Below are 56,337 nucleotides of genomic sequence, written 5' to 3'. Positions count from 1 at the left end.
TCGTCTTTCAGCACCCGCTTGACTTCTCGGAATACGTCAACCATGACCCGATTAGCTGTAAGCCTATGAAGACCCCGACCCTGAAACAAACAGATGATAATTGATAGAAAACATTTTGACTTAAACAATAAATGCGTAATTGAAAAATTATACATTAAGACACCATTTAGATATGGTGCAATTTTTCAAAATGAAGCCTGCTTTTTATTTATCAAAGACGGGGAAAGCATACTAAATTCTTCGACAGAGAATTTGAATATTTACGTTTCAGAAAGTGTACTGCTGAAATGCGGTAGCTATTTTGCAGACCTAATTCAAAAATCTGAAAATCAAATTTGTGAAATTTTCGCAATACATCTTCATAAAGACATTCTGAAAGAACTTTACAAAGACGAAGTGCCAAGTTTCATCAAGTCCAATGGTAAAAAATCCTTTGCTCAAAAAATTGAAAGACAAGATATCATCATTCATTTTATTGAAAGCTTGGAGTTCTACTTTCAAAATCCAACTTTGGTGAACGATGAATTGTTGAAACTTAAAATAAAAGAACTTATACTATTACTGCTTCAAACCAATAATGCTGAAAATATTATCAGTTTATTTTCTCATCTTTTTACACCGAGACAAGCAAATTTTAAGGAAGTGATTCAGACACATCTATTTTCAAACATTACTATACCCGAATTAGCAGTGCTTTCCGGTCGCAGTTTATCTGCTTTTAAGAGAGATTTTGAAAGTTATTTCAAAGACACTCCAGCCAATTTTATAAAAGAGCAAAAACTTTTAAAGGCTAATGAGCTACTGCTTACAACGGATTTTTCTGTGAGTGAAATATGTTATGAAGTTGGATTTAGCGACACTTCCCATTTTACCAAACTATTCAGGTTGAAATATAATCTAACACCTTCCGATTTCAGAAAACGTAAAGTTTTTAAATAAACAACTGAACTTCTTTTACTATTTTTTGGACTTTATAACCAAGTCATATTTAATCATAAGTTGCAATTTTGCTTTGAATTTAATAAGCAAGATATGTTTACAAAAAAAAATATGGCTTTCGCCTTTTTTCTGCTACTGTTTCATTATAACGCAGTCTGTCAAAAACTAAAAGTTGGTGACAAATCCCCGGATTTTGAAGCCATAGACACTAATGGCGACACTTTAAAATTAAGTAATTACAAGGGACAAAAAGTAATGATTGCTTTTTTTAGATATGCAGGTTGCCCAGTTTGTAACTTTAGAGTACACGACCTTATTGAAAATTACGATAGTATTCTATCAAAGGGATACAAGATTATTGCAATTTATGAATCAGATAATGTTACATTAAAAGAGTATTTATCAGAAACGAAAGTGCCATTCCCCATAATTGGCGACCCGAATTTGAAACTGTATAAAGAATATGGTGTGCAAAAATCTTTTTGGAAAATGTTGGGTTCAGCTTTCAAGAAACAACCTATGCAAGCTATGAAAAAAGGAGGAAAATTGTTTTCCAAAAAACATAAACGAGATGGTAGTCTTTCAAGAATTCCTGCTGACTTTCTTGTTGATGAAAACGGAATCTTGACAACAGTTCACTATGGAAACAACATTGGAGACCATTTGCCATTAATAGAAATTTTAAAATAATATGATGTTTAATGAGAAATACGGCCCATGGGCAATTATTACAGGTGCTTCTTCTGGTATAGGAAAAGAATTTGCAAATCAACTAGCATCTAAAGGATTAAATCTTGTATTGGTCGCAAGAAGAAATGATAAGTTACTTGATCTATCTGAAAAATTAGAACTAAAATTTAAAATACAAACCAAAGTAATAAAATTAGATTTACTGGAAATTGGGTCCGTTGAAAAAATTATTTTGGAAACGAAGGATTTAAATGTTGGTATGGCTATTTTAAATGCAGGCATGGAAGTTCATGGAAGTTTTCTTTTCAATAATTTAGAAAAGGAAACAAATGTTTTAAGATTAAATGCTATTGTTCCAATGCAATTAGCACATCATTTTGGCAATAAAATGATACAAAGAAAAAAAGGCGGAATAATATTCGTATCATCAACATTCGGACATCAGGCAATTCCATACTTTGCAAATTATTCTGCTAGTAAATCATATATTTTAAACCTTGGTCAAGCATTAAATTACGAATTTAAAAAATCAGGTGTTGATGTTGTTGTATTGTCACCAGGTTTAACCAATACAGAAATGTTAAATGACATGAAGGATGTGAACTTAAAAAAATTGCCTATTTATTTAATGCAAGTTACGCCTGTTGTCAAAAAAGCCCTTCAATCTTTAGGTAAAAATCAAATTATCATACCTGGGTTTTTAAATAATCTCATGGATGTTTTAGGAAAGTTTGCTACACCAAGATGGCTTTTGACCAACGCATTTGGGTTTTTAGTATTTAGAGCGATTAAAAAATAACTATTAAAATATAATGAAAATGAAATATATCAAAATATCCTCTTGGTTTTTAGCCATTTCAATGTTTATGTTCGGAGTTCTTAAATTTGTAGACCCTTTTAAAGGGTGGTACACAGTTCAAGTTGCCAATAGTGGATTAGGACAACTATCATACGCTATGGGTATCATGGGAGAAATAGCAGTAGGGACAACTCTCTTTGTTTGTTTACTCTTTAGACAAAGAATCTCAACTAAACTTTACAATCTTCTGACAGGTTTTTCGTTCGTTACAGTTATTATAATGATGTTGACAGGCGTTTATGTTCACTTACATGCTAAAGTGCCAGCAGATGTTTTGCCTCTTAAAATTAAGCCACCTTATATTCCAATATTCTTTTTATTGGTTGCGTTTTCAAATCTTATATTGACAGCAAGAAATATGCTAAAAGCAAAGCGGACATAAAGGCCTACAGCTAATCGAGTAGACTGCCCTGCCAGAAACTGACAGGGAGAGCCTCTCACACCACCGAGCATACGGGTCACGTACTCGGCGGTTCGCAAAGAGATGGGTTGAGTTGAATGTAGACTTCCGTTAAGGATTCGTATCCTTTTTGTTTTATTTGGCTTTGTTATTGTTTTTTAAAGGACAAATAGAATGCCCGGAAAATCCATATTAATTTCTTTTTTTGTGGTTGGCATTTCAAGCGTTTCAAGGTAATGGTTGTTCCTAAAATGGGACTTTACTCACGCTTTTTTATTGTTTTTTTGGTGTTCGTGAATGCAGAGCATTTGAGCAATCGCCCAACCACCTTTTACTCACGCTTTATTATTGTTTTTTTGGTGTTCGTGAATGCAGAGCATTTCGAGTTCTGCTCCATGCATAGGCGTGGTCTTGGTCAACCCCCAATCGAATCAGGTTTTTTCTTTTTCTTTCCCCTCCCGCCTGCTGGCTCGTTCGCTAAAAATGTCCACCGGACATTTTCTTAACGCTCCGCCCTCCAGTCGTGCCAAATACAGTAGCGGATGCGATTCCGTAGCCAACCATCGATATCTCGTAATTTTCCCATGATATTGGTTCCTCGAAAATAGTTTAACCATCCTCGTTGGATTTCCTTTATCTTGGTTATACGTTCTTCTAGTTTGGCTGGAGTGGTTTTTCGGGTAATACTTTTGAGTCGCATCTTTAGGTTTTTCCATGCCTTTTCGGCTACCACGAGTTGGTATTGATTCTTGCTTCCTTTATTGTAAACGGGCACAAATCCAAAGCCAAGTAACGTAAAGTTAGAGGGTTTTCTAATCCCACTCTTTTCCTTGTTGATGGTTAGTTTGAGCTTGTTCTTGAGGAACTTTTCAATCACTACGTTCGTAGCTTTCGCTTGATTATGGCTCTTGCAGTAGATACTAAAATCATCAGCGTAACGAACGAATTTATGTCCTCTTCGGGTCATTTCTTTATCCAATTGATGGAGTAAGATGTTTGACAATAGTGGACTTTTTCCCTCCCGCCGGCTGGCTCATTCGCTAAAAATGTCCACAGGACATTTTCTTAACGCTCTGCCCTCTTGCGGAACGCCTTTTACTCACGCTTTTTTATTGTTTTTTTGGTGTTCGTGAATGCAAAGCATTTCTTCGTTTTCGTAGCTTTCCATTGATTTTAATCGGTGCTCGAAGCCATTTGCGAATGAGTTGCATCGTGGTTTTGCATTTCACTTTTTGAAATACCAAATTCAACACTAAACAATGGTCAACTTCATCAAAGAAGTTTTTCAGGTCAATATCCACAATGTGGTTCAGTCCTGAATGAATGTAGTCCCGTGCTTGTCCAACGGCTTGTCGGGCATTTTTGTTGGGTCTAAATCCAAAACTGCTGGGTTTGAATTCGGGTTCAAATAAAGGTGCGATGCTTGCAATAAAAAGTAGAATAATTATTTTTATATTCTCTAACCACCAACCATCACCACCTTCTCAAACCTTCCATGATGACTTTTTGAAACCGCCTGTTTTTTATCGTCAAACACCACAAAAGGAATCTCATCAATTTTAAAAAGCTCCTGAGCCAATGGAAGTATGATTACTTGATCAAAGGTTGGAGTTAATAAAGCAATCGTATGAATGGATGTTGCTGTCACTTCCGTTTGTGTGTAAAAAAGTTGGTAATCAAAACGAACCGTTCCCTTTTCAAAATCTTTGGTTGCAATACGTAACGGATAAAAACCTCTAATTCCGTTTTGTTGTCGAATGATTTTATAAACCGCTTCTTTTCTAGTCCATAATGTCCATACGACAGTATCGGGATTAGGAGCTTGTAGGATGTAGTGCTGTTCGTCAGGGGTAAAAATCTTGTCCAAATAGCCCTTACGTCGCCAATTACTTTGACGGGCTGCAAGGTCTAAATCAACAACATCATTACCGATCATTTAGCTTCCAGTTTGGTGGTGATAATTTCTATGGCTGATTTGACATCAATCATACGCTCCATAGACGTATTGTCGATTTCAATAGCAAAAAATTCTTCGATATCCAAAATGACATCAATCAAATTGGCGGAGTTAATTTTTAAATCGTTTATAAAATCCGTGGCTTCCGATAGGTTGGAAAAAGCCTGTTCATCAGTAACATAAGGTTTTACGATGACTTTTAGTTGGTCAATTATTGCTTCTCTTTTCATTTTTTTTACTAAGGTACTAAATTAGGCGTACTTTTTAAATACAACACACGCATTAACATCACCAAAGCCAAAGCTGGCTTTAATAGCGATGGTAAGGTCTTTGACCAGCATTTGTAGAGGTACTTTGATAGGGTCAATGAGAGCCGCTATTTCAGGGTGTAAGTCCGAACAGTTTCGATTGGGGAAAATAAACCCGTGGTGGAGTTGTAAAACGGTAGCGACACATTCAATGCTTCCTGCGGCAGAAAGACAATGGCCTACGGTAGATTTTAGGGAATTGATGGGAGGGAAGTTGGTTCCGGATAAGCCCAGAGCTTCAGACCAGTTTTTGATTTCCAAACTGTCTTTGGAGGTGGCTGTCAAATGCCCGTTGATGGTGTCAATCGCATTAGGTTGAATACCGGTTTGCTGTAAGGCATCGGTAATGCATTTTTGTACGGCAACGGAATTTGGAGCGGTCATGGTGCCTTCGCCTCGTTGGCCTCCGGAATTGATGGTGCCGCCTAAAACTTCTGCATAAATAGTAGCGTTTCTGGCTAGTGCGGATTCTAGATCTTCTAAAACCAAAGCACCGGCTCCACTACCCGGAACAAATCCTGAGGCATTGGCACTCATGGGTCGCGAACCTTCTTCCGGTGTGGTGTTGTGTTTAAAAGTACACACTCGCATAGCATCAAAACCTCCCCAAATGTAAGGACCGCTATCACTAGTGCTTCCCACCAACATGCGTTTGGCTTGTCCGCTACGAATGCGGTCAAACCCCATTAAAAGGCTTTCGGTACCTGTTGTGCAAGCGGAGGAGTTGGTGGTGACTTGGTTGCCCAAACCGAGTTTTCCGGCCAAGTAGGCACTGATGCCGCTGTTCATGGTTTGTGCCACGGCCGTGCTTCCCAATTTACGGGTTTCAAAGTTATCAATCTTATAAATGCTTTCGCGAAATTTATCGATACCCGATGTACCGGTGCCAAAGATGGTGCCGCTATCCCAATCAGGGTCGGGTTGGATTTCAAAAGAAAGACCGGCATCTTTCCAGGCTTGCATACCGGCAATTACGCCATACATGATGCCTGTCGAATTGAAATTACGGAGTTCAAGAGGAGTGAAGTAATTATTTAGTACTTCATTAGTAATTATCGGTTTACCAGTTATTTGGCAAGAGAATTGCAATCGTTCCAATTCCGCATCGTGTCGGATACCGGAGGTTCCGTTTTGGATGGCTTTGGTGAATTCAGAAATACCCACTCCATTGGGGGCTACAACTCCTAATCCGGTGATGACAACACGTTTGTTTTGCATTTTTTTAAAAGTTTAACTTAATGGTTTGCTTTTTTTAAACCACATAGGGTCATAGTTTCTTAGAGAAAGTGATAGACGTTTCACTCAACTAAAGTAAAACATAGCTATGCAACCAAAGACCTAAGCAATAGCGAATAGTCGAAGCAATTGGACTTTCCAACTCCTTTTTTCTATGTCTCCATGTGATTCAAGTTTCAAAGTTCAATACCTATAATTCCATTTCAACTTATCACTTTACAAGCATTCCCGAGATGGTACCACGAGTAACTTCTTCGTTATTGCTATTTAGCATTCGTACGTTACATTTTAATTTTCCGAAACGGAAATAAATTTTCTCTGAAATAACCGTTACCGTTTCATTTGGGTAAACAGGTTTTATAAATTCAATTTCAGAAGAAGTCAGAGCCATTTGTGTAGGATGTTCTTTCTCAGTAAGGTAAATACCCAAACAAACAACACCAATTTGTGCCATAGTTTCTGTTAGAATTACCCCAGGCGTAATGGGATGGTTCTTAAAATGTCCTCGGTAAAAGTCCAAATTGGCGTTAAAGGTAAACGCGCCAGTCACCCCATTCGCATCGATATGAATGATTTCATCCACAAAAAGAAAGGGTTTGGTGTAAGGCAGTTGTTGTATAATGGCTTCTTTATTCATAATGAGCTAAAATTCAATGAGCATACGTTGGGCTGTAAATCCGGGGCCAAAGCTCAGAAGCAAGCCTTTCTCGCCTGACTGGATGTTTTTGTTTAAAAAGCGTTCTAAAACGAACAGTATGGTGGCACTTGACATGTTGCCGTATTGGCGTAAGACTTCTTTGGTGTCGTTGATGTTTTTACCGGATTCGGCAAACAGGTCTTCTACGGTCTTCACGATTTTCTTGCCTCCGGGATGGAAGATGAAATGGTCAATCGCGTCGATAGTGAGTTCGTTTTTCGCCAAAAAGGGATGAATAAACTTTGGGAAATGCTCGCTAATGGTTTCCGGCACTTCAATATCCAAGACCATTTTCAAACCGGAATTGGTGAGTTCAAAGCCCATCATGTGTTCGTTGTCATAAAAATGATACATTGAATCGTCGAGGATAGCCGGACCTTTGTCCGCTTGATGTGACGAAAGCAAAACACAAGCGGCTCCATCACCAAAAATGGCGGCACTGACCATATTAGCCATAGAAAAATCATCGAGTTGTAAGGTAGCAGTAGGACTTTCTACAGTGATCACGGCGGCTTTGGTATTAGGATTGGCTTTGAGGAAGTTTTTGGCATAAATCATCCCTGAAACGCCACCAACGCAACCCATTTCGGTAACGGGCAGTCGTACAATGTCTTGCCGCAATCCCAATTTATTAATAAGGTAAGCATCTAAAGACGGAATCATGATGCCGGTGCAACTCACCGTGATTATGTAATCCAGCTCATCGGGTTGCCACTGGGCTTGCGTTAAGGCTTTTTGAAGCACGTCTTGGCCGAGTTTAATGGCCTCGCGGGCATAGATTTGGTTGCGTGCTTCAAACGAGGTTTTGGTAAATACTTCCTCCGGCTCCATGATGGAGTAGCGACGGTCAACTTGTGCTCCTTCAAAAATCTTTTTCACTTTTTTGACAAAACGAGGTTCTTGATTCTCCAGCCATACTTCTAAAAACGGAAGAATAGCGGCCGTTTCCCTTGAATAAGGCGGAAGTGAAGTTGCAACTGTTATTATTTTTACTGCCATTTTTATTTTTTTTTAATTTGGTTAAAGGGTTAATCGTTTAACCATTTAACCATTTAACCCTTCCAAACAACCCACTGGTACCTAAATGCCCATTTCCATTTAATACTGTGCTTTTCAGCAGAAATGCCACTGGCAAAACCTTCTAATTCCTCTTTCTTAAAACCCCGAAGGATAGAAGTCAACCCGTCCTGACGTGACATGGGATTGAGTCGGAAGACAAAACAAACCAACTGAAACAGCCGGTAGGCCAACTTACTTCTGTGGAGGTCATTGATAACAATTCCAATCCTGCTTTGTCTGCTGAACAAGCTGAGTAGTTTGTCTATTTGGTCGTTTTTAAAATGATGTAACGTTAAGGTGCACAAAACAATATCATAATTCATTTGACTAAACGCTTCAGAAAACAAATCCATACAATAGTAGGTGATATTGGGATAGGTTACCGATAAAGATTTGGCATAATTGATAGTAAAACCGTTAGCATCAATACCAATAAGTTGCCAGTTTAAGTTGTTGTCATTGGCATAATTAGCAAGGGTTCGCAGCATGTCACCGTTACCGCAACCTACATCTACAATCGTGACGGTGTCGCGGCAAGGGTTCTTTACTAATTGTTGTACGCCTTGTAGTGTAAGTTTATTGCCCCCCAACAAGCGGTTGATGCTTGCTATTTTATCCAAAGCTTCTTGCAGTTCAATTCCTTCCATGCTGAAATCATCCATCAATTCTTCTGCTTGTGATCGGTATGTAGTATCAAGATTCATTCGGTAATGGGTTTGCCGTGGGTTTTTGAAATGATATAGGGTACTAATTTAGGAAACGTAATCACGATTCGCATTACAACTTGACTAAAAAAAGTACTAAGTAATAATTTGGACAATAGCTTTCCGGTTTGTATCCTGGATTTAAAGTGATAATTCCATTGGTTGCGATACTTAGCTTCAAAAGTATCGCGGGTAATGTCGTTATTTAAATAGGCTAGGGTGCACTCACTGGCAATTTTAGCACTGTGAATCGCCATAGCCATGCCGTTTCCGCATAACGGATGAATTAAACCAGCAGTGTCGCCCATCATTAAGATGTGGTTTTCCACTTGGGTTTTATTTTCAAATGAAATTTGACTGATGGTCAAAGGTTTGACAAACAGCCTCGTTGTATTTTCTAATATGCCTTTTAAATGAGGGTTTTGTTGGAGAATGTGGGTTTCAAACTCAGGGATGTTTTTGAATTGCTTGAAGGTGTCATATTGCACCAAATAACAGATATTAATGGCATTGTTTTCCACTTTAGAAACGCCGCAATAGCCACCTTCAAAATTGTGAAGAGCCACAACATCGTTCGGAAAGTGACCGCTATAGTGTGCTTTTACCGCAAGCCATGGTGCTTTTTTTTTGATGAAGGTTCGCTCCAAGGTATGGTCTAAGTTGGAGCGTTTACCAAAAGCACCCAATACTACTTTTGCTACATGTGTATCACCGTTTTCAGTAACAAGCACAAATTGGCTATCAGAAAAAGTAGTATTGGTCACCGTTTGATGCACAACCGACACCCCATATTGTACAGCAAGCTGATATAAATGATGGTCTAAAGTAAAGCGACTGATACCAAAACCGCCCAAAGGTAACTTGGCCATTATTGATTTTCCGGAAGGCAGCGAAAGAATCGTGGTGTGAATTTGTGTGGGTTGCAAAACACTAAGATCAATACCCAGTTGCTGCAAGTAGGGGAGCACTTCATTGGAAATAAACTCGCCACAGACTTTGTGTTTGGGGTAGTTGTTTTTTTCAAATAGCGTGACATCGCATCCCTTTTGGGCCAGGTGTATTGCAGCAGTAAGGCCTGCTAAACCACCACCGATAATGGCTATTTGGGATTGGGTAGACACTGGCTTTTTTTTATAAAGATAGGAATTTTTTGGATTTGGTTGGAAGGAGGAAGCAGATGAATGAAGTTACTAGTCATTTTTAGAGGCGAACATTCTGAAATTTTAGTGTATAAGGTATTAGAATGGGATTTATTTTTTATTTTTATAAATGCTAATGGAAGTTTTGATAAACAAACTACTGCTATGTCAATTGTACAACTATGAGTAAATTATTTCGAATTCTTTTTTTATTTCTTTTTGTAGTGTTCCTATTGCCTACGGTTTATTATTTCGTTGTGGGGTTTCCTGAATTTTTGGTTCAAAAAGATTTTGGTTATAAATTATGGTTTGGCCTACACATTGTATCAGGAACTGTTGTTTATGTGATAGCTCCGTTTCAACTTTCCGCTTCTATGAAAAAAGGGATTTCTAAACAACATCCATTGCTCGGTAGAGTATTTCTAGTGGCATCGTTAGTTTGCATCCTTTCGTTATACCTAGCTGTTTTGCCAAACTCATTATGCAAAAGTTGTATTCCTTCACAATATGCTACCACCACATTATGGCTACTGTTTCTTGTATTTGGTTTCTATAGCATTCGAAAGCAAAAAATAATCTACCACCAACGCTTTATGATGAGTGCCTTTATTTGTGCTGCCTATTTTGTTACCGTACGAGTAATAAATCTTATATTCATGGGTTTCTTCCGTTGGATAACCCCAAATGAACATTGGTCGTTACTTGTTTCTGATGTTTCTGTGTGGTTTGTTCCACTTTTGATTGTTTGGGTAATTTGGTGGAGAAAGGATTATAATCGGAGTAAAAGCTTTATCATAAAACAAGAAAAAACATAACGATATCAGATTAAAAAAAAAATTAACAGAACATGTTTTTTGTAAAGGTTTAAAAATTACATTTGCGACTAATTAACAAAAACTATGAGAAATATTAATTTTATAGCACCTTTACTAACTCTAGTTGCAGTTGTTTTATTGGTTAGTTGTGAAGAAGAAGGTAAAATTGAGAGACAATCAGTCCATTGGGACTATGAAAATCCAAATTGGCAAAATGTTGGATATACAGATTGTGGAGGTTCTGTTCAAACGCCTATTAATATTGAGACAGCCAGCACCATAAAGTCTTCTGCATTATTTGATGTGGTTTTTAATTACAACCCATTTATCATGAAGATTGTTGATAATGGACATACGGTTCAGGTTAATAAAAACGGCACCGCAACAAACAGTATAACCATTGACGGGGTTACTTATAATTTCTTGCAATTTCACTATCACACACACAGTGAGCATGAAATAGACGGAAACACAGATGAAATGGAAATTCACTTTGTACACCAAGATCCTATTACGAACAACCTTGCCGTTATTGCCATTATGATTAATGCTGCCGGAAACACAGACAATGCATTTATTCAATCGTATTTGCAAAATTTTCCAAGTTCAGAAAATAATGAAGTTGTAACTTCTACAAGTCTGAATTTAAATGATTTATTACCAAATGACAAAAAATATTTCACCTACACGGGCTCACTTACAACACCCCCTTGTAGTCAAGGTTTAAAATGGGTTATATTAAAAGAAAAAATTACGGTTTCAACCAATCAACTTCATGCTTTTGAACAAAGACACCATATTAATGCTAGACCTATTCAGCCGTTAAATGGTAGAATTGTTTTAGAAAAAATATAATTCATGAGAAATTTATTTTTTTTAATTATTTGCATTTGTTCAACAAGTGTACTTAAAGCACAGGAACCCACAGAAAGCAATGCAAAAACAAATAAGATTGCGTTACGATTTTCTAATGGATTTGCTTTTCCATTTAGTGATTTTAAATCAAGTGAGAAAGCTTCTTTTGGATTTGCAAAAATGGGGTATAAAGGAGCTATTGATTTTTCACATCAACTGAAAAAAAACATTGCAGCAGTTTTAATTGTTGATTTTAACATTCATGCAACTGATGCAGAGAAAATTGCCGCTTCTTATCTTGACTCTAATCCTTCGTATACAAGTGTAGAAGTTAAGAGTGGCAACTATTCTGTTTTGTCTTTATTAGTTGGAGGTGATTATACTGTAGCTTTGAATGCCTCTTTTTACATTCAGGGTCAGGTAGCTTTTGGATTGGCCACAGTAAAAGGTCCTGAAAATCAAATTGAAGTTAGTAGTTCCTCACCCTTTGAAGAATTCAAATCCTCAGGAAGAGCAACTTCATTTGCCTATCAAGGAAAAGCTTCATTTAATTATGCTATCACCACACCGGTTGCTGTAGGTTTGTATACCAGTTATTATGAAACCAATCCTGATTTTAAAGTTGCAGGTAGTTCAATAAAGCAAAAAATCAACAGCTTTTCAACCGGTATCCAACTCACTTACAAGCTTTAATTGAGTACTACGAATTGATTTTATAAACGGAATAAGTGTTGTCTCTTGATTATTTATTAAATTTTAAATGAATTTAAAATATTTAAGAATAAAGTAATCTTAACGAAAAACAAGCTTTTATTCAAACGTTTCCTCAACCTGTAGTACCATTTCTTCCTTCAAAATAGGGTGGAAGAAACAAAGTTGTTCCGCATGAAGGTGAAGGCGGTTTGCTTTGGTGCCGTAAAGGTCATCGCCAACAATAGGAGCATTCAACCCTTTTGGATGGGCTGCATGCACACGAAGTTGGTGGGTTCTGCCTGTAATTGGATAAAAGTATACCAAGGTTTGATTGCCACGGTGTTCAATAACTTCCCATTTTGTTACGGCCGGTTTGCCATAGGTATAACAAACCAATTGATTGGGACGGTTGTCTAAATCAACGCGTAGCGGCAACTCGATAATCCCGTTGGGTTGTTCTATCTTTCCTTCCAGCAAGGCTACATATCGCTTCTTGATGGTTCGTTTGATGAATTGCGATTGCAATTGTTGGTATATTTCACTGCTTTTAGCAATCAATAACAAACCGGAAGTTGACATGTCCAAACGATGTACAATCAAAGGTCCTGTAGCTTCAGGATATCGCGTTTTGATTCGATGATACACCGAATCAGTGATCGTCTTTCCGGGTACGGAAAGAAACTCAGCCGGTTTGTTGATCACAGCAAGATAGTCGTCTTCATATAGGATGGAAATGTCTTTTCCCAAAGCCGGATTTATTTCCAATGGGTTATCATCCATAACAATTCCTTCCAGCATGTGTGCTAAAATGGGCTTGCACTTTCCGGTGCAGGCCGGATAGAATTGTCCGTGTTTACGAACTTCGGATTTGGGCGATTGACCCCACCAAAACTCAGCCAGTGCAATGGGTTTTAATTGGTTTTTAAAGGCATAGTGCAAGAGTTTGGGAGCGGCACATTCTCCGGCACTGGCGGGAGGATTGCCTTCAAAGATGGTTCCCAAGCTTTTGGTTATTCCGTATTGATTTAAAAAAGAATACTGTTCAAACAGTTTTTGTTGCAATTGTGCCGATAGCTGTTTTCGTTCTTCTTTTAAAGCATCTAATTCCGATTGAAAAAGCGTTACGCTCTCTTGAGCTGCAGCAAGCGTGGCAGTCCAATAGTGATTCATCATTTTCAATTGAATGCTTTCCTCCCTGCTTTGTTGGCTCAGTTGTTTTTGAAGGGCTTTGTAGACTTCAAAGCTGTCCTCTTTTTCAGATTTTGCACGCAAGGCGTCACGAAGTTGTTTGTTCTGTTTGGTTGCTTCTTTTTTCTCTAATTTGTCTTTTTCAGCAGCCACTTGTAAAGCAACCCATTGTTTTTTTGCTTCCAAAAAATCAGGGTTCATTGCTAATGCTTCAATTTTTCGGTTGTATTCGTTGAGTATTTTTTCTTCTTTTTTAAAAAAGCCATCCTGCTTCAACATATCAAAAACAGGTGGTACAAAATGTTGGTGTTCATTGCTGTCAGCAAGTTTTCCTGAAAAAGCAGCGAGATAGCCCAATTCACCCTGTTGGTTTTGAACCACTAAAACGCCAAACATCTTACCGATGATTAAACCTTGCTGACCTTCTTTTAAACCAAAGTTATGTTCCCAATCTGTTTGCGTTTCCAGATAATTTTGTAGTTCCGTTGCGGCTATTTTACTGAGCGGATGCGGTTCATAATAAAACGGGAACGTAAACTTTTCAGGAAGCGTAATGGAAGTAACGTCGTGTTTAAAAGTGATAAAATGAGGGTCTTTTTTCATTGCAGTTGTTTCAGTCCTTGTACAGACTTTTCCATTCCATTAACGAAATAAATCCATTCCCGGAATGTTTGGCATGCCTTCTTTGGCAACAGCCGCTAACTCAGCTTCGTTGATTTGTGTAGCCCGCGTGATGGCGTTGTTTATAACCACAACCAAATAGTCTTCCAATTGGTCTTTATCGATTAGTAAATCGGGAGCCACTTCAATTGATTTGATGGTGCGATTTGCGGTAATTGTTACCTTTAAAAGCCCGTCATTGCTTTGTTCATCAATCAAAACATGGTCTAACTGTTTCTTAGTAGCTTCTATTTTTTGTTGGGCTTCTTTAAGTTTACCCATCATTCCCATCAAGTCTCCAAACATGTTAATAATTTTTATATTATTTGAAATGCAAATGTAGTATATTGCATAGTTTTGATAAACTATTTTTTTATGAATTATAAGTTAAGCATTAGTTTAATTTGCGTTATTTTTGCAACCTCTTGTCAAAAAAAGGAGACCACTATGACCGATACCCTTGTTCCGCCACTAGCAGCAAAAAAAGATACCGTGTTGGAAAAACACGGAGACCAACGAATTGACTCCTATTATTGGTTAAACGATCGTGAAAATCCGGAGGTAATTCAATACCTGAAAGACGAAAACGAGTACTATGAGCAAATGACAGCACACACGAAGTCATTTCAAAAAGACTTGTTTGAAGAAATGAAGGCTCGTATTAAGGAAGATGATGAATCGGTTCCCTATTTATATAATGGTTATTATTACATTACACGATTTGAAAAAGGAAAAGAGTATCCTATTTTTTCTCGTAAAAAAGGAAGTCTTACTGGCGAAGAAGAGATTTTGTTCAATTGTAATGAAATGGCAAAAGGACATTCTTATTTTAACTTGAGTGGGCTGAACATTAGTGAGGATAATAAATTAGCTTCTTTTTCTACTGATGTAGTGGGCAGAAGAATTTATACTTTACAAATAAAAAACTTAGAAACCGGAGAAATTCTGGCAGATAAAATAGAAAATGTTTCCGGTGCAGCAGTTTGGGCAAACGACAACAAAACGTTATTTTATACCACAAAAGATGAAGTAACCTTGCGTTCGGATAAAATTCATAAGCATATATTAGGAACAGATGTAAAAAATGATGAATTGGTCTATCATGAAAAAGATGAAACATTCAATAGTTACATTGCTAAAACCAAGACAAAAAAATTCCTGGTGATTAATAGCAGCAGTACCTTAACCACAGAGTTTCAGATTTTAGATGCGAATAAACCGAATGATAAATTCAAGGTTTTTCAACGTAGAACAAGAGGGTTAGAGTACACTATTTCTCATTTTAATGATCATTTTTATATAGTAACCAATAAAGATAAAGCAACCAATTTTAAGGTAATGAAAACGCCTGATAACGCTACTACCAAAGAGAATTGGGTGGATATTATTCCGCATAACGACGCTGTTTTGATTGAAGGAATAGAGATTTTTAAAAACTATTTGGTGGTTGAAGAGCGTTCGAATGGTTTAAATAAAATTCGCATCATGCCATGGAGTGGAGGAGGTGCATATTACTTACCTTTTGAAATAGAAACATATTCTGCGTTTGTGGGGACCAATGTAGATTTTGACACTGAAATTCTTCGTTACGGTTATCAATCGTTGGCAACACCCTATTCGGTTATTGACTTTAACATGCGAACTAAAACGAAAGAAGTTAAAAAAGAACTAGAAGTTTTAGGAGGAAAGTTTGATAAGAATAACTACAAAGAAGAACGCGTTTGGGCAACAGCGACAGACGGAACCAAAGTTCCGATTTCGTTGGTTTATCGCAAAGAAGTGAAGAAAAACGGCAACAATCCGTTGTTGCAATATGCATATGGTTCTTATGGACATTCAATGGACCCCAATTTTGATTCTACTATATTAAGTTTGTTAGACAGAGGATTTATTTATGCTATAGCCCACATTCGTGGTGGCGAAGACATGGGGCGTCAATGGTATGAAGACGGTAAATTATTAAAAAAGAAAAATACGTTTACAGATTTTATAGACTGTTCAAAGTTTTTAATCGAACATAAATATACCAATCCTAAAAAGCTTTATGCACAAGGAGGTTCAGCTGGAGGGCTCTTAATGGGAGCCGTTATTAATATGGCACCGGAGTTGTATAATGGTGTTTTAGCCGGAGTACCATTTGTAGATGTAGTAACCACAATGTTAGACGAAACTATTCCATTAACCACCGGAGAGTATGATGAATGGGGAAATCCGAATGATAAGAAGTATTATGATTACATGAAGTCCTATTCGCCATATGATAACATAAGAGCTCAAAATTATCCTAACATGTATGTATCCACAGGGTTACATGATTCACAAGTACAATATTGGGAACCGGCAAAATGGGTAGCCAAATTGCGTGTTATGAAAACTGATAAAAATTTATTATTCTTAGATACAAACATGGACGCGGGTCATGGCGGGGCTTCAGGCCGTTTTGAGTCGTTGAAAGAACTGGCCAAAGAATTTAGTTTTTTATTAGATTTGGAAGGAATTAAGGAGTAATTAAAAAAATTTTATACATTTGCAAAGTTATGAGGTATCCAAAATTTTTATTTAAATTTTACCTTGACTAACCTATTTTTTATGAAAGAACATATAAAAGCTTACAATAGTGTGTTGGACTTAATAGGGAATACCCCGTTAATAAAGCTCAACAAAGTCACAGCAAATTTGGAAGGTAATTATTATGCAAAAGTAGAGGCTTTTAACCCGGGTCATTCTACTAAAGATAGAATAGCACTTTATATTATTGAAGAAGCTGAGCGTCAGGGACTACTTTCACCGGGTGATACTATCATAGAAACAACTTCAGGAAATACCGGTTTTAGCTTGGCTATGGTTAGTATTATCAAAGGCTACAATTGTATTTTGGCCGTTAGTTCGAAATCATCAAGAGATAAGATTGATATGTTACGCAGTATGGGTGCCAAGGTTTATGTTTGTCCGGCTCACGTTTCTGCTGATGATGAGCGTTCGTACTACAACGTAGCCAAACGTTTGCATGAAGAAACAAAAGGTTCGATTTATATTAATCAATATTTTAATCAATTGAATATTGATGCTCATTATAAAACTACCGGCCCGGAGATTTGGGAACAAACCAACGGGAAAATTACCCATTTAATCGCTTGTAGCGGAACGGGAGGTACACTTTCAGGTGCTGCAAAGTATTTAAAAGAAAAAAATCCAAACATTCGAATTTTAGGTGTTGATGCTTATGGTTCTGTATTAAAGAAATACCATGAAACCAAAGAGTTTGATAGTGAAGAAATTTATCCTTACCGTATTGAAGGTTTAGGAAAGAATTTAATTCCAACAGCAACTGATTTTGATGTTATAGATAAATTTATCAAAGTAACAGACGAAGAGAGTGCTCACACTACTAGAGAAATTGCCGTAAAAGAAGGGCTTTTTGTCGGATATACTTCAGGAGCAGTGGTTCAAGCCATTCGTCAATTTGCTGAAGAAGGAGAGTTTGATTCCAATTCTAATGTTATAGCCATTTTCCCTGATCACGGTTCTCGTTATATGAGTAAAGTCTTTAGTGATGATTGGATGAGCGAACAAGGATTTTTTGACAGTGTGAACATGGAGGAAGTTCAGAAGATTGAATTTATTAAGTAAGGAAGAGAAAGATAGTACATATTGAAAAAAAATATAGTATTTTTTTCTAATTACTAACTCATCTTTATTAAAATATTTATATAATTTTTTTAATTACTCTTAGTTTATGGGTATGTTTATTTAATTCTGCATTGTATATGCCCAAATGATCAAGCCTGTCAATTCTAACTTTTCCACTAGCATGAATAATGTAGTTATCATTCATTATAATTCCAACGTGAATAATTTTACCATCTTCGTTGTCAAAAAAGGCTAAATCACCTGGCTCACTTTCTTCAATAAAACTTAAAGGTTCTCCTTGTAAAGCTTGTTGTGATGCATCTCTTGATAATTTATATCCATTTAGTTTGTAAACCATTTGTGTAAAACCGGAGCAATCAATACCGAAAGGTGTTTTTCCACCCCATAAGTAGGGAGCATTCAAATATAAAAAAGCTGTTTTTATTAATTCTGATTTTGGTTTAATTCCAATTACTTTCATTCCTTCAAAAGCAAAACTTTTTTTGTTTATGCTTTCAATTATTAAAAAGGATAAAGAAGCTCCTAAAGGAACAGGTATCAACAAATTATCAGGATTAGTTATAAATTCAACCAAATCTGCAGATAAAATTTGATCGTTATTTGAAAGTTCATCATACTCAAATTCAGTAATTACTTGGCATTGTTTTTGGTCAATCCAACCTTCATAGGTGTCAAAATGAACTCTGATTTTGAACCATTGTTTGTGTGATTCTAAAATTTCAAAATGGTCACCAAACAAAAGTTGTGAAACTAATTCACTTCTGTCATTAGGTTCAATTCGTATGGGAACAATGGCTAAATTACAAATTCCGAACATTAACGATTTTCTACAAATTTAGTTAGATTTTTTCAATAACTATTGCAGAGGCACCTCCACCGCCATTACAAATTGCAGCAGCACCATATTTAGCATTGTTTTGATCTAAAACATTCAACAGTGTGATAATAATTCTTACTCCAGAACATCCAAGAGGATGGCCTAAAGAAACAGCACCACCATTAACATTTATTTTATCTGTAGAAAGACCTAAAATTTTAGCATTAGCTAATCCAACTACTGCAAAGGCCTCGTTAAACTCAAAATAATCAATTTCACTAATAGATAATTTAGCATTATCTAATGCTTTTGGTAACGCTTTTGCAGGAGCTGTTGTGAACCATTTTGGTTCTTGAGCAGCATCTGCATAGCCTGAAACATAAGCCAATGGCTTTACTCCTAATGCTTTTGCTTTTTCTTCACTCATCAATACAACAGCACCGGCACCGTCATTAATTGTTGAAGCATTAGCAGCAGTAACACTACCATCTTTGGTGAAAACCGGATTTAAACTTGGGATTTTATCTAATTTTACATTCGTAAATTCTTCGTCTGTTGTTACCATGACTGGTTCTCCTCTTCGTTGCGGAACAGCAACGGGAACTACTTCGTTTGAGAATTTACCTTCGCTCCATGCCTTTGCTGAACGTTCATACGATTGAATTGCGAAGTCATCTTGTTCTTCTCTTGATATTTTATATTCAGAGGCACATAAATCTGCACAAACACCCATAGCGTTATTGTCGTAGGCATCCGTTAAACCATCTTTTTGCATTCCGTCTATCAAGGAAGTGGGACCAAATTTATACCCATTTCTTAAATGAACATAATGAGGTATTAAACTCATGTTTTCCATACCTCCGGCAACAATAATTTCAGCATCACCGCTTTTTATGGCTTGAGCACCCATCATTACTGCTTTCATGCCTGACGCACAAACTTTATTAATTGTAGTACACGCAACTGTGTTTGGTAAACCTGCCAATATAGCTGCTTGTCTTGCGGGAGCTTGTCCAACTCCTGCTTGAATCACATTCCCCATTAAAACCTCATCGACCAATTTAGGATCTAGATTGATTTTATCTAAGGCACCTTTGATAGCAATAGCCCCTAATTGTGGTGCTGATACAGTGGATAAACTTCCCATGAAACTTCCAATTGGAGTTCTTGCGGCTGATACAATTACTACTTTCATATTGTTATTTGTTATGTTGTCTGTTTAGATTGCGAAATTAATTATTTTTAGACTATTTTTTTGCATTTTGTTTACTTAATTTAAGGATGGAACAAATTGATTATAAAATTTATAAAAACTATTAAATTTAAATTTTCATAGAAATCTGACTTAAAGACAATTAAAGTATAATTAAATAAAACTTTAAAAAAACAAGTAAAAATTCTTGTAAAGTATAGAATGAAACGTTACATTTGCAACCGCAAAAAAGTTGAGTTCTTATTAGAATTTAGGAGAGGTGCCGGAGTGGTAACGGAGCAGATTGCTAATCTGTCGACGGGTAACTGTCGCCAGGGTTCGAGTCCCTGTCTCTCCGCTTTTTTTCGGGGTGTAGCGTAGCCCGGTTATCGCGCCTGCTTTGGGAGCAGGAGGCCGCAGGTTCGAATCCTGCCACCCCGACAAATGGCCCAGTAGCTCAGCTGGATAGAGCAACTGCCTTCTAAGCAGTAGGTCTCAGGTTCGAATCCTGACTGGGTCACTTTAAAAGCTTCGTTTTACGAGGCTTTTTTTGTTTAATATAGTCATTCATCGATTTTCTATGCTTTTTAATTAAAGTTTTCTTTTTGTTTTAATAAATAGTATAATTTAGTATGCTTTTTAAAATTTAGTAGTCCCCAAATTGCTACAATTAATTTTATGGAAAGGTTGTAACTATGACACCTGAGGAAAAATTAAATATAATTAACCGTTTAAATGCTTTAGAGCTTCTTCAAAAGAAAAATTTAGAAGAGGTTACTGCATTGAAAAATTATCTTAAGGAGAATCCCTTATTGGTTGAAGATTGGTCAGATTTAAATAGCATAAGCGGCTATTATATCGACAGCTTTTCTAAAGTTGAAATTTATCACAACAGACCTACTAACGAAGAAAACAGAAATGTTTTTGCTACCGAAAGCCAAGCAAAAGCTGCTTTAGCAAAAGCACAATTATCACAGCTTTTACAATCATTCAGAAGTGGTTGGCACAAAAGCTTGCCCAATTATGTTTTATTACCTGAATTAATTGACGGAGAAGTAAAACCTTATATTGGTCAAGGTGTTTTTCCACAATTTTTAGCTTTTAGAAGCAGAGAAAAAGCTGTTTTATTTTATGCAGCTCATAAAAAGTTAATTCATGAATTCTGGTCAGAGTTTTTTGATTAGTTTATCTTTAAGCATAAATTGTTTCGTATGAAAGCCATCTTTACCTTTTTTTTTATTCTGACTGTAAGTAATCTTTTTTCACAACGCATTCATGGATATAGCTCAACACCACATGATACAACATTTGTAAACGTTGAAAAATATTCCTCAGATTTTGTACTTGATATGCGATATGCCACAACAAATAACTTTATGAATACAAAGGTTTACGATTGCGATAAGTGTTATTTGAGATATAAAACAGTGAAAGCATTACTGAATGCAAATCAAGAATTTCTTAAGCTAGGTTATAAAATCAAATTGTTTGATTGTTACCGTCCAACAGATGTTCAAAAAATAATGTTTGATATTGTTCCAAACCCAACTTATGTAGCTGATCCAAAAAACGGATCTATTCACAATAGGGGATGTGCAGTTGATTTAACTTTGGTAGATAAAAAAGGAAACGAACTTGATATGGGTACAACTTTTGATTTTTTTGGAGTAGAGGCAGCTCATGCATATCAAAATCTATCTAAAGAAGTTTTAGAAAATAGAATTTTACTTAAAACTGTACTTCAAAACAATGGTTTTAATTCGATAAAATCAGAATGGTGGCATTATAATTTGAAACAAGATACCTTGGATAATCTTTCTAATTTTAAGTGGGAATGTAATTAGTTTTCAATGCAGTGTAAGTAGTTCATAAAAAAACTTTCCGGTCTGAAAAATTGTTTTAACAATTCTGAGTCTAATTCTTTTTTGATAACATAATCTATTGTTTCCGTACCATAAACTACCCTCATCAATGAAATGGGGTATTTTTTCAAATCTTCAATCGAATTCTTCAAAAAATAAAAATTACCTTCTAAAAGGCGTACATTTTTTTTGTCTTCCTCATTTTTAAACAAATTACCACAAACTTCATTGTCTTCATGAAGCATAGTAATAATTTTTCCATTTTCTAATTGAAGGTAAATTTTTGATTTTTTACTTAAACAAGTTGCTTTGATGAATTCAGAACTTTTTTGAAGTAATTTAAAATTCAAATAAGGAGTGCCATTATAACTTGATAAAGTAGCCAAAATATAATTTTCCGAAGAACCAAAAACGCGTTCATAAAGAAGATATTCTTTTATTGATTTATATGTTCCAGTACTATCAGTTTCGTTTATAGCATAGTCACAATTTTTTTGAGCAGATAATAAGTTGGTAAGTAATACAAAATATAGTGTTAGTAATCTTTTCATTCGTTTATTTAATTTTTTCGCAAAGTAAAACAATTTTATGGTTATCTAAAGCTGTTGTAAAAAAACAATATATTTCTCCACCATCTTTAATTTTAAATTTTTTTCTGATTTCATCAACTGTAATAGGAAAATTTCGAGTAGTCACATTGGCTTTAGTGTTTGCTAAAAATAATTTCATGTTTTCTTTTGAATAGATGAATTGTTTTTTAATTTTAAAAACCCTACCACAAAACGCTTTTAATTCATTGGATGTAAAAAGTTGAGAGTTTTGATGTAATTTATCTATACCGAACTGCTGTGAAATTTCATCAAAACCTCCTGATTTCATTAGAGCAGCTTTTGGTTCATATAAATAGTTTAAAGGCAGACTATAAGTTGCTACAGCATTTGAAGGCAATAAAAATTCAAATAATTCCGGTTTACTATCAGCCAAATCAACACATTTAACTTGAATGTTGTCTTGATAATTTTTTTCTATCATCCAAAGAATTTCTTTAACCTCATTTTCTACAGAAACAATGTGTATGCTTTTTACATTTTTTAGTTCTTCAATTCCAGCAGATAAATCTAAAATTGGAGAAGATTTTATAAGTAGGTTATCAGAAAAAGAAAAATAAAATTCAAGTAATTCCGGTACATTTGGACTACAGTCTTTAAGTAAAAAAACTTTACCTTTTATATCACTTCTCCGAGACGGATCGATATAAATCCAATCCAATTTTTGATTTAATTTTTTTAAAATTTCTTCACTATCTCCCGAAAAACACTCAATTGTGCTTTTGTTTAATTTATTAAAATTATGCTTTACAATTTTTGATAAAACTTTATTCCATTCACAATGAATAACTCTTTTTATTTGTGATGAAAAATAATAGGCATCAACCCCAAAGCCACCTGTTAAGTCAATTAATGAGTCACCTTTTATTAGTTGTGATTTGTAATTAGCGGTTTTTTCAGAAGAAGTTTGCTCAATGGAAATTTTGGTTGGATAAACTATGTTTTCACAGTTAAACCAAGTGGGTAATTTTTCTTTAGATTTTGTTCGAGCTTCAATTTGATTGATAATCGCTTTGTAATCCACTTCAGGAAACGGATTTTTTTTCAATGCCAAATCTGAAATGGGTCTACCTGTGTTTTTACAAATAAAACTCTGAATTTCAGGTTGTAGTAGTTCATCAATCATTTATAATTTTCTAGTTATAGCTTTTACAATACTGTTTTTGGGAAAAAATTCTTTTGCAATAACCTTTAATATAGTGTAAACAGGAACGGCTACAATCATACCTACAATTCCGGAAATGAAACCGGAAATAAGTATGACTAAAAATATTTCTAAAGGATGCGATTTAGTGCTTTTTGAAAAAATTAAAGGTTGATTTAAGTTATTATCAATCAGTTGAACGATAACAAAGCCAATTAAAACATAAATGGTTTTCGGTAAAATTTCTGTTTGAAAATCACTTCCAATGTTGCTAATCATGGTTAAGGTTGCTGCCAAAATACTTCCAATTAACGGACCGATATAGGGAATGATGTTTAAAATAGCACAAAAGAATGCAATGACAAAAGCGTTACTAATCCCGAAAATCAATAAAACAATAAAATACAACACAAAAACTATAAATAATTGAAGTAGTAAACCGGAAAAATACCTACTCAGCAAATCATAAATTTTCTTGAATGAATTCAATGTTTCAGTTTCATGTGATGATGGAATGATACTTTTAATTCCTGAAATGAAAATAACTTTATCTTTTAAAAAGAAAAAACTAATAAAAAGTACTGTTGCTAATCCCATTAAAAAACCACTAATCATAGAGATAAAGTTATTAAAAATTCCGGTTAAAAAATTGAAATCAACATAACTGGAAAGATTTACATCTTTCAATTGGTCAGATATAAAAGCATCCTGTTGGTTAAAATAATTTTGAAAATCCATAAATATAAGTGTCACTTTTGATTGAATATCTTGCGTATCCAAAAGCGATAAATTTTTGGCTTGTTCAGTTATAAGCGGTACAATCATTAGTATAAATAATAAAAATAACGCGAGCATTATTCCAATTGTAAAAAGAACAGCCAAAGAGTTTTTGAATTTTAATCTTCTAATTAAAAATTCAACGATGGGATTACAAATTAATGAGAAAATTAAGGCTATAATTAAGTAAATTAATACAGTTTTTATAGAATATATGAATAGTAGAACTATTGAAATCAAAGCTAAAATGAATAAAGCTCTTAATATTCCGTTTGCAATTATTTTTGAAGTAATCATAAATTATAATTTGAGTAAAAATAAAAAAAACTCGTCACTAAGTAACGAGTTTTAATTTAAATAAAATTATTTATTATGGTTGAGAAAAAGCAACTCTAGGTCCACCGGAAGCAAAAACAGCTAACATTCTATTTTTTTGACCTGATGTAAACATATACATACAAGCGTCATTAGTATAATCCATATAGTTCATTGTCATTTCTCTTGGAGAACCTGAACAGGTTGAGAAGTGGGGTTGTACTGGACAACCACCATTTGAAGAATTATGAACAGGAGTGTCGGTTACAAAATCATTACCACATGTAGCATCGCCCCAAATATGTCTTAAATTAGCCCAGTGACCAACTTCATGAGTAGCTGTTCTACCTTTGTTAAATGCTGTAAATAAAGAATAATTCCCACGTCCAAAAGCATTTGTATGAATTACAACTCCATCTGTAGCACATGCACCACCGGGAAATTGAGCATATCCTAATATATTATTAGCCAATACACCCACCCAAATATTTAATTTACCACCACAATCAGTTGGATCAAGCCCGCCTTTTACAGTCTTTTTAATATCGTCATTTGTTCTAAAATTCTTTTTAGTTGTTGACCTTCTAGAAGTTCCGGTAGTTGGATCCCAAATAAATTTGATTTTGATGTCTCCTGATGCCACGCCTGCAAAATCTGATGGAATTTGATTATAATCAGGATTAGTACCTGCAAAGTCTTCGTTTAATACATCAATTTGAGACTGAATCTGAGCATTAGAAATATTTTGAGCAGCAGTATTATATAAAATATTTACATGTACAGGGATTTCTATAACTCCATTCACTAATCTACCTTCTGAAAATGCTCGTTCCGTAAGTTGCTCAATTTGTTGCATTCTGGCAGCTAAACCAGGATCAGTTTTTAATTGTTCTTCTAATACTTCCATGGATGCACAACCTCTGTGAGCTGCAAAATGAATACCAACGGTTTCATCGTCAAATTTATTTTCATCTTTTGAACAGCTCACGATAAATGCTATTGCTGCTGCTAAAACTAAAATTTTTTTCATAATCAATAAATAATTTAAGGTTTTTGGTATTATTTTAATAAATATATTACAATTTTATTACTTTTTTAAAGCTGTTTAACTCTTGTCAGAAAAAGTTATTAACAAAATCACAAATAATTGTTAAATTAATACAGATAATATCAACATATTTGAGCGTTTTTTTTGAAACAGATTTAAAATATATATCAGTATTTTTAATAACAATTTTAAATTATTATTTCAATTTTTACTAGTAAAATAAGTAATCTAAAAGTTTACTACCTCTCAAACATTCCAACAGTTCCGCCAACCCAATCCTTATCTTTATTGAATTTTACACCAATCATTTCACCACGACTTAATCGAACCAAATTGGTAACCGGAATAGGAGCGGAGGCCTCTTTTGGCCAAACACACAAAATGCGGACTTCTGCTTTAACTTTTCCGTCAGGTGATTGAATAATAGGCAGGTAGTTTACTTTTTTCTGTAAAATATATAAGTCTTTTTCTTTTACGGCTTCAATATCTTCGGGTTTGACATGAAATACCACACCACTTCCTGAAAAGGAAAACAATGGTTTAAGTACATAATTTTCTAAATCGGATGGGATTTCTTTTAATTCACTAAGCAATGTAGTTTCTATAAAATATTTTCCTTTAAGATAAGGTAAAATAAACTTACTGATTCTAAAAAACCAATTGGGATGTCCGGCCCATTCTACATCCAAATCATCAGAAAAATCAAAGTTGAGTTGCAAATCGGTTCGCAAATCTAATTCGTCAAATATGACACGATTGTAAATGCGTTTCACTTCAATTTCAACTCCATCAGCATTGGTGTAAAAAAGCTTTTTACCTTTTTGAATGAGTTCAGTCACACAAACCACAGGAATGCCTAAATCACGATTGCAATATAAAAAATCAATTCGGGTGTTTTGTTTTTCAGGTTCAATTTCCAATAAAATCACATTTTCTGTTGGGTAATTATTGCAAATGACCTCTTTTATTAATTTTAAATATGTTTCATGATTTAAACCGCTTAAATAAGGAGTCAGTTCAGAAAGAAAAGGGTAGTGGTCAACAAATTTTTGAGCCAAATTATTCTGAAAATTAAACAAAGAAGGAAAACCTTGTACTTCAATCAACTTTGGTGTCAATTCACCATTTTCTTCACAAATGCCAAAATCAATAGCAAAAAAAGTAGTATGACTGTCTTCATTTGGCACTTTTCTATTTAATTCTAATGCTTTGTTTGTTAATTCTTTAAAATCATCTTTTTGAATAAAAGCTATAACTTCATTACAGCCTTCAAGCAATTGATTTTTTAATTCATTTGAAATGAAAAATGGAGTTTCACCAATGCGAAATGTTGGTTTATAATTAAAATCAGCTGATATACTATCAATTAAGTGTTCGTATTTTTCAGTTGAAAAATGCTCGTTAAAAAGTTTTCTATAGCTAGGATTCATAACAATTTTATTTATTAAATCGCAAAAGGCACAAATGTTTGTTCAGATGTGCCTTTATTGGAAATTTAAAATTTGTAAATTAATTAGAGAGTATTTTTTTGTGTTTCATTAAATCATTAATCGCTATGCGAAGGAAGTTAGGAATAATGGTTTCATTTGTTTTATAAATTTTATCTTCTTCAACCAAGTTTTCCAGCATTTTTAAAAACTTTACCCTACCTTTCATTTCGATGATTTTTTCGCGAAATGCTCTGTTTTTCATGTGAGCCAGAAAACTCATTGGGTCAGCTTCAGGATGAAATTGAACACCCACAATTTCTTTTGAAAAACGAATTCCCATTACGGCACGTTCATACTGCACGTGGTCTCTAATTTTTTCGAGTGCAATAATTTGTGCTCCAATTTTCTTGAAATTTTTTGTATGAGGTTGCACCACTTGGTAATCTCTACTGTCAATGGTATAAAATGGATTTTCCAAACCTTCAAATAAAGCATCAGTAAGACCTTCGTTTACTTTATGCGTGGTCATGATACCAAAAGACGTGTCTTTTCTTTTGTTTATTTCGGCTAAACCAAAATGTTTGCAAGCCATTTGAAAGGAGTGGCAGATAAACAAAACATGTTTTTTCATTTCATTTTCCTTGTTCCAATCCCAAAGACTATCAATCAATTCAAAATATTTTTTATCCCAAATTCCGTTACCTTCCAACGGATTTCCCGGTCCGCCACTTGAAATATAAATGTCAAATTTGTTTATATCCGGAATTTCATTTTTGCCTCTTACATCAAAAACTTGAAAGGAAATCATTTGGTTAAAACGATTTATGATATCAAAAATGCATCGCATTCCCTGATTTGCCTCTCCATCATACATATCTAACACGGCAATTCTTATCTGTCTATCCATTTGATTTTGATTTAATAAAACAAATATAACTTTTTTTTAAAAGAAGCAATTTAGGTTTAACTTTGGTTTATTACTAAATCTATTAACATTTTTCCATTTTTCTAATCAATCCCTTTGGTAAATTGAGCTGTGATAAAATCTACTACTTTGGTTAAATCTTGTGTTTCTTTAAAAACAGCCAATTGTTTTGCGGCACCGGTTCCTTCTTTTAGGATGGTATGCACATAATTAATTTCATCTCGACTACCTAATTCATCAACCACATCATCAATAAATTCGAGTAGTTCTAGAATTAGTTCTTTGGTTGGGACTTCTTTTTGTAAACCAAAATCAATCATGTTTCCTTGAACGCCATATCGAGCAGCACGGAATTTGTTCTCTTTTATTAAAGCCAACCTATAGACGTTAAAACTAATATTGGAAGAATTCAGTTTGTATAATTTTGCAACTACTGCTTGAATAATGGCCACAATGCAAATAGTTTCGTCAACAGTCAAGCTCATATCACAAATACGAAATTCGATGGTGTTATAAAAAGGATGCAAACGCAAGTCCCACCAAATCTTTTTAGGATTATCAATACAATTTGTTTTGACTAAAGTTTCCAGAAAATTATCATAGGATTGTACAGAATCAAAATATTCCGGCAAACCGGTTCTTGGAAATTTATCAAAAACTTTGGTTCTGAATGATTTATATCCGGTATTTCTTCCTTCCCAAAAAGGGGAATTGGTTGACAATGCAAAAATATGAGGCAAGAAATAACACGCTTGATTGATCAATTGCAACCCAACTTCTCGGCTTTCAATTCCTACATGGCAATGCATTCCAAAAATTAAATTAGACCTAGCGGCATCTTGTAGTTCATTAACAATCATGTGATAACGCGGATCATCTGTAATAGGCTGGTCTTGCCATTTAGAAAACGGATGTGTTCCAGCTGCACCAACAACCAAGCCTTGATTTGCGGCAAGTTCTACAATTTTCTTGCGAAGGAACGTAATTTCTTCACGAGCTTCTTTGACGTTTTTACAAATATTTGTACCCACTTCCACAACAGATTGGTGCATTTCTGCCTTAACTTGTTCTTGGAGAATTATTTTTGCTCCATCAACAATTTTGGACATATGTGAACGTAAATCTCTTGTTTGTGGGTCAATAATTAAATATTCCTCTTCAACACCAAGCGTAAAAACCGGTAACTCTTTCTTCATAATCTTATGTTTAAAACTTCAGTTTTAGAATCTTTTTGTGTCATTTACAGAACCTTTCATAAAAGTGCCCCAAGTTAGATTCATCTGTCCATCTTTGTGTTTTTTGGCATATTCAATGGCCATTTTTGCAGCTTCTTCGACCACCCAATCAAAATTTTCTTTACCAACAGAAGTTAATTCTGCATCAGGAGCCGGATTTCCGAAATCAATGGCATAAGGAATTCCGTCTCTAACGGCAAATTCAACAGTATTGAAATCATACCCTAAACCTTTGCAAAGGCGAAGTGTATACTCTTTAACGGTAGCCAAAAGTTTTTTATCAGCAGGAGGTCCGTCAACAACATAACGCAAGTGATGTGGGTTTCTAGGTTCATATGGCATTATCCTCACTGCTTTTCCGCCAAGACAATACACTCTGAAATATTGATCAAACACAATTTCTTCCTGTAACAACATTACTAATTGTCCGGTTTCACGATGTATTTCCCAAAATTCATCTCTGTTTTCTAAACGATAAACATTTTTCCAACCTCCACCGGCATAAGGTTTCATATAAGCCGGAAAACCAATATAATTGAACATTTCTTCCCAATCTAAAGGATATTTTAAATTTCGGAATGATTTACTGGTTGTATCAGTCGGATGTTCTGCAGAAGGAAGAAGCACTGTGTTTGGTAGCGGAACTCCTAAAACATCAGCCAAACAGTTGTTGAAAAACTTATCATCTGCACTCCACCAAAATGGATTATTGATTACGGCAGTTCCCGTTAGAGCAGCGTTTTTTAAATAAGCCCTATAAAATGGTACATCTTGAGAAATTCGATCAATAATCACAGCATATTCAGTGGCTTTGTTTTGTACTACTTTGTCAATAGAAACAGCTTCGGCAATGATGCCTTTTTCATTTTTTGAATTTACTCTTTCTATGAATGCCTGAGGGAAGGTGTCTTCCATTCCAAATAAAATTCCAATTTTTTTCATAAACGTTCTATTTAGTTGTATTACTTACACTATACTTTTTAATTAAACTTGATTCGCGACAGATAATGAGGAAACATTTCACGCCAAACCGGCCAATCATGCTCACGGTCTTGTCGAATGTCCAACCAATGAGGAACATCTCTATGAGCTAAAATTTTACTCAATCTCAAATTTGCATCTAAACAGATATCCCAATTGGAAGTTCCCAATACAATATCCATTCGCCATAATTCAGGATCGTTTAAACCGTGAATAAAATCTTCGGGGCTATTGTAAAACACATTTTCATCGTGATGGCCATCCATAAAACTTTTAATACTAAAAGCACCACTCATGGCAAACATATGGCTTACATATCCGGGATGTCTGAAAGCAAAATTTGCGGCATGATAAGCACCAAAGCTGCAACCTGCAACTGCTACTTTACCAACCGGAGTATTGTTTTTTACACGTTCCACAATTTCATGACAAATCATCTTATCATACCATACATGGTTTTGAATGCGATGAACAGGATGAATATTTTTATTATAAAAACTGTCTTTATCAATGCTTCCCGGACAAAATATTTGAATTAAGCCTTGTTCAATATACCATTGGGCAGATTTTATTAGTCCCTGATCTCGGTTTTCATGATAACTTCCCATGGATGTTGGAAAAACAATTACCGGATATCCAGCATGTCCAAAAACAAGCATTTCAATTTCTCTATTGAGGTTAGGGGAGTACCATTTAAAATATTCTTCTTTCATTATAATACTTTTAACAATAATACTGAAAAATGTACATAAAAACCCATGAAAATCTATTTTTTGAAAATTATTATCATAATATTCTAATACTACTTATATGACTAAAAATTTCTTAAAAAAGAGTAGGTAATTCGCACTTGATTTTAAGTTCTTTCAATATTTTAGATGTTATAAATGAGAAAGATAAGACCAAAATTCGAAGTATTCGGTATAAATTATAATAAAAAGCTGTATTTCATCGGAAAAGATTTATTTAATTTTTAAATTTAGACTCAAAATTCACAGTATGAAAAAGCTAATTCAAATGTCTTTTGTTACAATACTAATTGTCTCTTGCACTACAAAATTAAAATCCTTACCTGAGATTCCGGAAGACGAAATCCCTAAAAAAATGGCTTTTCATTATTTTTCTGCAATTGGAACTGAACCCTTTTGGAGTTTGGAGATTTCTGAAAGTTTGATAAAATTTTCTGCTCTTGATGAAAACTTAAATTTTAATGCACCCTATGTTGAACCAATTAGAGCTATGGATTCTAATGTAAAAATGTATCGAGCAGAAACTGAAAGTGGAAAAATTGAAATAACTATAATTCAAGAAGACTGTTCTGATAACATGTCAGAAAAAAAATATTACTATAAAGTTGAAGTAACTATTCAAAGAGGAACACAAAAAGACTACTCCTCTTTAAAGGGTTGCGGAAATTATACCTTTGATTACAGATTACATGATATTTGGGTTCTTGAAGAAGTTGAAGGCAAAACCTTTACAAAAGATTTTTTTCTTGAAGAATTACCGTTTCTGGAGATCAATTCAAATGATAGGGCTTTTTCTGGATTTGGGGGTTGTAACAGAATTAGAGGAAAACTTTTTCAAGAACGTGAATTATTGCGTTTTTATGATATAGCGAGTTCCAAAATGATGTGCGATTCAAAAAATAAAGAAGGAGTGTTTATAAAAGCTCTTACTTCTGCAACAACCTACGAAATAAAGAACAACAGACTTTATCTTTCAAATCCGGACGGAATGAAACTAATTATGAAAAAAGTGGATTAAATCTATTCCAATTCAAAAAGCTGTATTTGACTTTTTAATCGTTCAATTACTAAATTCATCATTCTTTTGTTTAAATTAGATGAATTTTGAATGTAATCATAATATTCATTAAGCGTAAACAATCCTATCACGATTCCTTTAAGAGAGTTTCTGAACTTAATATCTTTTTGAATTGCATTTTCAATAAACTGAAATTTCCTTTCAACCGAATAGGTATAAAAGTCATTTTTATGTTTAGAAATATAATTTTTAAAAACGGCAATAAGTAAATCATTTTGCAATTTTAGGATCGGTCTGATGGTGCTATTCTGGAAACGTTCATCAGCAGATGATTGTTCTGTAACAATTCCCAAGGTTCCACCACGGTTTTCAGATATGTAATAATCTCTAGTTGTCATTTTTTCTTTTAAAATTATAAAAAAGCCTCTGTTAAAAAACAAAGGCTTCATTATAGTTATTAAGAATTGATTGTTAATTATTTTACCCTGAAAGTTACACGTATTACTAAAGGATTTTAATAGCTATGTAATTTAATAATAGATTTACTCTTATCGTTATAAGTACTTTTTTTCGATGTAAAAAGTACCAAACGGGATAATTGAGGCCAAACACACTATTACGAGTTTTGAAAAAGGCCATTTTAAGTTACGACTCAAAAAGATTGCCAGTACGATATAAACAATAAATAAAATTCCGTGAGCCATACCAACATACTTGACTAACAGAGGCATCTCTAGCAGGTGTTTAAAAGGCATTGCAATGAATAACAACACTAAAAGTGAAATACCTTCCCAAAAGGCAATTTTTTTAAAAAAAGAATTCATTAATTAAGCATTTGATAAATTGCGAAACCATAGATTACAAAACGAAGAAAACGCAATACTGAAAATAATAAGAAATTTCTAAAATCGAATCGAATCATTCCTGCCGCCATTGCGGCAATTGCAAAAGGCAAGGGGAGAAGTGCACCGGCCGCAATAAGTAAACCTCCCCATTTTCGCATATTAATTATATGCTTTGCCATTTTTTCTTCCATATATTTTTGAATGGAAGGAATTAAAAGCATTGCTTTACCTAAAATATAAGAAATAACGCCACCAATATAAGATAGTATTGCAAGAACAGCTAAGTATAGAATAGGAAAATTGGTGTTTTTTGTCCATGCAATAAAAATATCAGGAGGAAGTAAACCAAGAATAGATTCAGAAATAAAGAAGACACTAAAAATAGTCAGGTCATCATATTTTTCAGTTAATATTTTTAATAAATCATTTATTTTTATAACCTCATAATTAACATACACTAAGGCCACAACAACAAGAATAAGAGGTAATGATGCCTTTTTAACGCCATCAATAATAAATCTGTAAAACCCTGTGTAAGAATAATACTGATGCAAAAGTCGCCATCTGTTCTTTTTTATTCTATCTTTTGCCATCTTTAAATTCAATTCAAATAATTGGAGTAGATTAAAATTATGAATATATAATTTGGATGTAAATTTAGGAATAATTGTTTAGGAATATTCATTCGAAGTACTGACCAGACTTATTTTTAAGTTAAATTTAACCTTTGCAGAAGAAAATTATTATTCCAGTTAAAAAGTAACCTAAAATGCAGTTTTTGTGTGTATTTTTGCAAAAATCGAATTTACATCAGCCAACTGTAATGAAAACAAAAGAGTTACTAAAAGAATACGAAGAAAAAAAACAACTTTATTGTTATCAATTGGGCGATATTGATACTATTTTCGATAGAATTGACAACAAATCTTCCAATCATCATTTATTATATCAATTGCCAACAGGAGGAGGCAAGACCGTTATTTTTTCTGAAATTGTTAGGAGATACATTGAAAAACATGATAAAAAGGTTGTCATTTTAACCCACAGAATTGAGTTATGTAAGCAAACTTCAAAAATTTTAAAAGGTTTTGATGTCAAAAATAAAATCATCAACAGCAGCTTAAAAGAAATCCCAGATCAAGATGATTATTCTTGTTTTGTTGCGATGGTTGAAACTCTGAAAAACAGACTGTTAGATGAGAAGCTTGAAATCAATAATGTAGGTTTGGTAATTATTGATGAGGCACATTATAATTCATTTAGAAAACTATTAAGCTCTTTTAAAAATTCCTTTGTTTTGGGTGTTACTGCAACGCCGCTCAGTTCCAATTTCAAACTTCCGATGTATGAAAATTATAATGAGCTTTTGGTTGGAGAATCCATTGCATCTTTAGTTGAAAAAGGTTATTTGGCAAAGGCAACAACGTATAGTTATGATGTTGGTCTCACTAGCCTGAAAATTGGAATTAACGGAGATTATACCGTAAAATCTTCTGATGAATTATATACCAATATTGCTTTACAAGAGAAATTAGTTCATGCCTATAAAAGTCACTGTTTCGGTAAGAAAACATTGATTTTTAATAACGGGATCAAGACATCCATTCAGGTTTTGGAAACATTCAAACAAGCCGGATTTGTTATCAAACATCTTGATAATACAAATTCTGCTGAAGAACGTAAAGATATTTTAGAATGGTTTAAAAACACACCGGATGCTATTTTAACATCAGTTGGCATATTAACTACGGGTTTTGATGAACCCACAGTGGAATGTATTATCTTAAATAGAGCTACAAAATCACTGACATTGTATTTGCAAATGATTGGTAGAGGTTCACGAAACCTCCCCAATAAGAATACTTTTACAATTGTAGATTTAGGTAATAATGCTGTTCGTTTTGGTTTATGGACCGATCCTTTTGATTGGCATCATATTTTTAAATATCCGGAACAGTATATTCAAAACCTCAGAGATGATGTGGAAATTGAACGTTATTTTACCTATAAAATGCCACCGGAAATTAGAGCACTTTTTTCAAAAACTGCTGACATTTCATTTGATGTTGAAAATGAATATAAATTAGCCGTACAATCTTTACAGCGTCCAAAAGTTGTTTTGGAAAAATCTGTAAACCAACATGCCTTAATGTGTGTTAAAAATTCTGAAACATTAAATGAAGCCAAAGCTTTAGCAAAGTTATTGGAAGAAGATATTGAAAGCAGAATGCGTCACTATGCAAATTGTTTAAATAATGCTACAAAGAATTATAGAGATTGGTTGATAGAAGATTACAAAGTTAAATTAGTACTTGCCATCGGAAGAACGTTTAGAATTCGTGCCATGGAATTGGATTAGTCAATTTTAAAGTTGTACATTATTTAAACTATAATTTATATTATGTAAAATAGAAAATTTATGAACACATACTCTATTTATAACTTCTTAATTGTTTTATAGCAACTTAGAAACTATTTTAAAAGCACAAGAATGAAAAGAAATTATTTAATCACGAACAATTATTTGGTATTCAACATTCAAATGAATTGAACAAATAGAACCATCAAAGAGAATGAGAATCTAAAGAAGATAATGACTTATTCATTATTAATATTTAAGTCAATTTATAAAACTAATAAATAAATTGGACAATCAAATTTATAGATTTTATGTAACTTTATAGCTATAATTATTTTTTGTATGAAAAATTCAATTGCTGAACGAATTGCGGATTTTTTAAAAAATTACCCACCTTTTTTCAGTTTAACTTATTCAGAATTAGTAACAATTTCCAACGAGGTTCATGTGGTTCATGTGGAGAAAAACCATGTTTTATTCAAAGTTGGTGATAAAACACACCCTTTTTTTTATGTTGTAAAAGAAGGTGCCATAGGTCTTTCGGTAACATCTGATGCTGAAGAAGCCTTGATTGATAAATGTGACGAAGGTGATATTTTAGGACTTCGCCCTTTTTTTGCTAAAAATGACTATTTAATGACGGCTAAAGCTAGAGAAGAAAGTTTATTATATGCCATTCCTATTGAAGTTTTCAAACCTTATGTGTTACAAAATCAAGACGTTTTAAGTTTCTTGTTGGAGAGTTTTGCTTCCAACACCAGGAATCCGTATGATAAAGAAAATAAAGGTAAATTAATTTCTGAAAATGTAATTTATGATGATCAGAGTTCTGAAATTCAATATTTTCAACCCATTTCATATGTTAAAAATCCAATTACAACCAGTCGAAAAACAGCTGTTCAATCTGTTGCACAACTCATGACACAACATAAAATCGGTAGTATTATCATTGAAGAAAAAGAATTACCGATTGGAATTATAACGGACAAAGATTTGCGTTCAAAAATTGCAACAGGTACTTTTCCCATATCCATTCCTGTTGAACAAATTATGTCAGCCCCAGTAATTACAGTGCCAGAAAATATTTCTGTTGCAGAAACACAGTTAATGATGTTAAAACACAATGTGGGCCATTTGTGTGTCACTCTTGATGGAACAAACAAATCAAAAATCATGGGCATCATTTCAGAACATGATGTGGTTGTTGCTCAGGCCAATAACCCGGGTGTTTTATTAAAGCAAACTAAAAGAGCTACTCGATCAAAAGAATTGAAAGCAATACGAGATAAGCTTTCTGACTTGATTCAAAATTCTTTAGACAAGAACATTCCGATTCAACATATTTGTAATTTGGTTGGTGAAATTAATATTGGCATTACAAAAAGAGCCGTTGAATTGGCTATTGAAAAAATGGATCAAACTCCCCCTACCCGATTTGCTTGGATGAATATTGGCAGTCAAGGAAGAAAAGAGCAGTTGTTGATGACAGATCAAGACAATGCCTTAGTTTTTGAAGATGTTGAAGAGGAACGTTATGATGCAGTAAAAAAATATTTCTTAGAATTGGCTGATAAAGTAACCAAAACACTTCATAAAATTGGTTATGAATTATGTCCGGCAGAAATGATGGCAAGCAATCCAATGTGGTGTAAATCAGTGACCGATTGGAACAAACAATATAACTCTTGGATAAACAAACCGGGTGAAAAAGGTATATTAATGTGTTCTATTTTCTTTGATTATGACTTTATTTATGGCGATGAAAAATTAGTAGACGCAATCACAGAAAATATTTTTAAAAATGTAGAAAATAACCAATTATTTTTTGCTTATTTAGGTACAGATGCTTTAAAAAACCCACCTCCTTTGGGCTTTTTTCGACAATTTTTAGTAGAAGATGATGGCGAACATAAAGATACGTTTGATATAAAAAGCAGAGCCATCATGCCATTGATTGATGCCGCAAGATTGTTGGTTTTAAGCCAAGGTGTAAGAGGTATAAATAATACCTTTCAACGGTTTAAAAAAATGGCAGAATTAGAGCCACAAAACGCTGATTTGTTTGAAAGTTGTGCAGAAGCTTTTTCAATTCTAACCTTATTCAGAACAGAAGAAGGATTGTTAAATAATTCTAATGGTAGGTATTTGAATTTGAATGATTTATCAAAGTCAGATAAAGTAAAGCTTAAGAACTCTTTCCAACCAATTAGGGATATTCAAGATTCCATTAAAAACCGTTTTCAACTCACTTATTTTACATAGCTTATGGTTTTTGATTGGTTTAAAAAAGTTAGCAAAGATTATCCAAAATTTTGGGAAAATTACCTCAAGAATTTTGAGAAAGAACCTGATACCGCTTCACCTAAAAGGTTTGTTGTTTTTGATTGTGAAACAACAGGATTGGATTTCAAGAAAGATGTTATTTTATCCATTGGTGCAGTGGCAGTAATTGACAAAGCTGTGATTGTAAATGATTATCTAGAACTTTTCATAAAGCAAGATGTTTACAAATCAGAAACAGCAAGTATTCATGGTATTTTGAAAGAAGGAAAAGAAGAAAAAATTGTAGAAGCAGAAGCCGTTATTCGTTTTTTAGATTTTATAAAAGACGCTACACTTGTGGGCCATCACGTGAGTTTTGATATAGAAATGATAAACCAAGCTCTCAAACGATTGGATGTTGGAAAACTCAAGAATGACAGTATGGATACTGATGCGATGTATCAAAAATTCAAAGGTTTACAAGAAGATCAACATTCTAGTTTAGACGAACTTTGTAAGATTCTAAAAGTTGAGAAAAGCGATCGACATACGGCTTCCGGCGATGCATTCATTACAGCTTTAGTTTTTTTAAAATTGAAGAAACGCCTCGCAATTTGATTTTGATTAACTATTTTAAATAATTAACCAAAATTGAATTTTGTTTTTTTAGCTCTTCTACAAAAAGTTTACAAATTTCAGTAGCTCCTAAAACCGATAAATGAGTATTATCAGTAATTCCTTCAGGGAAATAATCATTTTCTCCTGGAGCAAAATGCAAGTGCAGTTTTTTAGATGCTTCAACACCATAGGATATTTCCATGTTTTCTGTAAGGTATTGCATGTCAAAAAATGGCACATTCAATTCTTGTGCCACCAAACGAGCCATTAATGTATAGTTTCCGTGTGCATCTAACAAGACGCCTTGTTCGTTGAATCGTCTTCTTGCGATTGATGAAAACAAAATGGGAATTGCCTCTTTGGCTCTGGTTTCTTCAACATATCGTATTAAGTTATAACGATAGGATGTTTGTGGGTTTGTATAACGCACCGGATCAGTTTCTTTTCCATCATTATGCCCAAACTGAATAAAAACATAATTTCCGGCCTGCAAAGAATCATGAACAGATTGCCAGTGATTTAACTCTCTAAAACTTTTGGTGCTTCTTCCATTTACTGCATGATTTTTAACAGTTACTTTTTCATTAAAAAATTGGTTCAATAGTTGTCCCCAACCTCGTTCCGGATTGGTATCCGGATTTTTTTTGTTGGCCATGGTGGAATCACCAATCATAAAAATAGTAATAGGTGGCAAAGATTTTTCTTCTACAGAAATAGTTTTACATCCTAAAAATAAAACTGTTGAAAGTATTAAAAACTTATAATTTCGCATACCAAAATGGATTTGTTGATTCATCTGCTAAAATGTTTTTTAGTGTATATTTTTTTATTTGTTTCTTCGTAAGTTGTTGTGCCCATTTCACTCTTAGATTCGTAGCAGCTCCTTTTCCATTATTATTATATTCCGCATAAAAAGTTGTTTTTTCTGCTTCGGGTTTTGACCAGTTGTGCCAACCCTCAGGTAAAATATGACTTCCTAATTCGCAATTTAAAAATACGGTTTTAGCATGATTACGCCACGGACGACCCAAATAGACTTTTGTAATTTGTTCGGCTGCGGTTAGTCTACAATTCTTAAAAACATAACCAAAATGAGTATCTTTTGGAGTTGATGCTGCTGTGATATAAGAATCTTTTTTGCTGTGGATTTGGCAATTTTCAAAAAAAGCAGTGGCACTTCCAAAGATAAAATCGGTAGTTCCCTCAATATAACACGCTTTATAATATTGTTTTCCTGTTCCGGTGGCATACAAGGTATCTTGATTTCCAAGAAGATTGCAATTGATTACTCCTACTCTATTTGAAGTAACAGATAATGCAACAGCTTGACCTATTTCTCCGGAAGAATTTTCGATAGTGAGATTTTTTAAAACAGTATCATCTGCCTGAACGAGTAATGTATAGGTATAAAAAGTACTATTTCGTCCTAATCCCATTTTATTAAAATAATCATCAAATGTGATTATGGTTTTTTCTTTGCTTTCACCAAGCAGCGTGATGTTTGTATTCCATTCATGGATTTTAATTTTTTCTTTATAAATTCCATTTTTTATAAAAATAGTAATTCGTTCATCCGGAAATGCTTTTGATTGATCAATCGCTTCTTGAATGGATGTAAAATCCCCTGATTCATCTAAAGCCACCACAAGATTCGTTTCGTCTTTAGGTTTTTTTATTACATTTTTTAATTTCCATTTTTCATAGGTATCTAACACTTTTTGAGGAGCGTTTACATACCAAGCATAACCCAACCTTCTTTCGAGACTGATTTCAGCGATAGTTTCTTTTTTGATGCCATCTCTATCACAAAAAATAGGTTTGTTGTTTTCTAACTCCATAAAGCGAGCCCAAATGGGTTTTTCATTTTGCGATGGAATCATAATTTTTTCAATAACTTTTCCATTTTCATCAACAATCAATTCTTCTTTTAGGTTGGTAATTTTTGTTTTTTCAAACCAAGCCACGGCATTATTTACTGCTGTTATTACTTTATTGGAGGGATTTTCAATTGCCATTAAAAACAAGACAATTTTTGCTGATTCACCACCACTCAAAGAGGCCAATTCAAAACTTCGAGCTGCTTCAGGAAGTAATGTAAATTCATTATGTTGAGCACACCAACTTGTAAGGATACCGTTTTGTAAGTATTGTGTTTTTAGTATACAATCAATTCCTTTATTGATTGCAATTTCTATTTTTTGGAGTAGCTCGTCAGAGGGTTGTATTGAAATCGGTTTGTTTTGCACATTAATGTCTTTTAGTAAATTTAAGACATTAATCATGGCATCGTCGTTGTACGTAATGTGTGAAGAATAACCTTTCTTTAAAGGATAAAACTGTGGCCAACCACCATTTTCGTATTGGGCTTCCAACAAATAATTTAAACCGGAAAGAAACGCCTTTTTGTATCGTTCATCTGGATTTTGTTGATAAAGTTTCGATAGAAAAATCATTTCTTGGCTTGTTGCTCCATTGTCTATCGTACAATCTTTTACAGTTGATTTTGAAGCCATTAACTCTTTCTTTTCCTTTTCAGAAAGAGGAAGATGCATTAAGATGTTTTTCGGCCAACAACCATTATCTCGTTGGTATAACAAGACATTTTCAGCTATGGCTTTCGCTTCATCAGAAGCATACCAAGTTGGACTGCTTTTATAAATGAGGTTTCGCCAAGATAAATCATTGACTAATTGAGCTTTTGCAGTTGTAACAAAAAGCAATACTATAATTATTGTTTTTATAGTTTTAAATTTCAACATGCTATTTATCAAGTTCTAAAGCTGCCAAGATAAATGGTCCGGTTGCTTTTGGATCGTTGTCTTTCTTTTTTTCATTGATATAATAATCAAATGACCCATCTCTATTTTCTTTACCACCCAAACCGGCTACGGCACAAACTTGCGTTAAAATAGTATATCCTTCGGGGGTCACTTTCACTAAATCTCGTGTTAGACCATTGAATGCTTTTTCAGCATGTTGTTTGTATTTTTTTGGCAAGTATCCTTTGTTAGCTCCTTTTGCAAAAGCATAAGCAAACATTGCAGAACCTGAAGCTTCGAGATAATTACTATCTCTATCACCTTGGTCAGTCACTTGGTACCATAAACCTGATGCATGTTGGTATTTTAATAAAGCGTCAGACAAACTATTCAAATATGAAATCAACTGTTGACGTTTCGGATGATTTTCTGGAAAATAATCTAATGCATCTACTAAAGCCATCGCATACCAGCCTAAAGATCGTGACCAGAAGTTGGGTGAAGTTCCGGTTTCTTTGTTTGCCCAATTCATTTCTTTAGTTTCATCCCAACCGTGATATAACAATCCGGTTTTTGTATCTAAAAGATTTTTTTGAATTAAATCAAATTGTTTGGCAACATCGTCCAATTGTTTTCCATCTTCATACCTAACCGTATAGCGAGCATAAAAAGGAGCTCCCATATACAAACCATCTAACCACATTTGGTTGGGATATATTTTTTTATGCCAAAACCCGCCTTCAGAAGTTCTCGGCTGTGCTGCCAATTGAGAACGAAGGGTTTGCAATACTTTTAAATATCTTTTGTCTTGCGTTTTTTCATATAAATAAAACAAATGATTACCGGCGATTACCATATCAATGTTATAGTTTTCAAATTTATAACTTGGTATATTTCCTTCGGAATCGATTGTGGCATCTGCATAACCTTTTACGTAATCATAATATTTATTCTTACTTGTTTTTTTATATAATTCTTCAAAGGAAGTCATTACTAATCCATGAACATAATCCCATTTTGGCTCAGTTTTATCATCAATTTCATAAGCATTCGGATGTTTTACCATTAAGGTTTGAGCCATCCGTTCTGACCATTTTAATTTATCAGAAACCACAAGTTCATTGGAAGAAACGGTTGTTGCTGATTTACAACTCGTGAACAATAAGCCCAATAAAATTACAAAAGCTAAAGCCCAGAAAATTAAACGGATTGATTTTAATTTTTCTTCCATGTTAGTTTAATTTGTTTGTAGTATTTAATTTATTCAATAGTGTATCAAGATACTCAAAAAATTCCTTTTCTGTTTTAATCCCGCCTACTTCTTTATCCCAAGCACCTAAAAAATAGAAATCAATCGGTTGGGTTGTCGGTTTAAATTGAATCAAATGATCATGAGGCCCCTGGTAAACTTTTTCAACATCTTTAACTTCATAAAATAGAGCCATACCAAGATTGTCATCAAAAAGGGTTTGTTTTCCATAAGTAGCAATATAGGCCCATTTATTAGAATCATTTCCTTTTTGAATCATCGGTAAGTTATATAAATTTACAATTCCTGAACAAATTCCATCCAATGCTTCAGAAAGTTGAATGGTATGTTTTGTATAGCGTTCATCAGGAAAAATGGACAACTCTGATTTTAAATTTGTTTTTTGTTGGTTGGTTTTCCATCCTGTATAATCGATTGAAACGACCGATTTGTTATTGAAGTTTTCCACTTTTGCAAAAGTGGCATCGACTTCCTTGAAATGTTGCATTTCGTTGTTTACCATTCTTCCAATTGAACCAATACCTAGACCTTTGCCTACTTTTAAAATATCGGCACCCCATTCGTCCATATTATGATAGGAATCAAAACCGTCTTGTCCTACTTTAGGTAAAACCATTTCATCGGTTAATTTTCCAAAAATATCAATGGCATTTCTCCAATCGAGATACAAGCGATAGCCAATTTTGTTGCTTTCCCAACCCGGACCTTCATAGCGAATATAGAACGAATGATCGGTGTGATTTTCCGGAACTTGTAGTTGATTTATGTTTTTAAAAGTACCTCCTTCGTATTTTCTACCATTCCACTTTCCTCCTTCTTTCACAGAGATTTCCGCATATGTTTTGGTAGAAGTATTTTTTGATTGCATATTTTTTGATGTACTGCAACCGGATAAGGTAAAAATTGTTGCTAAGGCGATGATCGGTTTTGTAAAATTCATTCTTTATGATTTTAATTTTTCGTCTAAGAAAGTTACTATATAGTTTGTTGTTTTTTCGAACCAAGGATGAAACAACCAAAAAGTGTGTGGACTGTCATTTATCATTTCAATTTTTGTATCAATGTTGAACGTTTTCATTTTAGTAATCATGTCATCTCTGCCGGCATGAAACCGTTCATATTGACTATTGATAAAAAGAAAAGGCGGTGTATTTTTGCTTACATGCGATAAAGCTGAAGCATCTTTCCATACTTCCGGTTTTTCTTCATAAGTCCCTCCCAACCACTTTGAAGCTAATTTACCTTCTTTGGATTGTGGATGATGAAAAGCCAGAATGCCATCTAAATTAACAATTGCTTTTATTGGTGAATTAAATTTTGTGCCAATCAACGAAGCCATTTGACCTCCGGAAGAACAGCCTAAAATTACAATTTTATTCACATCAATACTATAATCAGTAGCATTTTTAACAATAAACTCGAGAGCTTTTAAAACATCATTAATTGCCGCGGGGTATATTGCTTCATCTGACAATCGGTATTCAATTACAAAACATTTATAATTATTCAAAGCTAATTGTTGAGCCAAGGGTTGGAGCATTGATTTATCACCGGAATTCCAACCGCCACCATGAAGCATAATAATGGCAGGTGAAATTGTTTTTGAATTGTTTGAATAAAAATCAAAATGAAGGTTGCGATTTGAAATGGTTTGATAAACGATATCTTTTTTTTCTACAAGAAAATTATTATTTAATGATTTTACCACTTCAATTTGAGGAAAGCTTTTGATTTGTTTTTTAAATTCTGATTGAATGGTATAAGAAGTATCCTTTTGAACTTGTGAAAAGCCAAAAGTACCAAGTGTAAGCAAAAGTATAAATGTTATGTCTTTCATTAGCAAGCACTTCGTTTTTGATTGTTACTTATAAGGTAAGATTATAAAAAAACAGAATCGCAAATAGAAGTAATCGATTACACAAATATAATAAAATATAGTAATTTAATAAAATATATGAGTTAAAATTTCATATACTGTCATTTATAGTGACTTAAAGTGCTATTATGTTAAAATACTTCAGAATTAAAACAGTTGTTTAATTTATAATTTAAAGCAACAAATGTAATTATTGGCACATAAATTTGTCTTTTTAAAATATAATTGGATTAAAAACCGAATAATTGTCTGATTAAAATTCATATTATTTTGCCCATTTTCAGAGTATTCGATTCAATATAATCTTAACAAACATAATGAAAACAGTTAATAGCATAAAAAATATTTACTATTTTTTAATTTCCAATAAAATATTTGCTTTATAATTTAATATACTATAATTTTGTGTAATCCATTACATTAAATTATAAATATAAAATTACCAAATTATCTCATGAAAAAAGTTTTACTTTATTTATCTTTTCTTATGGTTACTGTGACTACTTTTTCACAGACCATAACAATCACAGAACAGTCGGGTTGGTTAGAATCTGGTTATTTAAAATGGACTCCTGTTGAGGGAGTTGATAGCTACAAAGTGTTTTACACCGGCGGCGGATTTACTGACCAAATTATAGACACACAACTTATTCGCAGTTATGGATCTTATTTTCGTGCAGATATTATGGGGTTAACACCTGGTAGTTATACTTTTAAAGTGGTGCCTGTTACAGGAAATGTTGACGGTGTGGGAACAGTTTCAAGTAGTGTAACAGTTTTAGCTCACGAGAGAAATGGTTTTGCTCACAGCAATGGTAAAATTCCGGGCGGTTATAACTTGAATGGAACAGTGAAGCCAAATGCTGTAATTTTATACATCACACAAAATAATAAAAACACGGTATCGATGTTTGTTACCGGGGCCAATTCAAATCCTTGTGTGGGTTTGCAAGCTATTTTAGATGGTTTCAAAAAAGGACAAGACACGCGGCCGTTGATTGTTAGATTGATTGGAAATATTACTCCTTTTGCTTATATGTATAATGGTGATATCGTAATTGAAAACAACAACAATCCTAATAGTTATATAACTTTTGAAGGAGTTGGTTCGGATGCACTTGCCAACGGGTGGGGAATTAGAGTAAAGAAAGGAACAAATATTCAGATTAGAAACCTTGGATTTATGCTTACTAATTCAGGTGAAGGAGATAATATAGGACTACAACAAGACAATGAATATGTTTGGGTACATAACAATGATTTATTTTATGGATTACCAGGAAGTGCTTCCGATCAAGCCAAAGGTGATGGAGCACTGGATGTAAAACGTTCCGGAAATGTTACCGTTTCCTATAATCACTTTTGGGATACCGGAAAGTCAAACTTATTAGGAAATGGAACTGAACCGGCAAGATTGTTGACCTATCATCACAATTGGTATGATCATTCCGATAGTCGTCATCCACGTGTAAGAAGCCATACAGTTCACATTTATAATAATTATTATGATGGAATTTCGAAATACGGTGCAGGTTCAACATTAGCCTCTTCCCTATTTATAGAAGGCAACTATTTCAGGAATTGCAAATATCCGATGTTGATTTCAAAACAAGGTTCTGATATTTTGAATGGTGCTCCTGGTACATTTTCAGGTGAAAACGGAGGAATGATAAAAGCGTTTAATAATTATATGATTGGACAACAAAGCTTTATACCTTATAACGCTACAACACATCCAACTCAATTTGATGCATTTGTAGCTACAACACGTAATCAAACTCTTCCAAGTTCAGTTGCAGCTGCTCAAGGTGGTGCTACTTATAATAATTTTGACACCAATCCTATTCATTATGTGAATGGATTAGTAATTGATGATCCTGAAACTGCAAAAACAAAAGTAATGCAATATTCAGGACGAGTTGGTGGAGGTGATATCACTTGGACTTTCGATAATGCTGTTGATGATACCTCTTATGCAATAAACCCGGGTTTATTAGCTCTTTTGAATTCGTATACTTCTTCATTAGTATTTGTTCAGGGAACTACTCCTGTTGTTGTAAACCCACAAGTTTTAAACATACCAACTAACAATGACCAAACGGTTCCGGAAGGGATTGCAATAACTAACATGGTATTTTCTTGGGGTGGTACTGCTACTGATGTAACCGTTACCGGATTGCCAAGTTCAGGAATCACTTTTGTGAAAAATGTTGCTAATAAAACGGTTACTGTTTCCGGGACTCCAACTTCGGATGTTGATTTTACGATAACAACGTCGGGAACTAGTGGTACACCAGTTTCAGGAAGCGGAAGTATTACCATTGGTGATTTTGTTCCACAAGGAGATGAAATTCATAATTTCACTGAATCGGTGTTGAATAGTTCTTTCTATTCGTTCACAAGTGCTAATATGAATTCAAACCCAGGTTCTACCACTTACAATGGTCTTACGTTAACCGCTCGATTAAAAATTGAGACACCAACTGTAATTAATTATACTACTTTGGTGGAATCAACTTTAACTTTGGTTTTAGATCCCAACTTTAATGGAACCATCAAATTGGATAACGTAAATTATACGGCAGTAAACGGTTTGGTTGTTATTCCGTCTGTTGCTCCCGGAAGTCATGCTATAACAAAAGGCAGTGTTGCTAATTTATACTATATTAAAACAGAATTTAACACGTTAAGTGTGGGTAATCCGATTACGAGAGATGCTATTCGTTTTTATCCAAATCCGGTTACAAATGAGTTGAACATTGCCATAGCTGATGGAAATACCATTGAAAGCGTATCCGTCTATACTATGGTTGGTCAACTAATCCAAACCTATAAAGGTTCGGTTTCAGTACTTAACATGAGTGATTTTAGCGATGGTATGTATTTAGTTAAAGTTCAAACGAATAATGGAACGATAGATCAAAAGATTATCAAGAAATAAATTTCATAATAACCAGTAAAAAGGCTGTTTCAAGATTTTGAGACAGCCTTTTTTTGTTGGATAATGACCAGTAGTATACTTGCACTACTATATGACTTATATATGGTTGTTATATGTGTACTATACACTATGAATACGCTATGAGCATATACAACTGTTTTTTGTGGGTATAAATTTTAATATGATTCCTAAAATAGTTTTATTGATTTGAAGTACTATTCCACCTTAGAATGAAACAAACACAAAAAAAAACAGTAGTAAAAAATTACTACTGTTTTCCAAAAACTATAAATATTAATTAACTACTCATTAATTTTTTAAAGCACTAAGTGTCTTAATTTAAAAGTACTTTAACTGATTTTTCACCTTCGTCTGTTTTTACATTAACAATGAATAAACCCGTTTGATTTAATTGGAAATCGGTGTCAGATGACGTTGTAAATGATTTTACTAAAGCACCTAATACGTTATACACTTTAACTTCAGTTGCGGTTAAAACATTTGAAACAAAAACTTGATTCTTGAATGAATGTACTTTTGTAGCAATTTGATCAAAGTCATTAACGCCAAGAGTCTGAGTTGTTCCTAATGCTCCGGTAACCTCAATTTTATTGATGTTGATACCGTTATCGCTAGTTATGTACAAATTTGTTGCAGTTGTTCCTGTATAATTAGTAGTCAAAATAAGTCTATCATTCGATGATTCTGAGCCTAGAGAGCCAACTATATTAGTTCCATCTGTAACATAAAGTGTTCGTAGTCCAGAACCACCTGTTCTAAACCAAACTTTTACAGTTACCGGACCAGCGGCAGCAAAATAAAAATATCTTTTTGTTGGTGGAGTTGATAGAGGTGAAAATCCAGTTTCGTAACTTGACCCATTAAATTTGAATCGTTTTGCAGCTGTATATCCATCGGCATATGCTCCACTAGAACTTAACTCAACTTGACCAGTGGTACTAAAAGGAACACCATCTGTATTTTCTCCGGGGAAAATTCCGAAATTTTGAACAACAGTATTAGTGGAATATCCACTTATCACTGGCCAGTCTGTACTATTTCCAAAATCCCAAACTGTTGTCTGAGCATTTGTAGCTGTTGTAGTAATTGCTAAAGCAGCAAAAACCATAAAAAGTAATTTTTTCTTCATAATAATTTGTTTTAAAGTTTAAGTTTATTTGTAATACAATCGATTGCATAAAAATAATAGTATTTTTTGTAAATGCAAAAAAAAAGGAGTTAATTTTTATATTTTATTTAATTTCAGGTCTGATTTTTATTTTTAACCCAATTTTAATAACTATTTCTCAAAATTATTTTAAAAAAAATTAGTGTTTAATAAATTTTTTGAAAGCTATTCTTTCGTTGGTTTCTATTTTGCAGACATACATTCCCTTGGCCAGTTTTTCTAAATTTAACTGTAGTATTTTGTTTGAAGTAGAATTCTCCGCATAGTTGAAAACTTCTTGTCCATTTAGATTGTAGATCGCAATTTCTGTTTTTCCAAAACTACTTTCAGATAATTCAATATTCAAAATGTCTTTTACTAAACTCGGATACAAACGAATGTTATTTTCACTTTCAATGTCAGCCACTCCCAAAAACGTACATTCATTTGGTGTGATTACACCGGTAGCAGTCACATTTAGCGTTGCTCCTGCTCCACAGGTTGCATCGGTTAAATTGGTGATTACTTCATTTACCGGTATTATAGTGGTGGTGTAAGTTGGAGGTGTAATCGTCCCTATGTTGGATGCTCCATTGATACAATTATTAAAAGCAAGTGCCACTGTTCCCCCATCTCCGGGATAGTTGGTATAAACATTTGAAATTCCTGAAAAATCACTGTTTTGAACAAAGCAAGTGGTGTTGTTGATGCCACCACCTAGTCCGAGAGCTCTGGCGTTTGTAACGCCTGTGTTATAATAACAATTCAAAATATGAAGCTGAGCATTTCTGGCTCTTGGCATTCTTTCACGACAACCTGTACCCCAAAAACAACTTTGAAAAGTAACACTAAAATTGCCATCGGCAGGAGCATCATTCGCCCCTGAACCCACAAGGTTTGAAAACCTATGGTCATTTGATCCACCGGAACCACCTGGAACAGGAGGTTTTAAATAGGTGAATTTACACCACGAAACGGTGATATTGTCAGATAATCCTTTTATATCAAAATTACCGTCTAAACCATCTTGGAATTCGCAGTGGTCTACCCACAAATTAATGCATCCGTCGGCAGTAAGTAAATCTTCGCCGTCAATATCATAAGCACCCGGCCCTTCAAAAATTAAATTTCTGATGATGACATTATTTGACCCTGGTCTAAGATAAATAATTCCACCACCGGGATGTACTTGGGTATTGCTTATTAATTTTGCACCAGGAAGTCCAATTAAACTTTTGTTTGTAATTACAGCTCTTAATTGTTGGTTAGCTGGTACTGTTAGCACACCGGAAACCAAAATTACTTTTGAACCAGAAGACTGCATTTGGGTTCTTAACGCTGCCCAAGTGGTCACAGTTATAGGGGTGACAGCTCCACCACCGGTAGTTGCAGCCCCGTAACCTTGAGGAGTAGCCACATAGTAATCTTGACTAAAAATGTTTATAAAACTAAATACAAAAAGAAGTAAAAAATATTTTTTTTTCATAGCCATTACTTTTTTAGTTTGTTATTACTTTAATTGATTTTGAACCATCTTGAGCTTGAATATTTACTATCCAAAGACCAGGAGTCATGTTAAATTTTACATCTTCATTGGTTACAAATGATTTTACTTTTGCACCATTTAAAGCATAAACAGTAACCGTTGTGGTGCCATTTACATTGTTTATATAAATATCTTTATTAGCTGAAAATACTTTTACAGAAGATTGCGGATTAAAATCATCGGTACTCAACGTATCATTGTTTATTAATGAAGGAAGTGGATCCCAATTATCATTACCTTTTGTAAAATTAAAAGTAGTAATAGCTGTTCCGTCATTCAACACAGGCGTTGTTAACGTAGTTGCCCAACTTGCTCTAAAAGGAATGTTGTTAACCCCTGAATTTTCAATAGTACCGATTTCATACATACCGCTTGAGGTGCCACCAAGTGTACTCAACCACCCCAACGGCATGATTAAGGATTGATCAATAAATCCGGGATAATTTGAAGTTTCAATATTAGTGTTGTAAAAAACAACTTCACTGGTATTGGCTTGCCAAGGTCTGCCAAAATAACCCGGTTTTGAACGATACACAGAGGCGATTTCGATTAGAGGTTGAGCGGTAGTAATCGTACATTCGTATAGTAAGAATCCCCTTCCTGAAGATTGTTGAGCAGCCGTGATATAAGACAAATCACTAGATTGATCACTGGTATTCATCACCAAATTGGTTTTATAAAAAACAGCGTCCATTCCACCAAAAATAAAGTCAACAGCACCCATTACATCCCCTTTGTAAACAACCACTCGGGAACCTGAACCTCCAAAAAAGGAATCTTGTCGTCCCACTACTCTGCACTTGTTTAAAATGACTTTGTCAATATTGTTTGCAATAGCAATAGCAGCCGCTCTTTCAACAAAAGTTTTATTTTGAACACTTGTGTTTCCGTAATTAATTGGTCTGACACCCGGACTGCCTGAAGACCAAGCCACAACGACATCTTGTGACTCTTTTGTAGAAATATATTGGTTGAATGAATTTTCAAAAATAATGCCTTCTGCTTCAAAACCATTTGCTCGTACCACCACAGTAGCATTCCAATAGGAACCATTTGTTGTTCCTGCACCGGCATTAGTATGCGAATAATTTCCATTGGCCATATTGACATTCAGCACGTCTTGGTTCCATTTTTGATTACTTCCCATACTGTAATAATGATAGCCGTGACCGTAATAAGAAGTCACCCTAACTGCTCCATCTGTAATGTTTACACCACCGTTAACCAGATTTGTATTAGGTGTTGTAGCTGCATTTTTTAAGGTGATATTGGGTTGGTCAATCACCAGCATTTCTTCATAATTTCCTGAGTCAATCAGAATGGTCACTCGATCTGTAGCTGATCTAACCATGTAGGATACCGCTAATAAAGCTTCGTTAATCGTTTGATAATCTTTATCCGTTCCCACTGTAATACTCGGACTATAAGCAACATTTGGCACCACTTTTATTTCAGTAAAATAAGTGGTTAATGAAGCGAGACCTCCCACTGTGATGGTTACAAATCCCGGAGTGTTTCCGGTATATGCATATTCAATATTTTCAACAATTGATGTACTGTTTGTAGCTGTAGTAATTGTTGCTCCCCCTTCAATAGAAAAGTTAGCCGTGTAATAATAAGAAACAACCACTTTAAATCCGGGATTGATAGGCACTAAAAGCGTTGCTCCTGTTTTAGCCGTTAAATGTCCGGAAGCCACTACCGTGGTTATTTGCCCGTTTAATTGCATCCCTTTATAAAAAGCTGTCGTGGTTGAGTTGATTACTCTATCATTAAAAGACCAAACGGTTACGGGCTGAAATTCCAATGATTTAGTTACGGGATTGTTATTGACCACTAAGTTAGAAACCAAACCTAATTCAACCGGATGATTATCTAAACCATTAAATGATATCCCATACGTTCCGTTTCGCAGAGCGATTGAAGCTACATTATTGAATTCATACACATAACCACTCTCATTTAAATTTGTAAAAATCAATTGCAGATTGCTTACTTGAGTGGCATTTAAACCCGAAATATTCATAGTAACCGAATGAACCGGCTTTGCGGAAAAAGCTATAGCATGTGTTGTGTTTTCAGCTGGAATTGTCAACGTATTTTCCACTATTTCATAATCATTAACACCACTACCACTAATTGTGTATTGAACATTTGGTTCTAATTGAACCGAATAAGTAGCATTTGCAGTATTAACTATAGGAGAGGGAACATACAAAGAACCACTGGAAGGGTTTGGTACAAAGTTCAAATTCAAATTAGAAATGGACGTTCCTAAACCGGTGATAGTTCCGGTTACCGTATATAAACTTACCGCAGCAATAGCAATCGGATGATTTACTGTTGGCGTAACCACACCAGTTGTATCAAAACTATCACCACTACTGATAATATAACCGCTGGCGTTAAGCAAGCTAATGGCATACGAATAACCCACAGGCACATTCACACTATAAATACCAGCATTAATTTGAGCCGTCCAAGATTTTCCGGCTTCATTGGTGAATACAATCGAATAACCATCGGTAATTCCGGCAGCTTGAGAAACATCTATAGCTCCGGTAACCGAAGTATAAACGGCATCTTTTCTATATATCCTATAGAAACTTGCTTTTGAAGTAGTGTCATAAAAAAGATAATTCCCGGTATATTTTGCCACAAATTTTACTTCAGTCACACTTCCCGCTGTAGCAGTAATTGGAAAAGTATTGGTTTGTAAAGTTGGATTTGATTGGTATACAAAACTTAGCAAACCGGCAGTATCTCCTCTGGCGATGATCGTTACTTCGTCATCTTCATTTACGTTTAAAATAAAATACCGCGACGTAGGAGAACCGTTTGAAAGCCCGGCGTTTCCATTACAATATACACGACCATTGTGGGATGCCACACTTGCCACATTATTATCATATCGGGTAATAGCCGTATTGGTTGAACGCAACCGATCACTAGCGGCACCAACCCATGTTAATGGCCCGGAAATAAAACTGACAGGCATGGTGTTAGTAGTAGCAACACTTCCAGGAGTAATTGAAGCATCATACCAAGAATTGATAATGGCTTCATTCAACCGATTGTTGTGTAGCGTATTATCCAATTGTGTGGCCCCAAAATCCCAAACATCTGTGGATTGCGAAAAAGTTGCCGTTGTGTAAAACACACAAAAAAGCACTATAAATTGTAATTTTTTTATCATGATTTTTTTTTGAATAGTTTGTTTATTCTAAAGATTTTTTCCATTGGTTATATCGCTTCAAAACTTCTTTAGGTTCGTTGGTATACCAACCATAGCCATTTCTTCGTTCGTGACTGATTTCTGCTATGGTATATTTTTTCTTCCCGTTTCTGTCACAGAAAAAAGGTTTGTTGTCTTTTAACTCCATGAATCTTGCCCACAAAGGTTCTGCATCCGGACTTTCAACTACTACTCTATCGGTTTGATTTCCTTTACCGGTTGGAATCGTTTCAATTTTGATACCTTCAATTTTGGTTTTGTCAAACCAAGCTACGGCTGCTTCAACTGCCTCTACCACTTCTTTTGAAGGTTTTTCAATTGACATCAAAAGCAACACAATTTTTGCTGATTCTTTTCCGCTTAATGAAGGTAACTCATAATCTCTTGCTTTGGCAGGTAATAACGTTTCTCTGTCATGTTGAGCACACCAAGCGGTAAGCACACCATTTTGTCGGTACTGTGTTTTTAAAATACATTGAATTCCATTATTAAAGGAAACTGAAATTCGTTTTGTAATATCATTGGGAACCTCTATCGAATAATAACCCGTTTTATCTTTTACTTCTTTAAATAGGTTTAAAACATTCACCATGGCATTATCGTTATAAGTAATATGCGTATAATATCCCTCTTTTAAAGGATAAAACTGCGGCCAACCCCCATTTTTATATTGTGCAGAAATTAGGTATAACAAACCTTTCAAAAAAGCAGTTTTATATCGATCATCAGGATATTTTTTATACATTTTTGATAGAAATAACATTTCCTGACACGTTGCTCCATTGTCAATAGTGCATCCTGTTGGATCTGACTTCAGCATAAGAAGACTTTGTTTTTCTTTAGCTGAAAGTTCATTTTGCATTTCAACATTTTTAGGCCATCCCCCATTATCTCTTTGATATAAAAGAACATTTTCAGCAATTTTCTTTGCTTCTTCTGTTTCAAACCAACTTTCGTCTTTGATTTCAGTTATGTTTTTCCAAGTTACTTTTTTGTTTTGAGCGTTAACGTTTATTGCAAAAACAACGCAACAAACGAACAAAACCTTTTTTAAATTCTTCATAGTGTTTATGTTATGCTAAATCTACACCAATACCGATTGATATTTAGTTTAGCAATTATATTCTTTATATAATCCAAATTACTTGGTAATAAAAACTCATCACTTTAGGCTTTAAAATGATGAGTTTTCATAAATTAAAAATATATTTTAAAAGAGTTTTTAATAGCCGTAATCATTAATTAAAGTACCGTTACTATTGTCTAAAAACACCTGCCAAATTGGCCAAAATTGTCTAGTATCTGGATTTAATCTATAGATAGCGTTAATTTTAGAATCTGTAATAGCTGTCCATGGAGTTGCCGTATATTCTGGACCTGGATTATTAAATTCATTTCTGTTTAAGCCATAAATAATTAAAGTTTCATTATCTGCGGCATAACGAGTATAAAGAGTTGTTGGAACATTAGCATATTCACCCTCTCTTTCTCTTAATCTGAACAACTTCTCTTTTGCAATATCTAAATTTTGTTTTAATAAATTCCATCTTATTAGTGCTTGTTTGCGTTCCATTTCACCTGTAAATTCAAACTTATGTTCTTCTACAATTGCATTAAACATATCTTGTTTAGATGTTAGTGAATTAACATAAGATTCAACCTTAACTGCATGATTTGAAGGATTGAAAGCTCTCATACGAAGCATTTTTAAATAAGGAGCAGCTGCACTAGGTCCTTCTAATTCATTTGCAGCTTCTGCAGCCATTAAAACTACTTCGGCATAACGCATGTACAGTTTATTCACACCATCATCGTTTGTAGAAATAACTCTCCTATTCATCCATTCGTAACGGTATTTTCCAAAATACCACGTATTGAAAGGATTTAATTGCTGTCTTGCAAACAAATTAACAGCCGGACCATAACGATAGGGTACACACGTTACGTTTCTTCTTGTGTCGGATTCATCATAATCATAAAAAACATAGGGTAACGGACCTGATTGACCTCCTCTATTGTTACCTGCAGCTTGATGTTGGTTTTCGTTAGCATGTCTAACAGCAAAAGTAAAAAGCATTCGACCTCTACCGGCACCAAAAGGAATTTCCCAAAGTGATTCTCCGCCGGCAGTAGTAATTTCTTGGTTGTATTTTTTCCAAAGCGTTTCAAACGAGGGCTCTAAATTGCAAGTACCACTATCAATCACAGATTTACATTCGTTAAGTGCTAGAGCATACATAATTGCTACCGATAACTGCGGATCAGTACTTCTTCTTATACCATCAGGGTACTGCTGAAAACCACTGGCAACTAATGCAATTCGAGCACGAAGACCTTTTACAAACGCTTTATTTATTCTTTCAACGCTTGTTGTAGCTGAACTACCGTTAGGCCATGGTACTAGGGTGGCAGCTTCGTCTAAATCTTGTAAAAGTTGTTTATAAATAACATCTCTACTTGTTTTAGGAATGTAAGCAGTTTCGCCAGTGAGTGGTTCAAAACGACCTGGCACATCTCCCCATGCTTTTACTAAATCAGCATAATAAACTGCTCTCAGTGTTAAAGCTTCTCCTAATAAATATCCTAACTCTGAATCAGGCACTGGATTTCCATAGGTACGTAAACCTCTTATGCATAAGTTTGCTCTTTCAATACCAAGATACATCATAGCCCAAGCATTATTCAATGTATTCATGTTACTGTTATTTGGTTTCGCATCATAAACACATAAATCAGGGTTGTCATTTGAAGTTGTCTCTGAAGAATTATACCATTCAGTATCCGTATTAAAACCATACCAAGGGAGGAAACGCCCTCTATAGGAATTGGTTTCACCAAATGGTACTTTAATTCCATCAACAGCCCCTTTAGCTAATCCGGGAGTAGAGAAAATAACTGACTCATCCAAAGTTGATTTTGTTTGAGCTTCAAGAAAATCTTCAGTACAAGCGAGGAGTAGTAAGGAAATACTGAAAAGTCCTAGAATTAAAAATTTATTTTTCATAATTTCTATATTTTATAATTAAAAATTAACATTTAAGCCGAAAACAAACTGTCTGTTTCGTGGGTAAGGTGAATAATCTACACCCGGCGTTAATGGTGTTTGTCTACGAGTTGAAACTTCAGGATCTAAGCCTGAGTAATTAGTCAAAATGAATACATTTGTTGCCGTTCCATAAAGTCTAAGTCTAGAAATACCTAGCTTTTCAATTAAACTAGAAGGAAATGTATATCCTAAGGTTAATGTATTCAATCGTAAGAAAGACCCATCTTCAACAGCCCAATCCGTCATCACAAATCGTGGAGAATAAGGAGACCACAATGTTGTATTTGCATTTAATGCAGCTAAAGCATCAGGATCGGTTACTAATTGCCCTGTTGCAGGGTCAAAATCGGTCCATCGAATACCGTCAGCCATATGAGTAGTTAAATTTCTATATTGACCATCAGGGTTAGAAATTGTAGCTGTGGAATGTTCAATTTTAGATGCGTTGTAAACATCATTCC

General features: G+C 34.3%; 52 protein-coding genes and 3 tRNA genes (1 of these 55 cut by a window edge). 19 read left to right on the top strand and 36 right to left on the bottom strand.

Annotation, left to right across the window (positions count from 1 at the left end):
- Positions 1-93 precede the first annotated feature (93 nt).
- The 4 genes from B3L86_RS04635 (at position 94) to B3L86_RS04620 (ending at position 2,870) form a co-directional block, all read left to right on the top strand.
- Complete coding sequence (locus tag B3L86_RS04635; protein WP_291115552.1) at positions 94-939, top strand: helix-turn-helix domain-containing protein; 846 nt, start codon at positions 94-96, stop codon at positions 937-939.
- A 93-nt stretch (positions 940-1,032) separates the two neighbouring features.
- Positions 1,033-1,629, top strand: coding sequence for a peroxiredoxin family protein (locus B3L86_RS04630; protein WP_291115550.1), 597 nt, complete (start codon positions 1,033-1,035; stop codon positions 1,627-1,629).
- A gap of 1 nt (position 1,630) precedes the next feature.
- Complete coding sequence (locus tag B3L86_RS04625; RefSeq protein ID WP_291115548.1) at positions 1,631-2,428, top strand: SDR family NAD(P)-dependent oxidoreductase; 798 nt, start codon at positions 1,631-1,633, stop codon at positions 2,426-2,428.
- Positions 2,429-2,447: 19 nt separating this feature from the next.
- On the top strand, positions 2,448-2,870 hold the full coding sequence (locus B3L86_RS04620; RefSeq protein WP_291115545.1) for a hypothetical protein: 423 nt from the start codon (positions 2,448-2,450) through the stop codon (positions 2,868-2,870).
- 520 nt (positions 2,871-3,390) lie between these two features.
- Here B3L86_RS04620 and B3L86_RS04615 read toward each other — a convergent pair.
- The 9 genes from B3L86_RS04615 to B3L86_RS04575 form a co-directional block, all read right to left on the bottom strand.
- Positions 3,391-3,891 carry a group II intron maturase-specific domain-containing protein gene (locus B3L86_RS04615; RefSeq protein WP_291115542.1) on the bottom strand — a complete coding sequence of 167 codons (501 nt, stop codon included), beginning with the start codon at positions 3,889-3,891 and terminating at the stop codon, positions 3,391-3,393.
- Between the two features lie 106 nt (positions 3,892-3,997).
- On the bottom strand, positions 3,998-4,309 hold the full coding sequence (locus tag B3L86_RS04610; RefSeq protein ID WP_291115555.1) for a reverse transcriptase domain-containing protein: 312 nt from the start codon (positions 4,307-4,309) through the stop codon (positions 3,998-4,000).
- Positions 4,310-4,347: 38 nt separating this feature from the next.
- Positions 4,348-4,824 carry a 4'-phosphopantetheinyl transferase family protein gene (locus tag B3L86_RS04605; protein WP_291115539.1) on the bottom strand — a complete coding sequence of 159 codons (477 nt, stop codon included), beginning with the start codon at positions 4,822-4,824 and terminating at the stop codon, positions 4,348-4,350.
- Positions 4,821-5,075 (bottom strand): acyl carrier protein, encoded by a 255-nt coding sequence (locus B3L86_RS04600; protein ID WP_291115536.1) that lies wholly within the window; start codon positions 5,073-5,075, stop codon positions 4,821-4,823. Before B3L86_RS04600 ends, B3L86_RS04605 begins: the two co-directional genes overlap by 4 nt.
- Before the next feature lie 21 nt (positions 5,076-5,096).
- Positions 5,097-6,371, bottom strand: coding sequence for a beta-ketoacyl-[acyl-carrier-protein] synthase family protein (locus B3L86_RS04595; RefSeq protein WP_291115534.1), 1,275 nt, complete (start codon positions 6,369-6,371; stop codon positions 5,097-5,099).
- A 229-nt stretch (positions 6,372-6,600) separates the two neighbouring features.
- A complete protein-coding gene (locus tag B3L86_RS04590) occupies positions 6,601-7,026 on the bottom strand; it encodes a 3-hydroxyacyl-ACP dehydratase FabZ family protein (RefSeq protein WP_291115531.1) in 426 nt (141 codons plus the stop codon).
- 6 nt (positions 7,027-7,032) lie between these two features.
- Positions 7,033-8,085, bottom strand: a complete 1,053-nt coding sequence (locus B3L86_RS04585; protein ID WP_291115528.1) for a type III polyketide synthase — start codon at positions 8,083-8,085, stop codon at positions 7,033-7,035.
- 53 nt (positions 8,086-8,138) lie between these two features.
- Positions 8,139-8,849 (bottom strand): methyltransferase domain-containing protein, encoded by a 711-nt coding sequence (locus tag B3L86_RS04580; protein ID WP_291115525.1) that lies wholly within the window; start codon positions 8,847-8,849, stop codon positions 8,139-8,141.
- Positions 8,846-9,970 (bottom strand): NAD(P)/FAD-dependent oxidoreductase, encoded by a 1,125-nt coding sequence (locus B3L86_RS04575; protein WP_291115522.1) that lies wholly within the window; start codon positions 9,968-9,970, stop codon positions 8,846-8,848. The genes B3L86_RS04580 and B3L86_RS04575 overlap by 4 nt, the downstream gene beginning before the upstream one ends.
- Before the next feature lie 200 nt (positions 9,971-10,170).
- Between B3L86_RS04575 and B3L86_RS04570 the strand changes: the two genes are divergently transcribed.
- From B3L86_RS04570 to B3L86_RS04560, 3 genes are all read left to right on the top strand, one after another.
- Complete coding sequence (locus B3L86_RS04570; RefSeq protein WP_291115519.1) at positions 10,171-10,803, top strand: DUF2306 domain-containing protein; 633 nt, start codon at positions 10,171-10,173, stop codon at positions 10,801-10,803.
- 84 nt (positions 10,804-10,887) lie between these two features.
- Positions 10,888-11,658: a carbonic anhydrase gene (locus tag B3L86_RS04565; protein ID WP_291115516.1), complete on the top strand. Its 771-nt coding sequence runs from the start codon at positions 10,888-10,890 to the stop codon at positions 11,656-11,658.
- 3 nt (positions 11,659-11,661) lie between these two features.
- A complete protein-coding gene (locus tag B3L86_RS04560) occupies positions 11,662-12,351 on the top strand; it encodes a hypothetical protein (protein WP_291115513.1) in 690 nt (229 codons plus the stop codon).
- Between the two features lie 117 nt (positions 12,352-12,468).
- Here the strand turns inward: B3L86_RS04560 and B3L86_RS04555 are convergent, their stop codons facing one another.
- Positions 12,469-14,142 (bottom strand): pseudouridine synthase, encoded by a 1,674-nt coding sequence (locus B3L86_RS04555; RefSeq protein ID WP_291115510.1) that lies wholly within the window; start codon positions 14,140-14,142, stop codon positions 12,469-12,471.
- Between the two features lie 39 nt (positions 14,143-14,181).
- Positions 14,182-14,505 (bottom strand): YbaB/EbfC family nucleoid-associated protein, encoded by a 324-nt coding sequence (locus tag B3L86_RS04550; RefSeq protein WP_291115506.1) that lies wholly within the window; start codon positions 14,503-14,505, stop codon positions 14,182-14,184.
- Between the two features lie 141 nt (positions 14,506-14,646).
- Between B3L86_RS04550 and B3L86_RS04545 the strand changes: the two genes are divergently transcribed.
- Complete coding sequence (locus tag B3L86_RS04545; RefSeq protein WP_291115503.1) at positions 14,647-16,707, top strand: S9 family peptidase; 2,061 nt, start codon at positions 14,647-14,649, stop codon at positions 16,705-16,707.
- Positions 16,708-16,788: 81 nt separating this feature from the next.
- Complete coding sequence (locus B3L86_RS04540) at positions 16,789-17,829, top strand: PLP-dependent cysteine synthase family protein (RefSeq protein ID WP_291115499.1); 1,041 nt, start codon at positions 16,789-16,791, stop codon at positions 17,827-17,829.
- A gap of 76 nt (positions 17,830-17,905) precedes the next feature.
- Here B3L86_RS04540 and B3L86_RS04535 read toward each other — a convergent pair whose 3' ends face one another.
- Both B3L86_RS04535 and B3L86_RS04530 read right to left on the bottom strand, forming a co-directional pair.
- Positions 17,906-18,667: a C40 family peptidase gene (locus tag B3L86_RS04535; protein WP_291115496.1), complete on the bottom strand. Its 762-nt coding sequence runs from the start codon at positions 18,665-18,667 to the stop codon at positions 17,906-17,908.
- Between the two features lie 22 nt (positions 18,668-18,689).
- Complete coding sequence (locus tag B3L86_RS04530; RefSeq protein ID WP_291115494.1) at positions 18,690-19,862, bottom strand: acetyl-CoA C-acyltransferase; 1,173 nt, start codon at positions 19,860-19,862, stop codon at positions 18,690-18,692.
- 271 nt (positions 19,863-20,133) lie between these two features.
- Between B3L86_RS04530 and B3L86_RS04525 the strand changes: the two genes are divergently transcribed.
- The 5 genes from B3L86_RS04525 (at position 20,134) to B3L86_RS04505 (ending at position 21,703) form a co-directional block, all read left to right on the top strand.
- Positions 20,134-20,217: transfer RNA gene (locus B3L86_RS04525), tRNA-Ser, on the top strand.
- A gap of 8 nt (positions 20,218-20,225) precedes the next feature.
- Positions 20,226-20,300 (top strand) — tRNA-Pro (locus B3L86_RS04520).
- 5 nt (positions 20,301-20,305) lie between these two features.
- A tRNA-Arg gene (locus B3L86_RS04515) sits at positions 20,306-20,379 on the top strand.
- Between the two features lie 175 nt (positions 20,380-20,554).
- Positions 20,555-21,043: a hypothetical protein gene (locus B3L86_RS04510; protein WP_291115491.1), complete on the top strand. Its 489-nt coding sequence runs from the start codon at positions 20,555-20,557 to the stop codon at positions 21,041-21,043.
- Positions 21,044-21,070: 27 nt separating this feature from the next.
- Complete coding sequence (locus B3L86_RS04505; protein WP_291115488.1) at positions 21,071-21,703, top strand: M15 family metallopeptidase; 633 nt, start codon at positions 21,071-21,073, stop codon at positions 21,701-21,703.
- On the opposite strand, the gene B3L86_RS04500 is transcribed toward B3L86_RS04505, so the two are convergent.
- The 9 genes from B3L86_RS04500 to B3L86_RS04460 all read right to left on the bottom strand — a co-directional run bounded on the left by B3L86_RS04500 (position 21,700) and on the right by B3L86_RS04460 (position 30,897).
- Positions 21,700-22,272: a hypothetical protein gene (locus tag B3L86_RS04500; RefSeq protein ID WP_291115485.1), complete on the bottom strand. Its 573-nt coding sequence runs from the start codon at positions 22,270-22,272 to the stop codon at positions 21,700-21,702. The two genes, B3L86_RS04505 and B3L86_RS04500, sit on opposite strands and share 4 nt — an antisense overlap.
- A 4-nt stretch (positions 22,273-22,276) precedes the next feature.
- On the bottom strand, positions 22,277-23,455 hold the full coding sequence (locus tag B3L86_RS04495) for a class I SAM-dependent methyltransferase (RefSeq protein ID WP_291115482.1): 1,179 nt from the start codon (positions 23,453-23,455) through the stop codon (positions 22,277-22,279).
- Positions 23,456-24,547, bottom strand: a complete 1,092-nt coding sequence (locus tag B3L86_RS04490) for an AI-2E family transporter (protein WP_291115480.1) — start codon at positions 24,545-24,547, stop codon at positions 23,456-23,458.
- 73 nt (positions 24,548-24,620) lie between these two features.
- Positions 24,621-25,595, bottom strand: a complete 975-nt coding sequence (locus B3L86_RS04485) for a zinc metalloprotease (RefSeq protein WP_291115477.1) — start codon at positions 25,593-25,595, stop codon at positions 24,621-24,623.
- Between the two features lie 257 nt (positions 25,596-25,852).
- Positions 25,853-27,043, bottom strand: coding sequence for a hypothetical protein (locus tag B3L86_RS04480; protein ID WP_291115474.1), 1,191 nt, complete (start codon positions 27,041-27,043; stop codon positions 25,853-25,855).
- Positions 27,044-27,122: 79 nt separating this feature from the next.
- The gene (locus tag B3L86_RS04475; protein WP_291115471.1) at positions 27,123-27,950 is read right to left on the bottom strand and encodes a type 1 glutamine amidotransferase; all 828 of its coding nucleotides are present in this window, start codon (positions 27,948-27,950) and stop codon (positions 27,123-27,125) included.
- A gap of 101 nt (positions 27,951-28,051) precedes the next feature.
- Positions 28,052-29,164 carry a carboxylate-amine ligase gene (locus B3L86_RS04470; protein WP_291115468.1) on the bottom strand — a complete coding sequence of 371 codons (1,113 nt, stop codon included), beginning with the start codon at positions 29,162-29,164 and terminating at the stop codon, positions 28,052-28,054.
- Positions 29,165-29,188: 24 nt separating this feature from the next.
- Positions 29,189-30,145, bottom strand: coding sequence for an ATP-grasp domain-containing protein (locus tag B3L86_RS04465; RefSeq protein WP_291115465.1), 957 nt, complete (start codon positions 30,143-30,145; stop codon positions 29,189-29,191).
- A 38-nt stretch (positions 30,146-30,183) separates the two neighbouring features.
- A complete protein-coding gene (locus B3L86_RS04460; protein WP_291115463.1) occupies positions 30,184-30,897 on the bottom strand; it encodes an esterase family protein in 714 nt (237 codons plus the stop codon).
- A 286-nt stretch (positions 30,898-31,183) separates the two neighbouring features.
- Here B3L86_RS04460 and B3L86_RS04455 point away from each other — a divergent pair, with 286 nt between their 5' ends.
- On the top strand, positions 31,184-31,951 hold the full coding sequence (locus B3L86_RS04455; RefSeq protein ID WP_291115460.1) for an META domain-containing protein: 768 nt from the start codon (positions 31,184-31,186) through the stop codon (positions 31,949-31,951).
- A 2-nt stretch (positions 31,952-31,953) separates the two neighbouring features.
- On the opposite strand, the gene B3L86_RS04450 is transcribed toward B3L86_RS04455, so the two are convergent.
- The 3 genes from B3L86_RS04450 to B3L86_RS04440 form a co-directional block, all read right to left on the bottom strand.
- On the bottom strand, positions 31,954-32,349 hold the full coding sequence (locus B3L86_RS04450) for a glyoxalase (RefSeq protein WP_291115457.1): 396 nt from the start codon (positions 32,347-32,349) through the stop codon (positions 31,954-31,956).
- Between the two features lie 156 nt (positions 32,350-32,505).
- Positions 32,506-32,775: a DUF3817 domain-containing protein gene (locus tag B3L86_RS04445; protein WP_291115454.1), complete on the bottom strand. Its 270-nt coding sequence runs from the start codon at positions 32,773-32,775 to the stop codon at positions 32,506-32,508.
- Complete coding sequence (locus B3L86_RS04440; protein WP_291115452.1) at positions 32,775-33,389, bottom strand: YqaA family protein; 615 nt, start codon at positions 33,387-33,389, stop codon at positions 32,775-32,777. Before B3L86_RS04440 ends, B3L86_RS04445 begins: the two co-directional genes overlap by 1 nt.
- 230 nt (positions 33,390-33,619) lie before the next feature.
- On the opposite strand from B3L86_RS04440, the gene B3L86_RS04435 reads away from it, so the two are divergent.
- From B3L86_RS04435 to B3L86_RS04425, 3 genes are all read left to right on the top strand, one after another.
- Complete coding sequence (locus tag B3L86_RS04435; RefSeq protein ID WP_291115450.1) at positions 33,620-35,155, top strand: DEAD/DEAH box helicase; 1,536 nt, start codon at positions 33,620-33,622, stop codon at positions 35,153-35,155.
- Between the two features lie 342 nt (positions 35,156-35,497).
- Positions 35,498-37,417: a DUF294 nucleotidyltransferase-like domain-containing protein gene (locus tag B3L86_RS04430; RefSeq protein ID WP_291115447.1), complete on the top strand. Its 1,920-nt coding sequence runs from the start codon at positions 35,498-35,500 to the stop codon at positions 37,415-37,417.
- Positions 37,418-37,420: 3 nt separating this feature from the next.
- A complete protein-coding gene (locus B3L86_RS04425; protein WP_291115445.1) occupies positions 37,421-38,035 on the top strand; it encodes a 3'-5' exonuclease in 615 nt (204 codons plus the stop codon).
- Between the two features lie 10 nt (positions 38,036-38,045).
- Here the strand turns inward: B3L86_RS04425 and B3L86_RS04420 are convergent, their stop codons facing one another.
- From B3L86_RS04420 to B3L86_RS04400, 5 genes are read right to left on the bottom strand one after another with little or no spacing between them, the layout of a single operon-like run.
- Positions 38,046-38,831, bottom strand: a complete 786-nt coding sequence (locus B3L86_RS04420) for a rhamnogalacturonan acetylesterase (protein ID WP_291115442.1) — start codon at positions 38,829-38,831, stop codon at positions 38,046-38,048.
- Positions 38,794-40,794, bottom strand: a complete 2,001-nt coding sequence (gene pelA / locus B3L86_RS04415; RefSeq protein ID WP_291115439.1) for a pectate lyase — start codon at positions 40,792-40,794, stop codon at positions 38,794-38,796. Before pelA (B3L86_RS04415) ends, B3L86_RS04420 begins: the two co-directional genes overlap by 38 nt.
- A gap of 1 nt (position 40,795) precedes the next feature.
- A complete protein-coding gene (locus tag B3L86_RS04410) occupies positions 40,796-42,025 on the bottom strand; it encodes a glycoside hydrolase family 88/105 protein (RefSeq protein WP_291115436.1) in 1,230 nt (409 codons plus the stop codon).
- Between the two features lies 1 nt (position 42,026).
- Positions 42,027-43,004, bottom strand: a complete 978-nt coding sequence (locus tag B3L86_RS04405) for a DUF4861 family protein (protein WP_291115433.1) — start codon at positions 43,002-43,004, stop codon at positions 42,027-42,029.
- Between the two features lie 3 nt (positions 43,005-43,007).
- Entirely contained in the window at positions 43,008-43,901 is an 894-nt protein-coding gene (locus B3L86_RS04400) for an alpha/beta hydrolase (RefSeq protein ID WP_291115431.1), read from the bottom strand.
- 493 nt (positions 43,902-44,394) lie between these two features.
- Between B3L86_RS04400 and B3L86_RS04395 the strand changes: the two genes are divergently transcribed.
- Positions 44,395-46,881, top strand: coding sequence for a T9SS type A sorting domain-containing protein (locus tag B3L86_RS04395; RefSeq protein WP_291115428.1), 2,487 nt, complete (start codon positions 44,395-44,397; stop codon positions 46,879-46,881).
- A gap of 334 nt (positions 46,882-47,215) precedes the next feature.
- Here the strand turns inward: B3L86_RS04395 and B3L86_RS04390 are convergent, their stop codons facing one another.
- The 6 genes from B3L86_RS04390 to B3L86_RS04365 form a co-directional block, all read right to left on the bottom strand.
- Positions 47,216-48,031 (bottom strand): T9SS type A sorting domain-containing protein, encoded by an 816-nt coding sequence (locus B3L86_RS04390; protein WP_291115425.1) that lies wholly within the window; start codon positions 48,029-48,031, stop codon positions 47,216-47,218.
- A 178-nt stretch (positions 48,032-48,209) separates the two neighbouring features.
- Positions 48,210-49,535, bottom strand: a complete 1,326-nt coding sequence (locus B3L86_RS04385; RefSeq protein ID WP_291115422.1) for a T9SS type A sorting domain-containing protein — start codon at positions 49,533-49,535, stop codon at positions 48,210-48,212.
- 13 nt (positions 49,536-49,548) lie between these two features.
- On the bottom strand, positions 49,549-52,791 hold the full coding sequence (locus B3L86_RS04380; protein ID WP_291115419.1) for a pectinesterase family protein: 3,243 nt from the start codon (positions 52,789-52,791) through the stop codon (positions 49,549-49,551).
- Positions 52,792-52,813: 22 nt separating this feature from the next.
- Entirely contained in the window at positions 52,814-53,893 is a 1,080-nt protein-coding gene (gene pelA, locus B3L86_RS04375) for a pectate lyase (protein ID WP_291115416.1), read from the bottom strand.
- A gap of 159 nt (positions 53,894-54,052) precedes the next feature.
- Positions 54,053-55,834, bottom strand: a complete 1,782-nt coding sequence (locus B3L86_RS04370) for a RagB/SusD family nutrient uptake outer membrane protein (RefSeq protein WP_291115413.1) — start codon at positions 55,832-55,834, stop codon at positions 54,053-54,055.
- An 18-nt stretch (positions 55,835-55,852) separates the two neighbouring features.
- A protein-coding gene (locus B3L86_RS04365; RefSeq protein WP_291115410.1) for a SusC/RagA family TonB-linked outer membrane protein crosses the window boundary here: on the bottom strand, positions 55,853-56,337 show its final stretch. It continues 2,749 nt past the right edge of the window; only the last 485 of its 3,234 coding nucleotides appear in the window; its start codon lies off the right edge, out of view; the stop codon is at positions 55,853-55,855.

Source organism: Flavobacterium sp. UBA6135 (assembly GCF_002428305.1).
Taxonomy (GTDB): Bacteria; Bacteroidota; Bacteroidia; order Flavobacteriales; family Flavobacteriaceae; genus Flavobacterium.
Note: the sequence above shows the minus strand (reverse complement) of the source record. Positions and strands in the feature narration are given on the sequence as shown.

Bases quoted from the DNA above. Each gene is read 5' to 3' on its own strand.
- B3L86_RS04635 (WP_291115552.1), top strand. From the start codon at position 94: ATGATAATTGATAGAAAACATTTTGACTTAAACAATAAATGCGTAATT.
- B3L86_RS04630 (WP_291115550.1), top strand. From the start codon at position 1,033: ATGTTTACAAAAAAAAATATGGCTTTCGCCTTTTTTCTGCTACTGTTT.
- B3L86_RS04625 (WP_291115548.1), top strand. From the start codon at position 1,631: ATGATGTTTAATGAGAAATACGGCCCATGGGCAATTATTACAGGTGCT.
- B3L86_RS04620 (WP_291115545.1), top strand. From the start codon at position 2,448: ATGAAATATATCAAAATATCCTCTTGGTTTTTAGCCATTTCAATGTTT.
- B3L86_RS04605 (WP_291115539.1), bottom strand. From the start codon at position 4,824: ATGATCGGTAATGATGTTGTTGATTTAGACCTTGCAGCCCGTCAAAGT.
- B3L86_RS04600 (WP_291115536.1), bottom strand. From the start codon at position 5,075: ATGAAAAGAGAAGCAATAATTGACCAACTAAAAGTCATCGTAAAACCT.
- B3L86_RS04595 (WP_291115534.1), bottom strand. From the start codon at position 6,371: ATGCAAAACAAACGTGTTGTCATCACCGGATTAGGAGTTGTAGCCCCC.
- B3L86_RS04590 (WP_291115531.1), bottom strand. From the start codon at position 7,026: ATGAATAAAGAAGCCATTATACAACAACTGCCTTACACCAAACCCTTT.
- B3L86_RS04585 (WP_291115528.1), bottom strand. From the start codon at position 8,085: ATGGCAGTAAAAATAATAACAGTTGCAACTTCACTTCCGCCTTATTCA.
- B3L86_RS04580 (WP_291115525.1), bottom strand. From the start codon at position 8,849: ATGAATCTTGATACTACATACCGATCACAAGCAGAAGAATTGATGGAT.
- B3L86_RS04570 (WP_291115519.1), top strand. From the start codon at position 10,171: ATGAGTAAATTATTTCGAATTCTTTTTTTATTTCTTTTTGTAGTGTTC.
- B3L86_RS04565 (WP_291115516.1), top strand. From the start codon at position 10,888: ATGAGAAATATTAATTTTATAGCACCTTTACTAACTCTAGTTGCAGTT.
- B3L86_RS04560 (WP_291115513.1), top strand. From the start codon at position 11,662: ATGAGAAATTTATTTTTTTTAATTATTTGCATTTGTTCAACAAGTGTA.
- B3L86_RS04555 (WP_291115510.1), bottom strand. From the start codon at position 14,142: ATGAAAAAAGACCCTCATTTTATCACTTTTAAACACGACGTTACTTCC.
- B3L86_RS04550 (WP_291115506.1), bottom strand. From the start codon at position 14,505: ATGTTTGGAGACTTGATGGGAATGATGGGTAAACTTAAAGAAGCCCAA.
- B3L86_RS04545 (WP_291115503.1), top strand. From the start codon at position 14,647: ATGACCGATACCCTTGTTCCGCCACTAGCAGCAAAAAAAGATACCGTG.
- B3L86_RS04540 (WP_291115499.1), top strand. From the start codon at position 16,789: ATGAAAGAACATATAAAAGCTTACAATAGTGTGTTGGACTTAATAGGG.
- B3L86_RS04535 (WP_291115496.1), bottom strand. From the start codon at position 18,667: ATGTTCGGAATTTGTAATTTAGCCATTGTTCCCATACGAATTGAACCT.
- B3L86_RS04530 (WP_291115494.1), bottom strand. From the start codon at position 19,862: ATGAAAGTAGTAATTGTATCAGCCGCAAGAACTCCAATTGGAAGTTTC.
- B3L86_RS04510 (WP_291115491.1), top strand. From the start codon at position 20,555: ATGACACCTGAGGAAAAATTAAATATAATTAACCGTTTAAATGCTTTA.
- B3L86_RS04505 (WP_291115488.1), top strand. From the start codon at position 21,071: ATGAAAGCCATCTTTACCTTTTTTTTTATTCTGACTGTAAGTAATCTT.
- B3L86_RS04500 (WP_291115485.1), bottom strand. From the start codon at position 22,272: ATGAAAAGATTACTAACACTATATTTTGTATTACTTACCAACTTATTA.
- B3L86_RS04495 (WP_291115482.1), bottom strand. From the start codon at position 23,455: ATGATTGATGAACTACTACAACCTGAAATTCAGAGTTTTATTTGTAAA.
- B3L86_RS04490 (WP_291115480.1), bottom strand. From the start codon at position 24,547: ATGATTACTTCAAAAATAATTGCAAACGGAATATTAAGAGCTTTATTC.
- B3L86_RS04485 (WP_291115477.1), bottom strand. From the start codon at position 25,595: ATGAAAAAAATTTTAGTTTTAGCAGCAGCAATAGCATTTATCGTGAGC.
- B3L86_RS04480 (WP_291115474.1), bottom strand. From the start codon at position 27,043: ATGAATCCTAGCTATAGAAAACTTTTTAACGAGCATTTTTCAACTGAA.
- B3L86_RS04475 (WP_291115471.1), bottom strand. From the start codon at position 27,950: ATGGATAGACAGATAAGAATTGCCGTGTTAGATATGTATGATGGAGAG.
- B3L86_RS04470 (WP_291115468.1), bottom strand. From the start codon at position 29,164: ATGAAGAAAGAGTTACCGGTTTTTACGCTTGGTGTTGAAGAGGAATAT.
- B3L86_RS04465 (WP_291115465.1), bottom strand. From the start codon at position 30,145: ATGAAAAAAATTGGAATTTTATTTGGAATGGAAGACACCTTCCCTCAG.
- B3L86_RS04460 (WP_291115463.1), bottom strand. From the start codon at position 30,897: ATGAAAGAAGAATATTTTAAATGGTACTCCCCTAACCTCAATAGAGAA.
- B3L86_RS04455 (WP_291115460.1), top strand. From the start codon at position 31,184: ATGAAAAAGCTAATTCAAATGTCTTTTGTTACAATACTAATTGTCTCT.
- B3L86_RS04450 (WP_291115457.1), bottom strand. From the start codon at position 32,349: ATGACAACTAGAGATTATTACATATCTGAAAACCGTGGTGGAACCTTG.
- B3L86_RS04445 (WP_291115454.1), bottom strand. From the start codon at position 32,775: ATGAATTCTTTTTTTAAAAAAATTGCCTTTTGGGAAGGTATTTCACTT.
- B3L86_RS04440 (WP_291115452.1), bottom strand. From the start codon at position 33,389: ATGGCAAAAGATAGAATAAAAAAGAACAGATGGCGACTTTTGCATCAG.
- B3L86_RS04435 (WP_291115450.1), top strand. From the start codon at position 33,620: ATGAAAACAAAAGAGTTACTAAAAGAATACGAAGAAAAAAAACAACTT.
- B3L86_RS04430 (WP_291115447.1), top strand. From the start codon at position 35,498: ATGAAAAATTCAATTGCTGAACGAATTGCGGATTTTTTAAAAAATTAC.
- B3L86_RS04425 (WP_291115445.1), top strand. From the start codon at position 37,421: ATGGTTTTTGATTGGTTTAAAAAAGTTAGCAAAGATTATCCAAAATTT.
- B3L86_RS04420 (WP_291115442.1), bottom strand. From the start codon at position 38,831: ATGAATCAACAAATCCATTTTGGTATGCGAAATTATAAGTTTTTAATA.
- pelA (WP_291115439.1), bottom strand. From the start codon at position 40,794: ATGTTGAAATTTAAAACTATAAAAACAATAATTATAGTATTGCTTTTT.
- B3L86_RS04410 (WP_291115436.1), bottom strand. From the start codon at position 42,025: ATGGAAGAAAAATTAAAATCAATCCGTTTAATTTTCTGGGCTTTAGCT.
- B3L86_RS04405 (WP_291115433.1), bottom strand. From the start codon at position 43,004: ATGAATTTTACAAAACCGATCATCGCCTTAGCAACAATTTTTACCTTA.
- B3L86_RS04400 (WP_291115431.1), bottom strand. From the start codon at position 43,901: ATGAAAGACATAACATTTATACTTTTGCTTACACTTGGTACTTTTGGC.
- B3L86_RS04395 (WP_291115428.1), top strand. From the start codon at position 44,395: ATGAAAAAAGTTTTACTTTATTTATCTTTTCTTATGGTTACTGTGACT.
- B3L86_RS04390 (WP_291115425.1), bottom strand. From the start codon at position 48,031: ATGAAGAAAAAATTACTTTTTATGGTTTTTGCTGCTTTAGCAATTACT.
- B3L86_RS04385 (WP_291115422.1), bottom strand. From the start codon at position 49,535: ATGAAAAAAAAATATTTTTTACTTCTTTTTGTATTTAGTTTTATAAAC.
- B3L86_RS04380 (WP_291115419.1), bottom strand. From the start codon at position 52,791: ATGATAAAAAAATTACAATTTATAGTGCTTTTTTGTGTGTTTTACACA.
- pelA (WP_291115416.1), bottom strand. From the start codon at position 53,893: ATGAAGAATTTAAAAAAGGTTTTGTTCGTTTGTTGCGTTGTTTTTGCA.
- B3L86_RS04370 (WP_291115413.1), bottom strand. From the start codon at position 55,834: ATGAAAAATAAATTTTTAATTCTAGGACTTTTCAGTATTTCCTTACTA.